The following is a 55,679-nucleotide window of genomic DNA, read 5'->3' as shown; positions in this document are numbered from 1 at the left end:
ATCGCCCCCCGCAACCGCCCGACGATTTCGCCTGTTCGTTCCATCGGCACGGTGATTGTCTGGATCGGCTTGCGGCCGGCCGGCTTCTCGGTGAGTTTGGAAACGTCCATGTCGCCGAAGGCAGCCAGCACAAGCGTGCGAGGGATAGGCGTCGCGGTCATGACAAGCATATGCGGCGAGATGCCCTTCGCCGTCAGCCGCAGGCGCTGGTGAACGCCGAAACGGTGCTGCTCGTCGACGACGGCGAGCATGAGGTTTGCGTAACTGACGCTCTCCTGAAATAGCGCATGCGTGCCGATGATGATCTGCGCTGCGCCGGAGCCGATGCGTTCCAGGATGTCTTCGCGTTCGCGCCCTTTGGTGCGCCCGGTCAGCACTTCGATGCCGAGGCCGGCGGAGGCGGCGAATTTCGAGATGGTCGCGTGGTGCTGCCGCGCCAGGATTTCGGTCGGCGCCATCAGCACGGCCTGGCCGCCGGCCTCGATCACCGCCGCCATCGCCATCAGCGCCACCAGCGTCTTGCCGGAGCCGACATCGCCCTGCAGCAGCCGCAGCATCCGCTCCTGACCGGCCATGTCCTTCAGGATCTCGGCGATCGCATCGTTCTGGCTTGACGTGAGCGAGAAGGGCAGCGCCTTCACGATCTTACTGCTGACCGCACCGGTGGCATGCACCGGCTGGCCCGCCACTTTGCGCAGCCTCTGGCGCACCAAGCTGAGCGACAGTTGGCCGGCCAGAAATTCGTCATAGGCAAGCCGCCTTCGGGCAGGGGCCTGTGGATCGACATCTGCGGGATCGCGCGGCTCGTGCAGCATATGAAAGCTGTCACGGATCGACGGCAGACCCTGCTTCTGCGTCAGCGTCAGGTCGATCCATTCCGGCATCTCCGGAAAGCGCGGCAGGGCGGCGTCGACAATCTTGCGCAGCGTTTTCGGCGAAAGCCCCGCCGTCAGCGGATAGATCGGCTCGACGAGCGGCAGGCTTTCGGCCTCCTCCGCTTTGACGATATAGTCGGGATGCACCATCGAGGCGCGGCCGTTGAACCAGTCGATCTTGCCGCTGACCGTCACCTCCGCATCGATGGGCAGCTGCTTTTCCAGCCATGCCGCCTGGCCGCGGAAGAAGACCAGCGTCAGCTCGCCGGTCTCGTCGTGCAGGAAGACCCGATAGGGGACATTGCTTTTGCCACGCGGCGGCACCTGATGCCGATCGACACGTGCGGTGATGGTGACGATCGCGCCCTGCGGCGCCCGGGCGATCCCCGGCTGATTGCGCCGGTCGATCAGCGAGAAGGGTGCGTGAAACAAAAGGTCGACGACCCGGCAATCCTCCGGCGTCTCGCGTCCGAGCAGCTTGACCAGCAGTTCGGCGATCTTCGGGCCGACGCCCGGAAGGCCCGAAACGGGAGAAAACAGCGGATCGAGAATGGCGGGGCGCATGCGGCCAAAATGCGATGAACAATGCCGCCTTGGCAAGGCTGACAACCCGCTTTCGAGGGTCTATAGAGGCGCATCAACAGGAAGGTAATGCCATGACAGGTGTCACGCTCACGAGTGCTGGTCTCGACCCGCGCCGCCGCCGGATCCTTTTCCGCTGCTGGCACCGCGGCATCCGCGAGATGGATCTGGTTTTCGGCCAGTTCGCCGAAGCCGAGCTCGCGACGCTGTCGGAAGCCGAGCTCGACGAGTTCGAAACGATTATGGCCGAGGAGGACAATGATCTGGTCCGCTGGATTATGGGAACCTGGCCAGTTCCAGAGCGTTTCCAGACTCCGATGTTTGCCAGGCTTGCCGCCTACAAGCCCGATTTCGACAAGCCCCTCAGGACGCCGGAATGATCCCTGGTTTTGATGCGAAGAAGCTTGCGGCCATTGCCGAGCCGCTGACGATCGGCAATGTGCCCGCCGGCCTCGAACCGCTGCTGCTCGCCGAGCTTGCCCGAGCGGGAGAGCCGGTGGCCTATGTCATGTCGGACGGCCATCGTATGGCCGATCTGGAACAGATGCTCGGCTTCGTCGCCCCCGACATTCCGGTTCTCACCCTGCCGGCCTGGGACTGTCTGCCCTATGACCGCGTCTCGCCGAGCGCCGATACCTCGGCGCGCCGGCTTGCCGCACTCGGCGGCCTCATCGCCCATCGCAAGAAGCTGCATGCCGCGATCGTGCTCGTCACCGCCAACGCCATGCTGCAGAAGGTGGCGCCGCATGATGTCATCGAAAGCCTGAGTTTTTCGGCCCGTCCAGGCAACCAGCTGCGCATGGATGATCTCGCCGGGCGCCTGGAGCGCAACGGCTTCGACCGCGTCGCTACCGTTCGCGAAGTCGGCGAATATGCCGTGCGCGGCGGCATTCTCGATGTCTTCGTGCCCGGTTCGGAAGAGCCGGTCCGCCTCGATTTCTTCGGCGATACGCTGGAGAGTATCCGCAGCTTCGATCCCGCCAGCCAGCGCACCACCGGCCAGGTGCGCTCCGTCGATCTCAACCCGATGAGCGAGGTGACGCTGACGCCGGATACGATCGGCCGCTTCCGCAAGAACTATCTCTCCGCTTTCGGCGCGACAACGCGTGACGATGCGCTTTATCTCGCCGTTTCCGAAGGCCGGCGGTATCCCGGCATGGAGCACTGGCTGCCGCTCTTCTACGAGAAGCTCGATACCGTCTTCGATTATCTCAGCGGCTTCCGCATCGTCACTGACCACACGGTGCGCGAAGCAGCCGAGGAACGCTCCAAGCTTGTCCTCGACTATTACGACGCCCGCCTCAATTCCGGTCAGCCGGCCAAAGGCCAGATGGCCCAGGGCACGCCCTACAAGCCGGTGACGCCAGGCCAGCTTTATCTCGACAGCAAACTCTTCGCCAAAACCCTCGACGCACTCGGCGCGATCCGCATCAGCCCGTTCAACGAGGTTGAGGGTGAGGCAAGGCGGGTCGTCAATGTCGACGCCCGCCAGGGCCAGCGCTGGGCTCGCTCGAATGCCGAAGGCGGAGGGGATGCCGAACGCATCAACATCTTCGACGTCGTCGTCAAGCATGTCGCCGACCGCCGCGCCGCCGGCGCGAAGGTGCTCATTACCGCCTGGACAGAAGGTTCGCTGGAGCGCCTGCTGCAGGTTCTGAACGAGCACGGCCTGGAAAAGGTCAAGCCTGTCGAGGCGCTGAAGGATATACGCTCGCTGGAGAAAGGCGAGGCCGCTGCCGCCGTGCTCAATCTCGAATCCGGCTTCGAGGCGGGCGATCTCGTCGTCATCGGCGAGCAGGATATTCTCGGCGACCGTATGGTCCGCCGCTCCAAGCGCCGCAAGCGCGCCGCCGATTTCATTTCGGAGGTCGCCGGCCTCGACGAAGGCTCGATCGTCGTTCATGCCGAACATGGCATCGGCCGTTTCATTGGGCTGAAGACCATCGAGGCGGCGGGCGCCCCGCATGCATGCCTCGAACTGCAATATGCCGACGAGGCCAAACTCTTCCTGCCGGTGGAAAACATCGATCTTCTCTCGCGCTACGGCGGCGAGGGCACCGATGCCCAACTCGACAAGCTCGGCGGTGGCGCATGGCAGATGCGCAAGGCCAAGCTCAAGCGGCGCCTGCTCGACATGGCCGATGCGCTGATCCGCATCGCCGCCGAGCGCCTTACGCGCCATGCGCCGATGCTGACGGCGCCGGACGGCCTTTACGACGAATTCGCCGCCCGCTTCCCCTATGACGAGACCGAGGACCAGGACAACGCCATCGACGCGGTGCGTTCCGACCTCGGCGCCGGCCGGCCGATGGACCGGCTCGTCTGCGGCGATGTCGGTTTCGGCAAGACCGAAGTGGCCTTGCGCGCCGCTTTCGTTGCGGCGATGAACGGCGTCCAGGTCGCGGTCGTCGTGCCGACGACCTTGCTCGCCCGTCAGCATTTCAAGACCTTCTCCGAGCGTTTCCGCGGCCTGCCGGTTCGCGTCCAGCAGGCCTCTCGCCTTGTCGGATCGAAGGAGCTGGCGCTGACCAAGAAGGAAGTGGCGGACGGCAAGACTGACATCGTCGTCGGCACGCATGCGCTGCTCGGCGCCGGCATCAAATTCGCCAATCTCGGCCTGCTGATCATCGACGAGGAGCAGCATTTCGGCGTCAAGCACAAGGAGCGGCTGAAGGAGCTGAAGAGCGACGTGCATGTGCTGACGCTGTCGGCGACGCCGATCCCGCGCACGCTGCAGCTCGCCATGACTGGCGTGCGCGAACTGTCGCTGATCACCACGCCACCGGTCGATCGCATGGCGGTGCGCACCTTCATCTCGCCCTTCGACAGCCTAGTTATTCGCGAGACGCTGATGCGCGAGCACTATCGCGGCGGCCAGAGCTTCTATGTCTGCCCGAGGCTTGCCGATCTGGCGGATGTGCACGCCTTCCTGCAGTCCGACGTGCCGGAGCTGAAGGTCGCCGTCGCCCATGGCCAGATGCCGGCCGGCGAACTGGAAGACATCATGAACGCCTTTTATGAAGGCCGCTATGACGTGCTGTTGTCCACAACCATCGTCGAATCCGGTCTTGACGTGCCGACAGCCAATACGCTGATCGTCCACCGCGCCGATATGTTCGGTCTTGCCCAGCTCTACCAGTTGCGCGGCCGCGTCGGCCGTTCGAAGGTGCGCGCTTTCGCGCTCTTTACCCTGCCGGTCAACAAGGTGCTGACGGCGACGGCCGAGCGCCGGCTGAAGGTGCTGCAGTCACTGGATACGCTCGGCGCCGGCTTTCAGCTCGCGAGCCACGACCTCGATATTCGCGGCGCAGGCAACCTGCTCGGCGAGGAGCAGTCAGGCCACATCAAGGAGGTCGGTTTCGAACTTTATCAGCAGATGCTGGAAGAGGCTGTCGCCGAGGTCAAGGGTGTCGACGAAATCCACGATACCGGCTGGTCGCCGCAAATTTCGGTCGGCACCACCGTGATGATCCCCGAGAATTACGTGCCGGACCTGCATCTGCGTATGGCCCTCTACCGCCGATTGGGCGAGATTACCGAACTCAAGGAAATCGACGGATTCGGCGCCGAGATGATTGACCGCTTCGGGCCGATGCCGATCGAAGTCCAGCATCTCCTGAAGATCGTCTACATCAAGTCGCTCTGCCGCACCGCAAATGTCGAAAAACTCGACGCCGGCCCGAAGGGTGTGGTCGTGCAGTTCCGCAACAAGGAATTTCCGAACCCGGCAAATCTCGTCGCCTATATCGGCAAGCAGGGTACGATGGCGAAGATTCGCCCCGATCACAGCCTGTTTCTGACCCGCGACCTGCCGACGCCTGAGAAGCGCTTGCAGGGCGCGGCAGTCATCATGACGCAACTGGCCGAGATGGCCAAGCAATAGAGGGAGACGGCTATGGCGACACATGCCGCGAGGATTGCCTGGCAGCGCAACGGCGAGATCTTCACCGACAACCGCTACAGCCGCGTCCATCGCTGGACCTTCGACGGCGGCATCGAGGTGAGGGCGTCCTCATCCTCGCATGTGGTTCCGTTGCCCTATTCCGCCGAGGATGCGGTCGATCCGGAGGAGGCTTTCGTCGCCTCGCTCTCCAGCTGCCACATGCTCTGGTTCCTGTCGATTGCCGCCAAGCAAGGCTTTTGCGTCGACAGCTATACCGATGCCGCCGAGGGCGTCATGGAGAAGAACAGCGAAGGCCGTCTTGCCATGACCGTGGTGACGCTAAGGCCGCATGTCGTCTTCAGCGGCGAAAAGCAGCCTTCGCTCGGCGAGCTCGACGCCCTGCATCATCGCGCCCACCACGAATGTTTCATCGCCAATTCGGTGAAAACCGAGGTGCGGTGCGTTCCGGTCTTGGGCTGAGCTGTCGCAAAAATTACGCGATACCAGGCCTGGGGCCTTCAATCGCCTGGCGGTTCTGACCAGCCGATCAGCTTTGCCCACTCATTGGCGCCGTCCATGATGATGTCGAACACCGGGTCCTTGATGTCGTAGTAGAAATCGACGTCGTCTGGAAACCTTTGGGCAAGCCGCTGCTTGATCAGGGCGTAGGCGCTTGCCGCTATCGGATGGGCGCGCAGGAAGTCGCGGCAAAGAAGAGAATATCGCTGGTTGAAACGGCCCTTCTCGCGGATGTGCAGATTCGCCGGACGCCCCTTGCTGCGATAGAAGGCTTTGCGCAGGTCGTCTTCGGCCAGATCAAGTTCCGGAGGGCAGTGATCGATGACGATCGGCCTGCGCTCGAAGCCCGCCTCTGCAAATGCGTCGGCGTCGACGTCAGCGAGATCGTTCACCGTCAGCTGAATATCGACGATATTTTTGGCGGGAAGCCCGGGAACTGCGGTCGAGCCGATGTGATGCAGGTATGCCCCGGCGGGCGCTGCTCCCATGATGGCGGATTTGAGGATCGCAAAATCCTCGACCCAGCTCTGCCGCGGCTCTTCGATCTCGATTCGCATCGATGGGCTCAGTTCAGCCCCGATCGCGCCTCGGCCTTTGCCTTTGCGATGTCGCGCAACGCGTTCGCCAGCACGTCAGGCGTCTGCGCGCCGCTCACGGCATATTGCTGGTCGAAGATGAAGAACGGCACGCCGTTGACGCCCATCTCCTGTGCCGCCTTGATTTCGGCGACGATCAGATCGCTATCGGCATTGGACGCAAGCAGCGAGGCGATGACCGACCGGTCGAGGCCGGCCTTCTCGGCGATGTCGAGCAGCACCGCATGGTCGCCGACATTGCGGCCTTCCTCGAAATTCGCCTTGAACAGGGCGGTGACGACCTTGTCCTGCTTCTCGCGGCCTTCGATCATCGCCCAGTGGATCAGCCGGTGGGCGTCGAGCGTGTTCGGGCCGATCTTGATCGCCGCGAAATCGAAGGCGATGCCGACTTCGCGACCGTAGTCGGTCAGCATCTTGTGCGCCTGCGCCACGCGCTCCTCGCCCCCGAGCTTCTCAGCCAGCGCCTTCTTCTGGTCGACGCCTTCCTTCGGGTAGTCCGGATTGAGCCGATATGGCCGCCAGTTGATGTCGACGCCGATCTCGTCCTGCACTTCGGCGATGGCGAGTTCCAGCCGTGCCTTGCCGAGATAGCACCAGGGGCAGACGACATCCGAGACGACGTCGATGGTGATGCGCTCCATGATGATGTTCCTTCTGTGTGTCTCCGGAAGAGACATTGGGCCGAAGTGTTTCGGCCGCTTCTATTGGGCGCTTGTATCCCACCAGACCGGCAGCTGGTAGCCGTAAAGCGGTACCGCGTCGGGATGGCCGATGCGCTTGCTGCGGGCAACCCACTGCTGGTCCATATGGTACAGCGGCAGCACGTAGTGGCTGGATAGCAGCAGCCGGTCGTAAGAGCGCACGGCGGCAGTGAAATCCTCTTTCGAGCGTGCTCGCAATACGTGATCGATCAGCGTGTCGAGATCGGGATCATTGGCGCCGGCAAAGCTATCCTTGCCCTCTTGAGTGCGCGCTGCCGAAGACCAGCGGCCGAGTTGCTCGGTTCCAGGCGACAGCGACGAAGTATAGGACTTGATGATCATGTCGTAATCGAAGCTGTTCGTCCGGCTCTGATACTGCGAATCATCGACTGTGCGAATCGAAGCCGCAATGCCGATCGTCTGCAGCGAACGCTGATAGGCGACGGCAAGCTTCTCCTGGTCGGCATTCTGCGTCATGATCTCGAACGCGAGTTGGTGGCCGGAGGTGTCGACCATCTTGCCACCCTGGATCGTATAGCCGCCCTGTTTCAACAATCCGACCGCCTGCTTCAGCACGTTGCGGTCACGGCCGGAGCCGTCGGTAACCGGCAGTTTATAGGTCCCGTTCAGAATCTCCGGCGCGATCTTGTCCTTGATCGGTCCCAGCAGAGCCAGCTCAGCTGAACTGGCGGGAACGCCGAAGCTCGAAAGCTCGGAATTCTGCCAGAAACTCTGGGTGCGCTTGTAGGCGCCGGAATAGAGGTTCTTGTTCGCCCATTCGAAATCGAACACCAGCGACAGGCCTTCGCGCACCTTTGGATCGGCAAAGATCGGCCGGCGCGTGTTGAACACGAAACCGAGCATGCCGCTTGGCAGTTTCGGCGTGAACACGTCCTTGAAGACGGCCCCAGAGGTGGCCGCCGGGAAATTGTAAGCGTTAGCCCAATGGCCGGGATTGCCGTCGGGATAGAGGTCGACGTCCCCCTTCTTGAAGGCCTCGAACAGCGTTGTATCCTGCAGAAAATACTGAACGGTTATCTGGTCGTAATTGTCGGTCCCCACCTTCGCGGGAATATCCTTGCCCCAGTAGGTTGGATCGCGCTCATAGGTGATACTCTCGCCGGGTTTCACCGTCTTCACCTTATAGGGACCGGAACCGACCGGCGGCGTCAGCGACGTACGGTCGAAGCTTTCCGGATCGATCGCATGTTTCGGCAATACCGGGAAAAGGCCGAAAATCAGCGGCGTCTCGCGGTCAGCCTTCTCATTGAAAGTGAAGCGCACGCTGTGTTCGCCAACCTTCTCCATCTTGGCGACGACTTTTAAGCGTTCGGAATAGGGCACACGTCCCTTGTCACGCATCAGCTCGAAGGTGAACATGACGTCCTCCGGCGTCACCGGCTGACCATCGGACCATTTCGCCTTCGGATTGAGGTTGAACTGGATGAAACTCCTGTCGTCGTCCCATTCGACCGTTTCGGCAAGCAGGCCGTAAAGCGTGAACGGCTCATCCCGGGAGCGCTGCATCAGCGATTCGTAGACAAGGTTTCCATATTCCGGATCCCACATGCCGCGCGCCGTCGTACGCATGCTCTTCAGGATGAACGGGTTGAGGTTGTCGAATGTGCCGACGACGCCATATGTGATCTTGCCGCCTTTTTTCACGTCGGGATTGACGTAGGGAAAGTGCTTATAGTCAGCCGGCAATGCCGGCCCGCCATGCATTGCTATGCCGTGCAGCGGCTCAGCGGCGACGGTGCCGCACAGCAACGAGAGGACGAGAGGGATGGCGATCCGGAGCATTCGGCGATCCTTGAATTCCGCGAAAAACGGGCATGATTCATGCCGGAGATTAGCATGGGGTCGACCGATTCCAACACGCAGGGGGCATTTCTTTCCGCGGCACATGAAATTGCGTCGCAAATCGCCAAAGAAATGCTGGATATCTTGAACGCTGCGATGTAACAGGTGAACCCGAAGTTTTGGGGTCATGCATTTGCCTTATTTTTCCATGAGGTGGAGTGCCGAACGACCCGATGGTTGGGGCAGCACGTCGCTGCTCTGAACGGATATCAGGAGACGGAATTCGTTATGATGTTCAAGTCTGAAAAGAAAATGCGGGCAGCACTGTCCGTTCTGGCAGTGATGTTCGGCGCCGCTTCGGCTCCGGTCTCCTCCTTCGCACAGGATGCGGCGGCACAGGCTCCGGCCGATGCTCCGGCACAGGCCGCTGGCGCACCGAAGCTTGGCTGGTACAAGACCTGCAGCAAGCAGGAAGACAACGACATCTGTGTTGTCCAGAACCTGATCCTCGCCAATGGCGGCCAGCTCGTCACGGCTGTCGGCCTGATTTCGGTCACTGGCAAGATCAACCGCAAGCTCCTGCAGGTCTCGGTTCCCACGGCACGCCTCATTCCTCCGGGCATCAGCATGCAAATCGATGGCGGCAAGGGCCAGAAGCTCGACTACGCCGTCTGCCTGCCGGACAAGTGCACTGCCGAAATTCCGCTGACCGACGCGATGATCGCCAGCCTCAAGAAGGGCAGCGATGTGATCTTCACCTCGATCAACTTCCGCCGCGCGCCGAACCCGATCAAGATTTCGCTCGAAGGCTTCACCGGCGCTTATGACGGCGAACCGGTTTCCGAATCGAAGCTCGCCGAAAGCCAGCGCAGCCTGCAGGAAGGCATGCAGAAGAAGGCTGAAGAAGCCCGCAAAAAGCTGGAAGACGCCCAAAAGGCTGCCAAGGCTCAGTAATCTAGCCGACAGGCTTGAACAAAAACCCGGCTTCGTGCCGGGTTTTTTGTTGGTAATCTCTGCGCTCTACGCGGATAGCCTCACCCTAACCCTCTTCCGTAAGACGGGGAGAGGGGACGTGCCATGCGAGAGTTTGCGGGGGGCGAGGGCTGCGGCATATTCCCTTTTCACCGCGAGCGGGGGTCCGCTGGACGGGTCGAGACGAGTGGCTCGACCCAGGTCGGTGTCGGCAGGCGGATAAGGGGCATCCCCCACCGTAGGCCAAAAGAAAGGCCTCGCCGGGAGATGCGAGGCCTTGTTGATGTCGTCGGTCATCCGCTCCTAGTGGGCGAAGCTCATCTTGGGTTTGAACTGCCCCGACGGGGCCTGATCGAAAATCTGGTAGATCTGAGGGTTGCGAAGCGGCGTGCCGCTTTCGTCATTCACCAGGTTCTGCTCGGAGACATAAGCGACATATTCGCTTTCGTCATTTTCGGCGAGCAGGTGGTAGAACGGCTGGTCCTTGCTCGGCCGCACCTCGGCCGGAATGGAATTCCACCATTCCTCCGTGTTCGCGAATTCCGGATCAACGTCGAAGATCACGCCGCGAAACGGAAATACCTTGTGCCGGACCACTTCGCCGATATTGAACTTTGCTAGTCTTTCTTTCATGGTACGACTTCCTTTCATCACCAAATTTGGTGATTGGTGCGGTGCAAATCAAGATTTTTGCACCAGCGCGTCACATGAACGTCATACCTCCTTCTGGCGTTCATGACCGGGGGAGGTGAAAGCCCCGGCGAACCGGGACTTTCCGTCATTGCGGCCAATCAGGCCGAATAATACATGTCGTATTCGACCGGATGCGGCGTCATTTCGAAGCGCATCACCTCTGCCATCTTAAGTTCGATGAAGGCATCGATCTGGTCGTCGTCGAAGACGCCGCCTGCTGTCAGGAACTTGCGGTCCTTATCGAGGCTTTCGAGCGCTTCGCGCAGGCTGCCGCAGACGGTCGGGATCTTTTTCAGCTCCTTCGGCGGCAGATCGTAGAGATCCTTGTCCATGGCCTTGCCCGGATGGATCTTGTTCTTGATGCCGTCGAGGCCGGCCATCAGCATGGCGGCAAAGGCGAGATAGGGGTTGGCAGTCGGATCCGGGAAGCGGACTTCGACGCGCTTGGCCTTCGGGTTGGAGCCGAACGGAATGCGGCAGGACGCCGAGCGGTTGCGGGCCGAATAGGCGAGCAGAACTGGGGCTTCATAACCCGGTACGAGACGCTTGTAGGAGTTCGTCGACGGATTGGTGAAGGCGTTGATCGCCTTGGCGTGTTTGATAATGCCGCCGATGTAGAACAGGCAGGTCTCCGAGAGGCCGGCATATTCGTCGCCGGCAAAAGTCGGCTTGCCGCCCTTCCAGATCGACTGGTGCACGTGCATGCCCGAGCCGTTGTCGCCGAAGATCGGCTTCGGCATGAACGTCGCCGTCTTGCCGTAGGCGTTGGCCACCTGGTGCACGACATATTTGTAGATCTGCATCTTGTCGGCGTTGCGCACCAGCGTATCGAACTTGATGCCGAGTTCGTGCTGGGCCGCGGCGACTTCATGGTGATGCTTTTCGACCACCACGCCCATCTCGGAGAGCACCGTCAGCATTTCCGAACGCATGTCCTGGGCGCTGTCAACAGGCGGAACCGGGAAATAGCCGCCCTTGACGCGCGGGCGGTGACCGAGGTTGCCGGTTTCATAGTCGGTGTCATCGTTCGACGGCAGTTCCGTCGAATCGAGCTTGAAGCCGGTATTGTAGGGATCGGCCTTGTACTTGACATCGTCGAAGACGAAGAATTCGGCTTCCGGGCCGACAAACACCGTGTCGCCGATGCCGGATGCCTTGAGATAGGCTTCGGCCTTCTTGGCGGTGCCGCGCGGATCTCGGTTATAGGCTTCGCCGGAAACCGGATCGAGAATATCGCAGACGATAACCATGGTCGACTGAGCGAAGAACGGGTCCATATGCACCGTTTCAGTGTCGGGCATCAGCACCATGTCGGATTCGTTGATGGCCTTCCAGCCGCCGATCGAAGAGCCGTCGAACATCACGCCGTCAGCGAACATGTCCTCGTCGACGCTGGCAACGTCCATCGTGACGTGCTGCAGCTTGCCCTTCGGATCGGTGAAGCGCAGATCGACGAACTTGACGTCGTTTTCCTGGATCTGCTTCAGAATTTCGCTTGCGGTCGCCATTAAATACCTTCCTCCAATTTGTGATAACAATGGGTGGGCGCGGTGACGCTATCGGACTTTGCGCGCTTGGCAAAGTGGTCAGATGGCATCGATGCCGGTCTCGCCGGTACGGATGCGGATAACCTCTTCGACGTTGGAGACGAAGATCTTGCCGTCGCCGATGCGGCCGGTCTGAGCCGCCTTGCGGATGGCCTCGATGACCGCCTCCGCGTTCTCGTCTGCCAGCACCACCTCGACTTTCACCTTCGGCAGGAAGTCGACGACGTATTCGGCGCCGCGGTAGAGTTCCGTGTGGCCCTTCTGACGACCGAAGCCCTTGGCTTCCGTGACTGTAATACCCTGCAGGCCGACTTCCTGAAGGGCTTCCTTCACTTCGTCCAGCTTGAAGGGCTTAATGATCGCTTCGATCTTTTTCATGAGAAAATGTCTCTCCGCTTCTCCTGTTATGGCAGGGATGTTCCCGCTCGCGGACATGATGCAGATATCGTGCCAGTTTGAAATCCGTCTGATTGAAAAAAGACGTCAATTTTGTCGAAACCGGCGCGTCTGTGGGTGATTTAATGTCGATTTGGTGACAAGAGAGGTGGAAAAACATCGCCATCGAAGAAAAATTGGCCGAAAACCGAAAAAGTCAGGTTTTCCGTCGACTGCAAAAGCAGGGTGCGAGTCGATTAAAATATAAGCAAATGCACAAATTTAGCCCCGTTGCGCGTCTCTTCAGGCGGTTGTTTTTTGTGCGTTTTTTGAATTGAATAGGCTCATGAGCAAACATCTCTCAGAGCTTCTGGTGACGCCTGCCGAAATGAGCGCCATCGATGCGGCCGCGGCTGCTTCGGGAATCGATTCCTTCGGCCTGATGGAAAGGGCGGGGGCCGCCGCCGCGGCTGCCGCGCTCAGGCTTCATCCTGGGGCGATGCGTTTCGTCGTGATCTGCGGCCCCGGTAACAACGGGGGCGACGCCTATGTCGCGGCAAGGCATCTGCTGGAGAGCGGAGCGACCGTGGCGCTTTTTCATCTCGGCGATCCCGCAAGGCTGAAAGGCGATGCCGCCCGCGCTCGTGCCGGCTGCCCATTGCAGGGACAGGAGCTCGGCCTCTACCGGCCGGAAGCCGGCGACGTCGTCATCGACGGTCTGTTCGGAGCAGGGCTCGGGCGCGCGGTGCCGGCCGATGTGGCCGCCTTGACCGAGCGTGTCGCCGAGGCCGGTATTGCAGTGCTCGCCATCGATTTGCCCTCCGGCGTCGATGGCCGCACCGGCAAGGTGCTGGGTGCTGCCTTCCAGGCTCGCAACACCATTACCTTCATGACCCGCAAGCCCGGCCATCTTCTGATGCCGGGCAGGGAGCTTTGCGGCGAGTTGGAGGTCTTCGGCATCGGCATTCCCGCCCGGATCATCCGGGCTGAGGCGGGCGGCGCCATCGCCGAGAACACACCTGAGGCTTGGAAGGCCGTGCTGCCGGCCACGCGGCTGGAAACCCATAAATACAAGCGCGGTCATCTCGTCGTTTTTTCAGGCGAGGCCGACAAGACCGGGGCTGCCCGTATGTCGGCGGTCTCCGGCTTGAAGGCCGGCGCCGGCCTGGTAACGATCGCCGCACCCGGCGCAGCGACGGCCGCCAATGCCGCGCATCTCACGGCGGTCATGCTGCATGCAGTCGATGACGAGGCAGACCTTGCGGAGTGGCTGTCCGACAAGCGGCTGCAGACCTTCGTCCTCGGTCCTGGCTTCGGCATCGGGGCAAGGGCGCGCGATTTCGTCGCTGCGCTTGCCGATCGCCGGCTCGTGCTCGACGCCGACGGCATCTCGTCGTTCAAGGACGATCCGCAACAGCTTTTCGCCCGGTTTCGCGGCGAGCTGCGTCTGGTGCTGACGCCGCACGAGGGCGAATTTTCGCGGCTCTTTCCCGATATCGGCGAGGACGACGCACTGGGGAAGGTGGACAAGGCGGTTGCCGCTGCCCGCCGCGCCAATGCCGCGATCGTCTATAAGGGCGCCGACACCGTCATCGCCTCGCCGGACGGGCGCGCGCTCATCAATACCAATGCGCCTGTCTGGCTTGCCACCGCAGGTTCCGGCGATGTGCTTGCCGGCATCATCGGCGGACTGCTCGCCCAGGGCCTGCCGACTTTCGAGGCTGCGGCTGCCGGCGTGTGGCTGCACGGAGAGGCTGGCCAGCGCGCCGGCAAGGGGCTGACGGCGGAAGAGCTCGCGGCCGAGGTGTTGCCACTTTAGCCCGGGCTAAGTCTCAACCGCCTATTTCGCCAGCAACTGCTGCAGGGCGATCGCCCCGTGCGGCGCATTGACCTTGCCCTCGTGGATCATGAAGGCGAAGACGTCGCGGGGCGCGGCCTTGACCTGGCGCTTCCCGTCGATCAGCGGCAGATCGTCCGGGACCTTGCCCTCGGCCCAGGTCTCGAGCCGCTTAGCCCAGGCCTTCAAATCCTTATCGGGATAGCAGGTCGGGATATCATCCGATCCCTTCTGCAGCCTGGCATAGACGAAATCGGCCGTCACATCGGCGATCATCGGATAGTCGAAATGTTCGGCGCAAACCGGCGCCACGCCATATCTAGCAAGCAGAGCAACGAATTCCGGCACCTTGAAGGAATCGTGCCGCACCTCGACGACGTGGCGGAGCGCCAACCCATCCTGCTTTGCCGGCAGCAGCTTCAGGAAGGCCTCGAAATCTTCCGGATCGAACTTTTTCGTCGGGGCGAATTGCCAGAGCAGCGGCCCGAGATGATCGCCGAGCTCGCTGATTCCAGAGGTGAGGAAGCGCTCCATCGATTCACCGGCTTCCGCAAGCACCCGCCGATTGGTGACGAAACGCGTCGCCTTGAGCGAAAAGATGAATCCCTCGGGCACATCGGCTGCCCATTTGGCAAAAACCGCCGGCTTCTGCGTGCTGTAATAGGTGCCGTTGACCTCGATGACCTTCAACTGGCGGCTGGCATAATGCAGCTCGTCCTTCTGTTTCAGGTCGGCGGGAAAGAAATGCCCGCGCCAGGGCTCGAAGGTCCAGCCGCCGATGCCGGTGCGGATAGTGCCGGATTTCGCCATGTCGTCCTCCTAGTTCGCGGCCGCCAGGCCGCATGAATCTCTTTCGTCATGTTGATGAGCGTCCATCCTGGCCGATAACGGCTCGGCCGCCGACCCGTTTCCTGAAATCCGAAGGCGCGATAAAGCGCGATATTTCGCTCCATCCGCGCATTGGTGTAGAGGCGTATCTCCGGAATGTCCCATTCCCGCGCCTTGCCCTCCAGCCAGCGCAACATCGAGAGCCCATGTCCGGCGCACTGAAAGGTCGGCGAGACCGCGATGCTGAATAGCATGAGGTAATCGGAATGCTGCTCTGCGACCACGAGGCCGGCCGTTTCGCCGCCGATGTCGCGCAGCCAGACCTCGCCGCGGTCGATCCGCGGCGCGTAATCCTCCGTCACGGGAATCGGTGGAGCGCCGAAGAGTTCGGTATAGGGACGATAGGCGGCTGCCGTCAGCGTCGCGATCGTTTCCAGATCATCAGGCGACGCCAGCCTCATCGTCATTCCGCCGCAACCGCCTTCTTCGCAGGCCGCCGCTCCAGCAATTCTTTCAGGAAATGGCCGGTATAGGAGCGCTGTTCCCTGACAATTGCCTCGGGCGTGCCGACAGCCACGATTTCACCGCCGCCATCACCGCCCTCGGGGCCGAAATCGAGCACCCAGTCGGCCGTCTTGATGACTTCGAGATTGTGCTCGATCACCACCACCGAATTGCCCTGGTTGACGAGCTCGTGCAGCATTTCGAGCAGCTTGGCGACGTCATGGAAATGCAGGCCGGTCGTCGGTTCGTCGAGAATATAGAGTGTACGTCCGGTCGAACGTTTCGACAGCTCCTTGGCGAGCTTGACGCGCTGTGCTTCGCCGCCCGAGAGCGTATTGGCCTGCTGGCCGACCTTGATGTAACCGAGACCGACATCCTTCAGCGATTGCAGCTTGTCGCGCACGGCGGGTACTGCCGCAAAGAAATCGACGCCTTCTTCCACCGTCATGTCGAGCACGTCGGCGATCGACTTCTGCTTGAAGGTGACGTCGAGTGTCTCTCTGTTATAGCGCTTGCCATGGCAGACGTCGCAGGTGACGTAGACATCGGGCAGGAAGTGCATCTCGATCTTGATGACGCCGTCGCCCTGGCAGGCCTCGCAGCGCCCGCCCTTGACGTTGAAGGAGAAGCGGCCGGGCTGGTAGCCGCGCGCCTTGGCTTCCGGCAGGCCGGCGAACCAGTCGCGAATCGGCGTGAAGGCGCCGGTATAGGTCGCGGGGTTCGAGCGCGGCGTGCGGCCGATCGGCGACTGGTCGATGTCGATCACCTTGTCGATATGCTCGAAACCGTCGATGCGGTCGTGGTCGGCCGGGATTTCGCGCGCGCCCATGACGCGGCGCGCCGCCGATTTATAGAGCGTCTCGATCAGGAAGGTGGACTTGCCGCCGCCGGAGACTCCGGTCACAGCCGTGAAGACGCCAAGCGGAATGGATGCCGTGACATTCTTCAGATTGTTACCGCGCGCGCCGATCACCTTGATTTCGCGGCCCTTCTTCGGCTTGCGGCGCCCCTCAGGAACGGGAACCCCCAGTTCCCCGGAGAGATATTTGCCGGTCAGCGACTTCGGATTGTCCATGATATCCTGTGGCGTGCCATGGGCGATGACCTGGCCGCCGTGGATGCCGGCGGCCGGGCCGATGTCGACCACGTCATCGGCCGTGAGGATCGCATCCTCGTCATGCTCGACGACGATGACGGTGTTGCCGATATCGCGCAGGTGCTTCAACGTATCCAGCAGCCGGGCGTTGTCGCGCTGATGCAGTCCGATGGATGGTTCGTCGAGTACGTAGAGCACGCCCGTCAGGCCCGAGCCAATCTGCGAGGCGAGGCGAATGCGCTGGCTCTCGCCGCCCGATAGCGTGCCGGAATTGCGTGACAGGCTTAGATATTCCAGGCCGACATCGTTCAAAAAGCGCAGGCGGTCACGGATTTCCTTGAGGATCCGGACGGCAATCTCGTTCTGCTTGGCATTGAATGTCGCCGGCAGCGCCTCGAACCAGTCGCGCGCGATGCGGATCGACATTTCGGTCACTTCGCCGATATGCAGCTTATTGATCTTCACCGCCAGCGCTTCCGGCTTCAGGCGATAGCCGTTGCAGGCCGGGCAGGGGGCGGCCGACATGAAGCGCTCGATATCCTCGCGTGCCCAGGCGGAATCCGTCTCCTTCCAGCGGCGCTCGAGATTGGTGATGATGCCCTCGAAATTTTTGTGCGTGGTATAGGAACGGGCGCCGTCGGCGTAGTGGAACTCGATCTTGTCGTCCGTGCCGTTGAGGATGACGTCCTTGGCCTCGTCGGACAGGTCGTTCCAGCGGGTGCCGAGCTTGAAGCCGTAATGTTTGCCGAGCGCTTCCAGCGTCTGATTGTAGTAAGGCGAAGTCGATTTGGCCCAGGGCGCGATCGCCCCGTCCCGCAGCGTCCGCTCCGGTTCGGGTACGATCAGGTCGGGATCGATCTTCTGTTGGGCGCCGAGACCGTCGCAGGTCGGGCAGGCGCCGAAGGGGTTGTTGAAGGAGAAGAGCCTGGGTTCGATTTCCGGGATGGTGAAGCCCGAGACCGGGCAGGCGAATTTTTCAGAAAACAGCACGCGCTCATGCGTCTCGTTCAGCGACTTGTTGGCCGAACCGCCGGCCGAGGTCTCCTCCGGCGGCAGCGGCTTGTCGGCGAATTCGGCGATCGCCAGCCCGTCGGCGAGTTTCAGGCAGGTTTCAAGGCTGTCGGCGAGACGCGCCGACACATCCGGGCGCACGACGATACGGTCGACCACCACGTCGATGTCGTGCTTGTATTTCTTGTCGAGAACAGGCGCCTCGGCGATCTCGTAAAACTGGCCGTCAACCTTGACCCGCTGGAAGCCCTTCTTCATCAGCTCCGCCAGCTCCTTCTTGTATTCGCCCTTGCGGCCGCGCACGAGCGGCGCGAGAATGTAAAGGCGCGTGCCCTCGCCGAAAGCGAGGATGCGGTCGACCATCTGGCTGACGGTCTGGCTCTCGATCGGCAGGCCGGTCGCCGGCGAATAGGGAACGCCGACGCGGGCAAAGAGTAGGCGCATGTAGTCGTAGATCTCGGTGACGGTGCCGACCGTCGAGCGCGGGTTGCGCGAGGTGGTCTTCTGCTCGATAGAAATGGCAGGCGACAGCCCGTCGATCTGGTCGACATCGGGCTTCTGCATCATTTCGAGGAATTGCCGGGCATAGGCCGACAGACTCTCGACATAGCGCCGCTGGCCCTCGGCATAGATCGTGTCGAAGGCGAGCGAGGATTTGCCCGAGCCCGAAAGACCGGTCATGACGATCAGCTTGTTGCGCGGCAGATCAAGATCGATACTCTTCAGATTGTGCTCGCGCGCGCCGCGTATGGAGATCGTCTTTAGTTCGCTCATCGTCTCTGCTTTGGTTTTCTGGATAACAGCCCTTATTTAGTGATGCCGGCGGGCGAGTCGAGGCTGAATATCCTGGATGACTCAAGGTTTTCGATTCTGTTGACAGGATCATACGGATAAACTAGAACAAATAAAGAACAAAATTCCTGATGAATGCATGCCGCTTTCTGATGGGATAAACTGTGGATTAAACACCGTTCGCGCGCATCTGCGGTTCGCTATGGTTTAAGGTGCGCTGATCGATTAACGCCGCCGGGCAGGGCGGCAGGCAGGGTGAAAAGCATGGCTGGTAGCGTGAACAAGGTAATTCTGGTTGGAAACGTGGGTGCAGACCCCGAAATCCGCCGCACTCAGGATGGCCGGCCGATCGCCAACCTCCGTATCGCGACCTCGGAAACGTGGCGCGACCGCAATTCGGGTGAGCGCCGCGAAAAGACCGAATGGCACACTGTGGTCGTCTTCAACGAAGGCCTCTGCAAAGTCGTCGAGCAATATGTGAAGAAAGGCGCCAAGCTCTATGTCGAGGGCCAGCTGCAGACCCGCAAGTGGCAGGACCAGCAGGGCCAGGATCGCTACTCGACTGAAGTCGTGCTGCAGGGCTTCAACTCGACGCTGACGATGCTCGACGGCCGCGGCGATGGCGGCGGCGCGAGCTCCGGCTTCGGCGGCGGCCGCGGCAGCAGCAACAATGATTATGGCGACGACTACGGCGCCCCGTCATCCTCATCGTCCAGCCGCGGCGGTGGCGGCGGCAATTTCTCGCGCGATCTCGACGACGACATCCCGTTTTGATCGGCCGCCTGTTCTGGCTTTATGAGAGCATCCGAGAGCATGATGTCCGGGCCGGCGTCATGCTCTTTTTCTTTGATGTCACGGCAGTTGATCTCGTCGGGTCACCCCGAACATGTGCTGCCATTTCAATTCGGCGTCGCGCTGATGAGATTGAGCGCGGCTTTCGCGCCGTCGACGACGAACTGCACCGCAAGGGCTGCGAGGATGACGCCGAGCAGGCGGGTGAGGATCGCTCGACCGGTGACGCCGAGAAAGCGGTCGAGCCTTTCAGCAATCAGCAGCATGAGGAAGGTCAGCAGCAGAATGGCGGCGATGACGCCGATCAGTTGGGCTTTTTCGACCGAAGTCGCCAGTGTGCCGGAAAGCAGGATGGTCGCCGAGATCGCGCCGGGGCCGGCAATCAGCGGCAGGGCGAGGGGAAAGACGGCGATATTCTCAATATGATCCTTGGTGATCGCCACCTCGGTCGTCTTCTCCTTGCGGTCCTGCCGCTTCTCGAACACCATCTCGAAGGCGATCCAGAAGAGCAGGAGCCCGCCGGCGAGGCGGAAGGCGCCGATCGAGATCCCGAGCACGCCGAGCACGCCTGCGCCGAACAAAGCGAAGACGGCGAGGATGATGAATGCGATGGTCGAGCCGCGCAGCGCCACCTGCCGGCGCTCGGTCCGGCTCATGCCGATCGTCAGCCCCAGGAAGAGCGGTGCGAGGCCCGGCGGGTCGATGGTGACGATGAGCGTGGTAAAGGCGTTGATCAACTGGTCGGCGCTTGCCATCGTCTCTCCGGAAGCCCATATGGGTGCGTGGTTTTCTGCGATTGTGAAGCGGGGATTTCGATTTGGCAAATATGCTGCGGCGGCCCGCGGCCGATTTGTCCGGTCCGGCCGCACAAGTCCGGTGCTTTACCCTTTTTCGGCCGCAAAAGCCTGTTCAAAACGCGCTCAGAAAATGGCGCGGGAACAGGCTTTCCGCTATAAATCTTCAAGTGATTCTAGAAGAGATCGTGATCTGTTTTGACTGAGCAAACACCCCCCGGCGGCGGGAAGCTCCCGCCAGGCATCGAGCCCATCTCCATCATGGAGGAAATGCAGCGGTCGTATCTCGATTACGCCATGAGCGTCATCGTCAGCCGCGCGTTGCCCGACGTGCGCGACGGCCTGAAGCCCGTGCACCGGCGCATCCTCTACGGCATGTCCGAGCTCGGCATCGACTGGAACAAGAAGTACGTCAAATGCGCCCGCGTTACCGGCGACGTGATGGGTAAATACCATCCGCACGGCAACGCCGCTATTTACGACGCGCTTGCCCGCATGGCGCAGCCCTGGTCGCTGCGCCTGCCACTGATCGACGGCCAGGGCAACTTCGGCTCGGTCGACGGCGATCCGCCGGCGGCCGAACGATACACCGAGTGCCGCCTGGAGAAGGCTGCCCATTCGCTGCTCGACGATCTCGACAAGGAAACCGTCGACTTCCGCGACAACTATGACGGCACGCTCTCCGAGCCGGTCGTCGTTCCCGCCAAGTTCCCGAACCTGCTCGTCAACGGCGCCGGCGGCATCGCGGTGGGCATGGCGACCAACATTCCGCCGCACAACCTCTCCGAAGTCATCGACGGCTGCATTGCGCTGATCAACGATCCGGCGATCGAGCTGCCGGAACTGATGCAGATCATTCCCGGCCCCGACTTCCCGACGGGCGCCAAGATCCTCGGCCGCGCCGGCATCCGCTCGGCTTACGAGACCGGACGCGGTTCCGTCATCATGCGCGGCGTCGCCACCATCGAGCCGATGCGCGGCGACCGCGAGCAGATCATCATCACCGAAATTCCATACCAGGTGAATAAGGCGACGATGATCGAGAAGATGGCCGAGCTCGTGCGCGAAAAGCGCATCGAGGGCATCTCCGATCTGCGCGACGAATCCGATCGCCAGGGCTATCGCGTGGTCATCGAATTGAAACGCGACGCCAATGCCGAGGTCATTCTCAACCAGCTCTACCGCTATACGCCTTTGCAGACCTCCTTCGGCTGCAACATGGTGGCGCTGAACGGCGGCAAGCCGGAGCAGCTGACGCTGCTCGATATGCTGCGCGCCTTCGTCTCCTTCCGCGAAGAAGTCGTTAGCCGGAGAACGAAGTTCCTGCTGCGCAAGGCGCGCGAGCGCGCCCACGTCTTGGTTGGTCTCGCGATCGCCGTCGCCAATATCGACGAAGTCATCCGTGTCATCCGCCAGGCGCCTGATCCGCAGTCGGCCCGCGAAGAGCTGATGACGCGCCGCTGGCCGGCCGAAGATGTCGAAAGTCTGATCCGTCTGATCGACGACCCGCGTCACCGCATCAACGACGACGTGACCTACAACCTCTCCGAAGAGCAGGCGCGCGCTATCCTCGAACTGCGCCTTGCCCGACTGACGGCACTCGGCCGCGACGAAATCGGTGATGAACTCAACAAGATAGGTGAGGAGATCCGGGATTATCTCGATATTCTTTCCTCGCGTGTCCGCATCCAGACCATCGTCAAGGACGAACTATCAGCCGTCCGCGACGAGTTCGGCACGCCGCGCCGCACCGAGATTGTCGATGGCGGCCTCGAAATGGACGACGAGGATCTGATCGCCCGCGAAGACATGGTCGTCACCGTCTCGCATCTCGGCTACATCAAGCGCGTGCCGCTGACCACCTACCGGGCCCAGCGCCGCGGCGGCAAGGGCCGCTCCGGCATGACCACCCGCGACGAGGATTTCGTTAGCCGGCTATTCGTCGTCAATACCCATACGCCGGTTCTGTTCTTCTCGTCGCGCGGCATTGTATACAAGGAGAAGGTCTGGCGCCTGCCGATCGGCACGCCGACCTCGCGCGGCAAGGCGCTGATCAACATGCTGCCGCTCGAACCCGGCGAACGCATCACCACCATCCTGCCCTTGCCCGAGGACGAGGCGAGCTGGGACAATCTCGACGTCATGTTCTCGACGACGCGCGGTACGGTTCGCCGTAACAAGCTTTCGGACTTCGTCCAGGTAAACCGCAACGGCAAGATCGCCATGAAGCTCGAGGAAGAGGGCGACGAAATCCTCTCCGTCGAGACTTGCACTGATCGGGATGACGTTCTCCTGACCACGGCGCTCGGCCAGTGCATCCGCTTCTCCGTCGACGACGTTCGTGTCTTTGCAGGCCGCAACTCGATCGGGGTGCGCGGCATCAATCTCGGCGACGGCGACCGCATCATCTCGATGACGATCGTCGGCCATGTTGATGCCGAGCCATGGGAACGTGCTGCCTACCTCAAGCGCTCCGCCGCCGAACGCCGGGCGATAGGCGTTGATGAAGAGGACATCGCTCTCGTTGGCGAAGAAGTCACAGAAGAGGGGCAGCTTTCCGACGAGCGCTACGAAGAACTGAAGGCGCGCGAGCAATTCGTGCTCACCGTCTCCGAAAAGGGCTACGGCAAGCGTTCTTCCTCCTACGACTTCCGCATCTCCGGCCGCGGCGGCAAGGGCATCCGCGCCACCGATACGTCGAAGACAGGCGAGATCGGCGAGCTGGTGGCGGCCTTCCCGGTTGATGACGGCGATCAGATCATGCTGGTCTCCGACGGCGGCCAGCTGATCCGAGTGCCGGTCGGCGGCATCCGCATCGCCAGCCGCGCCACAAAGGGCGTCACCATCTTCTCGACGGCCAAGGACGAGAAGGTCGTCTCGGTCGAGCGCATCAGCGAGCCGGAGGATGATGAGACGGATGGGGCGGTCGACGCGGCCGAAGGTACCGCTGGCGCCGATGAAACACCTGTCGCCGATGGCGATCCGGGCGGTGCTGCCGAGGAATGATCGAATGAACTGGGCGGCTTCAAGCCGCCCTTTTTCTGTTAGAGCGTTGCTTCCAAGCTGAAGCACTCTGTTGGCTCAAGCCGGCTCATTGCCCAAGAAAAAAGCCGGACGCTGATTGCATCCGGCTTTGAAAAGCCCAGGCGGCGAAAGGGTGCCGCTCATGGGAGGGGAAGAGAGGAATGTCAGAACGCGCTATGCTTTTCGTTCAGCGCCTTCACCTCTTCGCCTTCGCGCCGCAGCGCTGATATCGTCGAGGCCACAGACACGATGAACATGACGCTGATGAGGGCGGTTAGCACTGTCAAGATCGTGAACATAGGCATTCCTTTCCTGGGGAGTTGCGTACTCGCTCCTCAGTACTGGCCCAATACGGCCGTGCGGGCCGAGGCATAGGGGCCATAAACCTTGGAGGTATCGACCTTCTGATCATAAAGAGCGACAGTTGCGGTGAGCATGCCCGTGACCATAACCATCCAGAGCACGTTAATCATCGTAATCTTGCCGGGCATTATTAGTCCTTCCTGCCGCGCTTTGACGCATTTCTGTGTCGGTTGAGTGAACGCATCCGTTTAAGAATGGTTCCGTCGGATGTTGAGGGGGTGTTTAGCAATGGCGGTCTGAAGCCTCCTTGAATGTCTCGTTCATCTGGCGTTCAGATTCGAAGACCGTTTCTCCTGGCGCAGCCGGCCTTCATTCCGCGCAGCCGGCCTTGAGCACGCACGATCGCCGCATGTTCGGCAAGCTCCGGCCGCACCCAGTTCACCTCGTGGCGATCGGCGAAATAGCCATAGGCCAGCTCGGCGGCGAGGGAGAAAGTGACGGCAAACGCGACGAGCACGATCAGCATGGATCCAGGTCTTTCGGGGCGCGCCGGCTGACGGAATGGCATCGGCTGCATTGATGATCCGAGTTAAGCAGATCCCGTCTGAAACGGCCTTGAATGGCATGTTCATCCGCTGTTCAGCCGTGCGGCGCGGCCCGGTAAATCACTTGCGACAAGTCTGCATCCGTGACAAAAGGCGTCAAACGAATGGCCGGGCCAGATGACGACAGCTTTTTATCCTGGGTCCTTCGACCCGATCACCAACGGACATGTGGATGTTCTGGTCCAGGCGCTGAACGTCGCCGAAAAAGTCATCGTCGCGATCGGCATCCATCCCGGCAAGGCGCCGCTCTTTTCGTTCGAAGAGAGAGCCGAGCTGATCCGCCTGTCGCTGGCCGAAGTCTTGCCCGGCAAGACCGGCAACATCACCGTCGTTGCCTTCGACAATCTGGTCGTCGACGCCGCCCGTGCCCATGGCGCCACGCTTCTGATCCGCGGCCTCCGCGATGGCACGGACCTTGATTATGAAATGCAGATGGCCGGCATGAACCGAACGATGGCGCCCGATATCCAGACCATCTTTTTGCCGGCCGGCACGGCGTCGCGGCCCATTACCGCCACATTGGTCCGCCAGATCGCCGCAATGGGCGGCGATGTCAGCGCTTTCGTCCCGGCCGCAGTCCTGCAAGCCCTCACATCCAAGCGCCCAAACTAGCAAGCGCAAAAGCCTAGGCGGATAACGCCGCAACGGAGCTCACATGAAACTCTTCTATCTCGCATTTGCCGGCGTGCTGTATCTCGCCTCCTTCGCGGGGGATGCGTTGGCCCAGTCGGCCGATCATTATCTCACCATTCAGCTGAAGAACGGCCCGGTGGTGATCCAGCTGATGCCGGATGTAGCGCCGAAACATGTCGCCCAGATCGAGGCGCTTGCCAAGAAGGGCGAATATGACAACGTCGCCTTCCACCGCGTCATCGACGGCTTCATGGCCCAGACCGGCGACGTCAAATACGGCAACATGGAGAAGGGCTTCGATGCCAGCCTCGCCGGCACCGGCTCCTCCGACATGCCCGATATCCCGGCTGAGTTCTCCAAGACACCGTTCGTGCGCGGCACCGTCGGCATGGCCCGCTCGCAGGATCCGAATTCCGCCAATTCGCAGTTCTTCATCATGTTTGCCGACGGTTCCTTCCTCAACGGCCAGTACACCGTTGTCGGCAAGGTCGTGTCCGGCATGGAGAACGTAGACAAAATCAAGCGCGGCGAAGGCCAGAATGGCGAAGTCGGCAATCCCGACCGGATGATCAAGGTCACCCTGGGCAAGAAGTAGGTTACGAGAGAAAGAAAGAGGAGAAGACAATGGCCGAGATCAAGGATCCCGAAAACACCGTTATCCTGGAAACCACCAAGGGCAAAGTAGTCATTCAGCTGCTGCCGCAGGTCGCCCCGGAGCACGTCGTCCGCATCAAGGAACTCGCCCGCGAGAAGGCCTATGACGGCGTCGTTTTCCACCGCGTCATCCAGGATTTCATGGCTCAGACGGGCGATGTCGAATATGGCAAGAAGGGTTCGGAAACCTTCAATCCCGGCCGCGCGGGCATGGGCGGCTCCGCCAAGCCGGACCTGAAGGCGGAGTTCTCGGCGACGCCGCATGTGCGCGGCACCTGCTCGATGGCGCGTTCGCAGAACCCGAACTCGGCCAATTCGCAGTTCTTCATCTGCTTCACCGACGCTCCGTGGTTGAACAAGCAGTATTCCGTCTGGGGCCAGGTGATCGAAGGCATGGACAATGTCGACAAGATCAAGCGCGGCGAGCCGGTCTCCGATCCGGACTCGATCGTTTCCATGCGGGTTGCCGCCGACGTCTGATTGTGATTTCTGCTGAAACCCGCCCTTGCGCGAGAGCGCGGGGCGGGTTTCGCTTTGCCTGAAAGTACACTTATGCGCGTTGATCTTTTCGATTTCGATCTGCCCGAGGAGCGCATCGCCCTGCGGCCCGCCGAGCCGCGCGACAGCGCACGCCTGCTCGTCGTGGATGCAAAAGCGGCAATCGCACTGTCGGACCATCGCGTTTCGGATCTGCCGTCATTTCTGCGCGCCGGCGACGCGCTCGTCTTCAACGACACGAAGGTCATCCCCGCCCAGCTCGAGGGCATCCGCCATCGCGACGGCGCCGGCGGTCAGCAGGTCTCGGCCACGCTGCACATGCGCGTCGGTCCCAGCCGTTGGAAAGCATTCGCCAAACCGGGCAAGCGCATCAAGGAAGGCGATCGCATCGCCTTCGGCCACAGCGGCGAGAGCTGCATGATCGGCTCGCTCGATGCGACGGTGGAGGAAAAAGGCGAAGCGGGCGAAGTGACGCTCGCCTTCGATCTTTCCGGTCCGGTGCTCGACGAGGCGATCGCCGCCGTCGGCCATATTCCGCTGCCGCCCTATATCGCCGCCAAGCGCCCCGAGGACGAGCGCGACCGGGCCGACTACCAGACGATCTATGCCCGCGAGGAAGGCGCCGTTGCAGCCCCCACCGCCGGCCTGCATTTCACGCCTGGCCTGTTCGAAGCGCTCGACAGGGCCGGCATCGAACGTCATTTCGTCACGCTGCATGTCGGCGCCGGCACTTTCCTGCCTGTTAAGGCTGATGATACCGACGATCACAAAATGCATCTCGAAAGCGGCTATGTCAGCGCCGATGTCGCCGCGCGCTTGAATGCCGTGCGGGAAAGAGGCGGGCGTATCGTCTGCGTCGGTACCACCTCGCTGCGGCTGATCGAGAGCGCCGCCGGGGAAAGCGGAGAGATCAAACCCTGGGCCGGCGCCACTGGGATCTTCATCACCCCCGGTTACCGTTTTAAGGCGGTCGACATGCTGATGACCAATTTCCACCTGCCGCGCTCAACGCTGTTCATGTTGGTCTCGGCCTTCGCAGGCTTCGAAACCATGCATGCCGCCTATGAACACGCGATTTCCACTGGCTACCGCTTCTACTCCTACGGCGACGCGAGCCTTCTTTTCCGGAAAGACTAGATGACAGAGAACTTCCAATTCACGCTCGAGAAGACCGATGCCGGTGCCCGTCTCGGTGAGATTTCCATGCCGCGCGGCGCGATCCGCACGCCGGCCTTCATGCCGGTCGGTACAGTCGGCACCGTCAAGGCCATGTATCTCGATCAGGTGCGGGAGACCGGCGCGGACATCATCCTCGGCAATACCTATCACTTGATGCTCCGCCCCACAGCGGAGCGCGTCGCCCGCCTCGGCGGCCTGCACAAGCTGATCCGCTGGGAACATCCCATCCTGACGGATTCAGGCGGCTTCCAGGTCATGTCGCTCTCCGGCCTGCGCAAGCTCGACGAGCAGGGTGTCACGTTCAAGTCGCATGTCGACGGCAGCCTGCATCATATGTCGCCGGAGCGCTCGATCGAGATCCAAGGGCTGCTCGGCTCCGACATCCAGATGCAGCTCGACGAATGCGTGGCGCTGCCGGCCGAACCGAAGGAGATCGAGCGCGCCATGGAAATGTCGCTGCGCTGGGCCGAGCGCTGCAAGGTGGCCTTCGGCGAGCAGCCGGGCAAGGCGATGTTCGGCATCGTTCAGGGCGGCGATATTCCGGCCCTGCGCATCCGTTCGGCCGAGGAACTCACCAAGCTCGACCTCAAGGGCTACGCCGTTGGCGGTCTCGCGGTCGGCGAGCCGCAGGACGTGATGCTGAACATGCTGAGAGAGACGCTTCCGGTCCTGCCCGTGGAAAAGCCGCGTTACTTGATGGGCGTCGGCACGCCTGACGATATCCTCAAATCCGTCGCCCGTGGCATCGACATGTTCGACTGCGTCATGCCGACCCGCTCCGGACGCCATGGCCTGGCCTTCACCCGCCGCGGCAAGGTCAATATCCGCAATGCCCGCCATGCCGAGGATATGCGCCCGCTCGACGAACAATCCAGTTGTCCGGCTTCGCGCGATTATTCGCGCGCCTATCTCCACCATCTCGTCCGCGCCAACGAAGCCCTCGGCGGCATGCTGCTCTCCTGGCACAATCTCGCTTATTATCAGGAACTGATGCAGGGCATCCGCAAGGCGATCGCCGAAGGCCGCTTCGCCGATTTCATGGCGGAAACGATGGAGGAATGGGCGAGGGGTGATCTCGAGCCCGTTTGATCGGCCGAACGCAGTTTGATCAAATTCCTTTGCTGTCCGCATCCGGCATGATCTGAACGCCGTTGATCCGGTAGCTGCCGTCGGGCTGGCGCGTGACCTGGTAGATCGCCGTCCAGTCCTTGCCATCGCGTCCTGAGATCAGAACTTCGTGGTAGATCAGCGCGCCGTTATCGATCGAGCGGCTGCGGCCGAAGGCGTAATTGCCGGGATGATAGACCGGTTCGTAGCTCTTCTTCACCATGGCGAAGAACAGGTTCTTGTCGGGGTACATCGCCTTGATGCCGGGGGCGGCGAAGGAATAGGCGGTTTCGGCATCGTCCTTGAGGAAGGCTTTGATCTGTTCCTCGATCATCGTTCGCGTGGTGTCGATCGGATCTTCGGCATGGGCCGAGAGAGGAGAGAGGGCGGACGCGGCACATAGAATGAGAACTGCGAGAAAGGCGCGCATGGCTTGATCTCCGGCTCCGTCGGGGAGCGAGCTCCGATAGAGCGGAAGTGTAAGCGAATTTCAGCGCAAGGAAAGCGGACTTTACGACCAGCGGCGGAAGAGGGCGCTGGCATTGACGCCGCCGAAGCCGAAACCGTTGGTGATGGCATAGTCCGTGGCAAGCGGCCGCGCCGTCTTGCCGACGATGTCGATGCCGTCGGCGGCCGGATCGGTTTCGTTGAGGTTGCGGGTCGGCGGCGCGATCTGGTCGCGCAGCGCAAGAATGGTGAAGATTGCTTCCAACCCGCCCGCCGCGCCGAGCAGATGGCCTGTCGCCGACTTCGTCGCGCTGACGGCAATGGCGCCATTGCGGCCGAAGACCGTCCCGATCGCGGCGATCTCGCCTCTGTCACCGACCGGTGTCGACGTCGCGTGCGCGTTGAGGTGCCTGACCTCGGAGGCCGGAATCTTCGCCTGCCTGAGTGCCGCCACCATCGCCCGGCGCGCGCCGTCGCCATCTTCGGGACCTGCGGTCATGTGGTAGGCATCCGCCGCCGTGCCGTAGCCGACGAGTTCGGCAAGTGGTGTCGCCCCGCGGGCCAGCGCGTGGTTGAGCGTTTCGATGACCAGGATGCCGGCGCCTTCGCCCATGACGAAACCGTCGCGTGCCGTGTCGAAGGGCCGCGAAGCCAGTTCCGGCGTCTCGTTGAAGCCGGTGGACAGCGCACGCGCGGCGGCAAAGCCGCCGAGGCTAACCTTGTCGATGCAGGCCTCGGCACCGCCGCAGATCGCCACATCGGCTTCGCCGGAGCGGATCAGCCGCGCCGCATCACCGATCGCCTGAACGCTGGCGGCACAGGCCGTCACCGGCGCGCCGAGCGGCCCCTTGAAACCATAGCGGATGCTGACTTGGCCGGCGGCGAGGTTGACGAGGAAGGAGGGCACGGTAAAGGGTGATAGCCGCCGAACGCCCCGCGTCTCGCCGATCCGCACCGCTTCGGCGATTGCAGGAAAGCCGCCGACGCCCGAAGCGATGATCGTTGCGGTGCGTTCACGGCTGCCTTCGTCGGTCGGCATCCAGCCGGCCTGCTTCACCGCTTCCTCCGTCGCCGCCATCGCGAACTGGATGAAGCGATCCATCTTCTTCTGGTCTTTCGGCGTGATCGAGCGGTCGGGATCGAAGCCGGCCTGCGCGTCCTCGGCGATGCCGGGAACGACACCGCCTACCTTGGCCGAGAGCTCACCGACAACATCGTCCGGCAGCACCCTGAGACCGGAGGCGCCGTCGACGAGACGTTTCCAGGCAGGTTCGACGCCGGTGCCGAGTGGCGAGACAAGTCCCATGCCGGTGACAACGATGCGATCCATGGTATTTTCCTCTCTATGCGTCGATACCGAGATACCAGGCGCGCATGCGGGCGATCCGCGCACGCACCTCGTCATCGGCGGCTGGTCCAGCGAGCAGGCTGGTGTTTTCGGGCGTTACTTCTTCGCCGGTCCGTGCGTCCACAAGCACCGTCTCGCGCACTTTGCCGGAGGCGGCGTCGCTGAGCAGAAAGGCGAGATCCTCTTCCGGAATGTGCCGGCTCCCCCAGGAAAACAGCGCCATCAACACCGGAAAGAAATCGCGGCCCTTCTCGGTCAGCACATATTCGTAGCGGGCAGGGCGCTGCTGGTAGAGCCGTCGTTCGAACAGGCCCTGGTCCGTCAGATGTTTTAGCCGCCGCGTCAGAATGTTCGGGGCCACGCCGAGACTTTTCTGAAACTCGTCGAAGCGCGACAGCCCCTGGAAGGCGTCGCGCAGAATCAGGATGCTCCACCAGTCGCCGACGCTGTCGAGCGCGCGCGCCGCCGGGCATTTGAATTGGCCGAAACTTGTCCGCTGCATGGCAGATGTCACTACAGGAGTGACTATCATCATGCAAGCTACTATCTGGCGCTGCCTTCGAAAAAGCGGGCGAGCAGGATGCCGGTGACGAGCACGCCGGCCGCGGCAAAAATCGTATCGCCCGGAGTGCCGATGTAGAGCGGCCCGATATTGGCAAAGAGCAGAAAGGCGATGAGGAAGTTGGCCCAGCCCCATATGACATTCACCGTCGGCGAACTTGGATTGGCGAATGGGGTGCGGAAGGGCCGGCCGCTGACGCCGTTGACGAAATGCGGGATGCCGTTGGCCAGAAAGGCCGCGGCAATGAAATGGGCGATGTAGGCGATCCAGGGCAAAGGCTTCTCCTGACCTGCGCGAGTGGCGTCAAAGGAGAATGTGGCCGGGATCATCCGGCCGACAAGAGGAGGTTATGGCCTTCCGCTGGTAATCTCAGGCGAAGCCGAGCGGCAATTTTTCCAGTTTTCTGTCGGCGCCGTAATCGCGTTCATGTGGCGAGCGACGGCGGTCGTCGCGGCGCGACGAAAGGTCGATGCGGTTTTCGGCGAAGATCCCGTCGGGATAGGTGCCGGTATCATGGCAATCGGAGTCGATCTTTGGCGCAAGGATTTTCAGTATCATCGAGGTTCCTCCACGGCGCAGCAACAACACTCGGAAAGGCCGCATGGTTCCAATGATAAGCGCCGAATTATTAATAAATTAACCATAAATGTCGGCCGAGTTTATCAGCGGATCTAACCCTCGGCGCGCCACGCATCGCGTTGAAGTGGCGTTGTCGTGGAACTCCTGATGCTGATCGCCGTTGGTTTGGCATGAACACAGGAGGTTCCCATGCAGTTGATCGATACGCGCGTGACACAGTCCGGCAACTTCTTCACGGTGGAATTTCTGGGCGAGGGAGGAGAGTCGATTGCCGTCAAAATCGACAATTCTCATGGCGAACTAGACAGTTCGACGGCGCTCGACCACGCCAAGGTGATGATGGTTCAGCTGACGGCCTTTCCCGGCCGCAACCCGGACGGCAGCATCAACCGGTATGATGCCTTGAGCAACGGCAACTTCGACGAAGGCAGCAAGGGTCTCATCGGCCAGCCGAGCGCGCGTTCCACCCACGACAGCGAAACGCTGGAAGAGGAGCTGAACGAAGGTCTCGAAGACACCTTCCCCGCAAGCGACCCCGTTTCGGCGACGGTATCGTCCATCCCCGCGAACGCGCCGCGGCACTGATCCCCACCCAATCAGCAGATGGGCCGGCTCCCAGTTCGGGAGGCGGCCTGCGGCTGTGTGACAGATTGATGTCAAAACTGAAAAACAGCTGAAAACCGCAGATGTCTGATTGACATGGGAGCCCTCTAGAGAGGCCCCGAGAAGGGAGCGTCCAGGAGACGCTTCCGAGGTTCTCGGAGACGCGCCCCATGAAAATCATTCAGATCACCGACACGCATTTCAGCCCCGGCAAGCCGCATTTCAACGGCAACTGGGCACCGCTCTTGAGCTGGATCGAAGAGACCGACGCCGATCTGATCGTCCATACAGGTGATCTCACCGTCGACGGCGCCGACAAGGACGAGGACATCATCTTCTCGATGGATCTCATGCGCCAGGTATCGATCCCGATGCTGATCGTTCCCGGCAATCATGATGTCGGGCACCTCAAGGGTTCGGACCAGCCCGTCAATGCCGAGCGGCTCGCCCGCTGGCGCAGCCTTGCCGGTGACGATCGCTGGCTGGAGGATGCGGCCGGCTGGCGCTTCGTCGGATTGAATTCGCTGCTTCTCGGCCATGAAGATGATGAGGAGGAGGCGCAGTTCGAGTGGCTTGCCAAGGCGCTCGAAGATAGGGCAGGGCGGCGCGTGGCGCTGTTCGCGCATAAGCCGCTGTTCGTCGATGCACCCGACGAAGGCGATACCGGCTATTGGAGCGTTCGCCCGGCTCGGCGCCGGCGGCTTTATGATCTGATATCGGCCCATGACGTGGCGCTGTTTGCCAGCGGCCACCTTCACTGGGCCTGGCAGGGTCGTGTCGACAATACCCAGCTGACCTGGGGCCCTTCGGCTGCCTTTATCATCGACAAGATGGAACGGCAAATGCCGGGCGAGCGCCTGATCGGCGCCGTCGTCCACGAGTTCGATACGTCGGTCGCAAGCGCGATCGTCGCCGTGCCCGGCATGACCGCGCATGTGCTCGACGACGTCGTCCACGAGGTCTATCCCCAGGCGGTCAAGCAGCGGGAACCGGTGGAATGAGCGCGCTCTCGCTTCGCGGCATCACTAAGTCTTTCGCTGGCAACCAGATCCTCAATGGCGTCAGCCTCGATGTCGGCGCCGGCGAATTCATCGCGCTGGTGGGGCCCTCCGGCTGCGGCAAGAGCACGCTCCTGCGCGTGCTTGCCGGCCTTGACCACGCCGACCCGGGCGAGATCTTGATCGGCGGGAAAGATATGTCCGGCGTGGCAGCCGCCGACCGCAACATCGCGATGGTTTTTCAATCCTACGCCCTTTATCCGCATCTGACGGCCTCTGAAAACATCGCCGTGCCCTTGGCGATGCGCCGGCTGTCGACGACGCAGCGGCTGCCCTTCATAGGCTCGTTGATGCCAGGCCAGCGCGCCACCTGCGCGGCAATCGCCCGCGACGTTGGGGAAATGGCGACATCACTCAAGATCGAACACTTGCTCGACCGCAAGCCCGGTCAGATGTCCGGCGGCCAGCGCCAGCGTGTGGCGCTCGCTCGCGCCATGGTCCGCCGGCCGAGCGTCTTCCTGATGGACGAGCCGCTGTCCAACCTCGACGCCAACCTGCGCGTTCATGCCCGTGGCGAGATCGTCGACCTTCATCGCCGCGCCGGTGTGCCGACGCTCTACGTCACCCATGATCAGGCGGAAGCGCTGTCGATGGCGGATCGCGTCGCTGTGATGATTGGCGGCCGGTTGCTGCAGATTGCAAGCCCTGAGGTCATCTATGACGATCCCGCCCATATCGAGGTCGCCCGCTTCATCGGCCAGCCGCGCATCAATCAATTGCCGGCGGAAGCCGAAGACGGTGTGATTTCCTTTGGCGACCTGCGGCTGACGCTGAAAAACCCGCCTGCCGGCAAGATGCCGGTCACGCTCGCCATTCGCCCCGAGTTCGTCTCTCTCGACCACAACCGCCAGGACGGGCTTGCCGCCCGGATCGAGCGCGTCGAGTTCCTGGGATCGGAGGTCATCCTCTATTGCCGCCTCGATGCGATCGGAGAGACCGTAATCGCCAAGGTTCAGCCGCCGGAAGCTGCAGGCCTCGCCGCCGGTGATCCGGTCGGGCTGCGGCTCGACACAGGCCGGATCATGGCCTTCGCCGAGGATGGTAGACGGCTGGCTGCTCGCGCCGAGGCCGGCAATGGGCTCGCCACAGGCGACATCGCGCAGGAGAGGGCGCATGTCTAGCGTCGTCTCCATGGCTATGCCAGCCAATCCCGCCGTTGCGCATCGGCGCAGCGAGGCCCGCATCGCCTGGATGCTGGTGCTGCCGGCGATCGTCCTGCTGTTCCTCTTCGTGCTTTTGCCGGTCGCGGCTGTCATCTTCCTCGGCTTTACCGATTTTGAACTCGGCTACGGCAAGTTCCGTTTCGTCGGCTTCGAGAATTACGCGCATCTGGTCACCGACCGCACGTTCCGCAAGTCGCTCTGGAATACGACGGTCTACACGGCGATCGTCGCGCCCGTCTCGATCCTTCTTGGCCTCGTCATTGCCATGCTGATCGAGAGCGGGACGGCGGCGCGCAGCTTCTTCCGCACCGCCTATTTCCTGCCGGTTGCTTCACTGATCGTCGCCATGGCGACCGTCTGGCAATATATGTTTCATCCGACCATCGGCCCGATCAATGCGCTGCTGTCTCTTGCAGGGCTGCCCGGCCCGAACTGGCTCGGCAGCTCCGGCACGGTCCTATACAGCCTGTCGATCATCGGCGTCTGGCAGTCGGCCGGCTTCAATATGGTGCTGTTCCTGGCCGGGCTTACCGCGATCCCGCGCGAGCTTTACGCGGCAGCCGAGGTGGACGGCGCGAAATCCGCCCTCGATCGCTTCCTGCTGGTGACCTGGCCGATGCTCGGGCCGACGACGCTCTTCGTAATCACCATCAGCGTCACCAACGCTGTGAAGGTCTTCGAGACGGTCAAGACGCTGACGGAAGGCGGCCCGAACAAGGCGTCGGAGGTGCTGCTCTTTACAATCTATCAGGAAGGTTTCGTCTACCTGCGCGTCGGCTACGCCTCGGCGATGACCGTCGTCTTTCTCCTGATCCTCGTGGTGCTGATGTTCCTGCAGTACCGCGTCCTCGATCGGCAGGTGCATTACACATGACGAACGCTTTTTCCCTCGGCCGGATCATTCGCCTGACGCTGCTTTCCCTGGGCGCAATTATCTTCCTTTCGCCCTACGTCTTCATGATTTCGGCGGCAGGCAAGGCGCAGAGCGATATTTTCACCTCGTCGCTGTCGCTGATTCCGGCGCATCTCACCTATGCGGAGAACTTCGCCAAGGCCCTGAGCCGCGTGCCGATGGCGCGGCTTCTGTGGAACGGCGTCGTCGTCTGCGGGCTGATCTTCTTCTTCCAGGTGCTGGTGGCGATCCCTTGCGCCTATGCCATGGCGAAGCTGCGCTTCGGCGCCGCCCGGGCCATGATGGTGCTGGTCATGCTCGGTCTGCTGGTGCCGATCCATGCGACTGCCTTGCCGCTCTATGTCGCATTCGACCGCGCCTCGCTGCTCAACGGCTACGCCGCCCTCGTTGCGCCCTTCACCATTTCGGTCTTCGCGATCTTCATGTTCCTGCAGTTCTTCCGCGCCATGCCGGATGATCTCATCCATGCCGCGCGTCTCGACGGCATGTCGGAGCTCGGCATCATCGCCCGCGTCATCGTGCCGAATGCCTGGCCTGGTGTCACCGCCTTTGCCATCTTCTCGGTCGTTGCCCATTGGAACGATCTCTACTGGCCGCTGATCGTCATCAGCAAACAAGATTACGCCACGCCGCCGCTCGGGCTGATGTATTTCCGCGCCGCCGAGGCCGGCGACGATTACGGCGCGCTGATGGCGGCGACCCTCATCATTACCCTTCCCCTCGTCCTCGCTTTCCTGCTGGCGCAGAAGCGTTTCGTCGAGGGCATCACTATGACCGGTCTCAAAGGCTGACCGGCTTTATCAAGGAGAACGAGCGATGAAACATATCACCCAGCTTCTCGCCGCAGCGGCCGTATCCTTGGCAATCGCGCTTCCCGCGCATGCTGAGACGACGCTGACGGTTCATTACCCGATGCCGGGCTTCTTCAAGGACGTGATGGACACGATCTCGAAGAAGTTCATGGCAGAAAACCCCGATATCAAGATCCTGTTCGCCAGCCCTTCGGCAACCTATGAAGAAGGCATCCAGACGATCCTTCGTCAGGTCGGCACCAGCGAAATGCCCGATATCACCTTCATAGGCCTCAACCGCCTGCGCATGCTCGACGAACGCGACGTCGCCGTCGATCTCGGTCCGCTCGTTCAGAAGGACGGCAACATGGCCGAGCAGGGCTTCTCCGACACCATCCTCAAGCTTGCCCAGGTCAAGGGCAAGCAGGTCGGTCTCGCTTTCGCCACCTCCAATCCGATCATGTATTACAATGCCGATCTCGTGAAGGCGGCCGGCGGCGATCCGGACAATCCGCCGAAGACCTGGGATGAGGTCATCGCGCTCGGCGGCAAGATCAAGGCGCTCGGCAATGGTGTCGACGGTATCGATTTCCGCTGGCAGGGCGACGACTGGATGTTTTCCGCGCTGCTCTTCGGCGCCGGCGGCAAGATGCTGAGCGATGACGAAAGCAAGGTCGCCTTCAACGGTCCGGAAGGCCAGAAGGCCGTCGAGGTCCTGCATCGCCTGGTCACCGAAGGCGGCATGCCTGTCTTCACCAAGCCTGCCGGTGAACAGGCTTTTGCCGCCGGCAAGGTCGGTTTCGAATTCCAGACGACGGGCGCCTTGCGCAACACGATCAAGAATGTCGGTAACAAGTTCGATCTGCGCACCGCCAAGATCCCGCTGATCGATCCGGTGAACGGCCGTCTTCCCACAGGGGGTAACGCCGTTGTCATCCTGACGCATGACGCTGCCAAGCAGGACGCCGCCTGGAAGTTCGCCAAATTCGCTGCCGGCCCCTACGGCGCCTCGGTCGTCGTGCCGGGCACTGGTTATGTCCCGAACAACGAGCTTGCCGCCAAGTCGCCCGAATATCTCGGCGATTTCTACAAGCAGAACCCGTTGTTCCAGGCTGGCCTCAGCCAGATGCCGGTGATGATCCCTTGGTATGCCTTCCCCGGCTCCAACGGGGTCAAGGTCACGCAGACGATCGTCGACAACCTCTCGCGCATCGTCGACCAGTCCGCTGAACCGAAGGAAGCGCTTGACGATGCTGCCGCCGATGTCGAGGGCATGCTGCCGCGCAGCTGATCGCCTTCCTTGTCAGACACAGGGCAGGGGGCGACCGCGTCAAACACGCGGTGGCCTTTTCCTTGCTAAGCGCTTCAGATGGCGCGCACCGTGCCGCCACGGCGAAGCTTATAGGCGACATCGAGATGGCGGGCAGGGGCGGCATTCTCCGCCATATCGAGAAGCAGCGAGGCGGCCGTCGCCCCCATGCTGGCATCCGGCATCTCGACCGTCGTCAGCGGCGGATCGATCAGCCGGCCGATGGCGATGCCGTCGAAACCGGCGACCGAAACATCGCCGGGTACCGACAGCCCCTCGCGTTTCAGCGCGCCGATAACGCCGAGGGCAAGGAGATCATTGGACGCGATGATCGCCGTCGGCGAAAGCGAATTCATCGCCGTGCTGAGATCGAGCTGGTCGTAGCCGCCGACGAAGGAGATCTGGATCGCATCATGCGGCGTCAGGCCGTTCTCGGCCATGGCGTCGAGATAGCCCTGATAGCGAAGGCGAGCGCGGTCGGAGGCTGCGAAATTGCCGGAGAGAAACAGTATGTGCCGATGTCCCATGCCTATCAGGAAGGCCGTGATCTCGCGGCCGGCACTGCGATTGTCGGCGGTGACGGCCGCCGGAAACCGCGCCGTCGGCAGATTGTTGAGAAGCACTGTCGGCGGCAGCCTCGCAAGCAGCGCTTCGCTCGTTGTCGGGTCGCAGACGGTAAGGATCAAACCGGTCGGCCGGTCGTTCAGCAGTGCGGCGACGGCATCGGCCTCGCGAGCCGGATCGTAATTCGATTGGGCGATCAATACGCCGTGGCCGGCGACGAGCATGCGGTTCTGAATGCTCGACAGCGATGAGGCAAAGACCGGATTGGTGATGCTTGGAATTAAAACGCCGACCACCGGCCTGCGTCCGAGCCGGCCGGCGAAGTGATAGCCGAGTTCCGCGGCAGCGCGGCGCACCTTGCGCACCATCAGATCGCTGGCTGGCCCGTTGCGGTTTAGAACTCTGCTCGCGGTCGCCAGCGAACATCCTGCCCGGAACGCGACCTGCTGCAATGTCGCCATCGAAAGCGCCTCGCATCAATCAATTTCGTTGCCGGCGCTTTAAAGGGTTTGGATGACAGTGATCTGACACTTCGCTGCGACGATCGGGCAGGGAAATCTTCAGGGGCGGCGTTTGACCACGCGCATGTTCATTTCCGACCGAACCACGAAGCCCTGCGCCTTATAGAGCGAAATGGCCGATGTGTTCGCCGCGTAGGCGTGCAGATAGGCTACGTCGCCGCTGGATCCGATTTCGCCGGCAACGAAGCGAAAGAGCAGGGTACCGAGGCCGCCTCCTTGGAAATCGGGATGGGTACAAAGGCCGCTGAGCTCGATATAGCCCGGCTGCCGCATGCGCTGACCCGCCATCGCTACGAGACGACCTTCATGCCTTATCCCCCAGAAGCGGCCAAGCATCTGGGCGCGCAAGGTGAATGGGCCCGGTTTGGTCAGGGTTGCCAAGTCAAGCATATCGGCGGCATCAGCCTCCGTCAGCGGCTCGATGCGGGGATCGGAAATTTTCTCGTGAGGCCGCTCGGCAACCATCTGGGTCACGGGCGCCTCCATGATTATGGCAAGACCTCGCGGAACCGCGATTGGTCCAACCTCGACGAGAAACATGCGCTCCTCCCGCGACGGCAGCTTCTCCAGGGCATCGAGGCTTTCCGGCGTATCGTCCGCGGAGGCGGCGAAGGGGACAATGGACGGCGGGTATCGCCTCGCGCAGCTGCCGCCTTCGGAGATATCGGCGTGCGCGGTCTGCAGAGCGCTCCAGATCGGCCGGTCGAGCACATGTTTCATCATCCTTCCTCCTCTTGGGCGTCTGAAAGGACGCGCGGTGCGGCAGCCGTGCTCCGGCGTTTGAGCGGCGCTTCCGCAAGCCCGTCCTCGATGGCCGCGAGCTGTTCGAGGATCGGTCCGTCGAGATCGCCGCAGAGATCCGCAACAGCAGCCGCGACGCGCGGCCAGATCGTCGCCTTCGAATAATCGACGAGTTCCTGTCCCTTGTCGGTCAGCGACACCAGTCTGCGGCGCTGATCGTCCGGCGCCGGCTGCATGTCGACGAAGCCGGATTCGAGAAGCTGGCCGATCGTCCGCGTCGCGCCGGGTTGGGTGATGCCTACCGACTGGGCCAGTTCGCCGATCGTCAGCGGCCCGGTCCGGTCGATCGCCGCCAGGAACGGATACTGACCGGCTTGAATGCCGAGCTCGGCCTCGTCGATGATGTGCTGGGTATCGGCCTGCAATCGTTCGCCGATGCGCCGCAGCCGGCTGCCCAGACATAGAAAGCCGAGCGTTCGGACCACATCTTCGACCATGCCCATCTCGCCATTTCGATTAAATGTTATATAACACTTTATATATTGCGGGGATGCGCCTATTCAAGGGCAGGGGATAAATGGAATCGGATCGCAGAAAAATAACGCGTATTCAGAGTATTACCGCGTCATCCTCAGATCTAAGACGAGGAGTATCGAGAGGACAGTGCTGAGCAGGCCGAGTGATAGTGTGAGCCCGTGATGCCCGATCAGCTGCATTGCCGATCCGGCAGCTGGTGAGGCCGCCATGCCGCCAATGCCCCATGTGAAGGCGAAGGCCGCGTTACCGGCGATCAGGGTCCGGCCGGTGAAACGCTCGCCGAGCTGGATCAGTGACGTGGTGTAAAGCCCGAACGAGACGCCGCCCCAGACGAATACCAGCGGCCAGATGAGCCATGTGGTAAAAAGCGGCGCCAGCAGCAGGCAGCCGGTGAGGCAAGCCAGGACGCAGAATAACATCGTCCGCGTCGCACCGAACCGTTCGGCCGCGCGCCCGAGCAGGACCTGCAGCATCGCATTGCCGGCGACGAAACAGGTGATGAGCGAAGCAATGCGCGCCTCGGCGCTGCCGAGGGCTGCGCCATAGACCGCGAACAGCGAAAGCAGGATCTGCTCGAAGGCGGCTGCCGCGAAAACCGCAAAGAGCAGCAGCGGCGCCAATGCGAAGAAGTCACCGACCGACATTGCCTCGCCTTCGCGAGGCATGTCAGGCAGGCGGGAAGCAACGGCAAGCACGATCAGGCCGCAGGCAAGAAAGGCCGTAACGCCGATGATGAAGGGCGGCCAACTTTCCGTGCCGACGACGCCGAGGGATAGCGGGCCGATGGCGAAACCAGCCGAAACGATCGATGAATAGAGGCCCATGATGCGGCCACGGCGCGCCGCCGGCGTGATCGAGATCAGCCAGGTTTCGCTGATGACGTAGAGAGGATTGGCAAAGAAGCCGAGCAGGAAGCGCAGCGGCATCCAGACCCAGGCGTGCTGGATCCAGCCAATCGCAACCAGGATGAGGGCGGCCAGGATCGAACAGAGGATAGCAAGCCGCGCCCCGCCGACGCGTCGCGAAAGCGCCGGAATGACGGGCGCCGATAAGATGAAACCCAGCGGCGTCATCGCTGCCGACAGGCCGATGAGCCCTGACGTCAGCCCCTGCCGTTCCAGGATAAAGCTCAGCAGCGGATAGGTCAGTCCCTGCGCCACGGCAAACACCGTGACCGTCGCAATGATGCCCGCCATCGCGGCCCGTGGGAGCTGATCCTCTTGCGGTGATGTCGTGCTTGCACTCGTCATGCTGATATCCTCGTCAGTCGGTATGGTCTGAAGGGCGCGGCCTGGCCTGAAAGAGGATGAAATCCTGCGGAATAAGGGGAGCGGCGTAATTAAGCCTCGCCAAAACGTTCTCAAAAACTTCCAAACGGACTATAGATCCGCTTCATGCAGGGATCGCGCTTTGCCTTTGGTCCGTTCGTGCTTGATCCGGATGCGGGAACGCTCCTTCGGAACGATGATCCCGTTGCCGTTAGCCACCGCGGGCTGAAGCTGCTTGCGGCGCTTGTCGGGCAAGCCGGCGACATCGTCGCCAAGGCCGAGCTGATGGACGCGGCCTGGCCAGGCATCGCGGTCGAGGAAGGCAACCTCACCGTCCAGATCGCGCAGCTGCGCAAGCTGCTCGGCTCGTCCACCGGCGGCGGCGAATGGATTGCAACGGTTCCGCGCGTTGGCTATCGCTTCATGGGAGCCGTGCATCGACTGAGCGGCATGAAGCGAAAGACCTTGCTGCTGCCTGACAAGCCGTCGATTGCTGTCCTGCCCTTTCTGAATATCGGCAGCGACCCAGAGCAGGAATCCTTCGTGGACGGGCTGACCGAAGACCTGATCACCGACCTCTCCAGAATGCCCGGCCTGTTCGTCATCGCCCGCAACTCGGCCTTCGCTTACAAGGGCAGGGCGATGGACGTGCGAGAGATCGCCGAGGAGCTCGGCGTGCGCTATCTGCTGGAGGGCAGCGCAAGACGCGCTGCCGGGCGCGTGCGCATCAACGCCAAGCTGATCGACGCGGTCAGCGGCGATCACCTCTGGGCGGAACGTTTCGATCGCAGCCTGGACGATATCTTCGCTCTTCAGGACGAGGTGACGGGCAGGATCGTCGAGGCGCTGCTCGGCAGGCTCCGAGCACTGCCGCCGCGCAATCGGCCGAAGAACATCGAGGCTTACGATCTCTGCGTGCGGGCGCGCAAGATGATGGACGATGCCCCGCAGGCGGCTGAGGAAGCGCATCTGATGCTGACACGCGCAATCTCCCTCGACCCGGACTATGCCGAGGCCTATCGCTGGCTTGCCGTGAACCACTGGATGGGATGGGTCCATAGCGGCGGACCGACGGAATCGAACCGCGGCATTGCTTTGCAACTGGCACGCAAGGCGGTTGCGATCGACCCCAATGATGCCGGCTGCCGCTGGGTCCTCGCCTATCTGCTTGCCTATGAACGCAATTTCGCCGAGGCGGATGCGCAATTCGCCAAGGCAATCGAACTCGATCCGAACGAAGCAGACACCTTTGCCGCATTATCCGACATCACGATCCTCGCCGGGCGGATTGAGGAAGGCCTCGAGCATGTTCGCAAGGCGTTCCGGCTGAATCCCTTTCCGGCGGGCTGGTATTATCTGGCGCTCGGCCAGGCGCAATATGCAGCCGGGCAATATGAGGCCGCTGTCGAGACGCTGCACCATCACGAAACCTATCGCACAAGCTCCCGTCGTTTCCTGGCGGCAAGTCTGGCACAGCTCGGACGGCTCGACGAGGCGCGGGCGGAGACCGCACTCTTCCTCGTCGCCAACCCGGATTTTTCGACAGCTCACTGGGCGATGACGGAGCCCTTCCGCGATCCCGCGACGCTTCAGCATTTCGTCGACGGCTTCCGCAAGGCCGGACTTCCCTGACGCAATGCTCGAGAGATTTCGAGCGTGTGCTCGGCAGATCGAGTTCGACGCACGAGCCATGCCAATCGGATAGGCCGCAATTGGTCGCCGAGCCTCCAAGCATATGATAGGATCGTGACGCATTCTCCGTGGGAGGGGTAAATGCGCCGATTCCTTCTGTCCTCGATTCTCATCGCACAGTCCGCATCCATGTCGGCGGCTTCCGAGCTTGCGGTGTTCCATACAACTTCGTTCGGCGGCAGCCGGTCGGTCAGCCTCAGTCTGGCGGAGGGCGCGGTCTCCCACGATTCTGCCTTTGATTTCGATGTCGTCATCACCCTGTCGGAATTCGACGGTGCTGGGGCCGTGCTCTATCGCGACGGGGGACAGCACAAGGCGAGCGTGCGCTGCGTTTCGCCCGCCACGGTGCGGATCAATTCCGCCGACTATGGGGTCGACGTTTCGGCGCGGCCGGGCGCCGACTGGAAACACGATCTGTGGGCGGCGCTGTGCAACGCTCCAGTCTCCTGATCGGCGGCTCACTGATCAATTGGTCGAAGTCTCAGCCCTTTCGGGAGCCGACCTCCATGAACAGGTATGGCGCGCCGGACCCCGTGGGGATCGCGTAGACGTCGTAGGAGGCCTGCGGATCGTCGCCCATTCCCAACGAGCCGGGCGGCATCCCCGGCACGGCGAGCCCTCGGAGCGGCGGCCGCTCCCGCAGCAGCCGCTGCAGGGCCTCCAGTGGCACGTGTCCCTCGATATAGTATTCATCGACGACGGCGGTGTGGCAGCCCTCCAGGTCGGCAGGCACGCCCAGCCGCGCCTTGGCCGAGGCAAGGTCGTCGGTGTCGCGGGCGTCGACGGAAAATCCCGCCGCGGCCATCGCCTTTGATCATTCATGACAGCAACCGCAATTCGGATCCTTGTAGACCGTCATCTTCGCCGGCGCGGCGGCGAGGACCGATCCGCCAGGAAACGCCAGCGCGGACGCCGCCACGGCGATGAAGCTTCTTCTGTACATCGTCTCCACTCCTCGATGTCCTGCCGCCCGGACGGGTCCGGGCGGCAGGAGCCGGCTATTTTACGTCGGTAACGGTGAGCTTGCCATTCACGCGTTCGGCAACGAACTCGATGTTCGAGCCTGCCTTCAGCTTTTCCAGCAGAGCCGGGTCTTCGACGCGGAAGACCATCGTCATCGCCGGCATGTCGAGGTTTTTCAGGTCCTCGTGCTTGATGGTGACCTTCTGCGCTTTTGCGTCCACCTTGTTGACGACGCCCTTGGTGAATTCCTGGGCGAAGGCGCCGAACGCGGCGCTGACGGAGATGAGGGCGGCGACGCCCATCTTGATCATTGCGGATTTCATGCTCATGGCTCCTTTATCGAGGGTTACTTGCCGGCGACGTTGACGTCGCCGTGCATGCCGGCTTCATAGTGGCCGGGGATCAGGCAGGCGAACTTGAATTCGCCGTCGGTGGTGAACTTCCATACGATCTCGCCGGACTGGCCGGCCGGAAGGCGGATTGAATTCGGATCGTCATGTTCCATTTCCGGGAACTTCTCCATGACCTTCTTGTGCTCCAGGATATTGTCTTCCTCATCGAGCACGAATTCGTGGTCGACGGTTCCGGCGTTCTTGATCTCGATCTTGACCGTCTGTCCCTTGCGGACGTTGAAGACCGCGGGCGTGAACAACATTTGCCCGTCGTCGGTTTCCTTCATTGTGACGCGGATCGTCTGCGTCGCTTTAGCCTTGTCGCCAGGCTCTCCGACCGCCATTTTCTCGCCGTGACCACCGGCATGGTTGCCCGAGGCGAAGGCGGGAGTTGCGAGCGCTGCGAGCGCCAGTGCCAGTACACAGTTCTTCATGCGTGCATCCTTCTTTTGAAGTGGTAGATTGAGCCTCAGCCGTTTGTCGGCTTCGGCGTGATTTGCGTCTTCGCGTCCTTGGCCTTGGTCGCGTCCGGCAGCTCGCCGGTCCACTCCCAGGCCTGCGTCCCGGGCGGGTTCTCGTACCAGCCCGGATCCGAGTAATCGTCCGCTTCGATGCCTTCGCGGACCTTCACGACCGAGAACATGCCGCCCATCTCGATCGGGCCATGCGGCCCCCAGCCGGTCATCATCGGGACGGTGTTCTCGGGAATGGGCATTTCCATTTCGCCCATGTCGGCCATGCCTTTGGTGCCCATGGGCATGTAGTCCGGCTGAAGTTTGCGGATCTTCTCGGCGAGCTTCGACTTATCCGTACCGATGAACGTGGGGATGTCGTGACCCATGGCGTTCATCGTGTGATGCGACTTGTGGCAATGGATCGCCCAGTCGCCGAGATACTTGGCGTCGAACTCGTAGGCGCGCATGGCGCCGACAGGGATGTCGACGCTCACCTCCGGCCACCGCGCTTCAGGTCGCACCCAGCCGCCATCGGTGCATGTCACCTCGAAGTCATAGCCATGCATATGTATCGGATGGTTCGTCATCGTCAGGTTACCGACCCGCACCCGCACCCTGTCGTTCCTTGAAACGACGAGCGGACTGATGTCGGGAAACACGCGGCTGTTCCAGCACCACATGTTGAAATCGGTCATTTCCATGACACGCGGCACATAGGAGCCGGGATCGATGTCGTAGGCGTTGAGCAGGAAGACGAAGTCGCGGTCGACCCGCATGAATGTCGGGTCCTTGGGATGGACGACGAAGAAGCCCATCATGCCCATCGCCATCTGCACCATCTCGTCGGAGTGCGGGTGGTACATGAAAGTGCCTGATTTCACGAGGTCGAACTCGTAGACATAGGTCTTGCCAACCGGGATGTGCGGCTGCGTCAGCCCGCCGACGCCGTCCATGCCCGACGGCAGGATCATGCCGTGCCAGTGGATCGTCGTGTGTTCCGGCAGCTTATTGGTGACGAAGATGCGCACCCGGTCGCCTTCGACCGCCTCGATCGTCGGACCCGGAGACTGGCCGTTATAGCCCCAGAGATAAGCGGTCATGCCGTCGGCCATCTCGCGTTCCACCGGCTCGGCGACGAGGTGGAACTCCTTGACGCCGTTGTTCATCCGATGGGGCAGGGTCCAGCCGTTGAGGGTGACGACCGGCTGATAGTCCGGGCCGGAAGTCGGGTGCAGAGGCGGCTGCATGTCCGCCGATTCCATTGTCGGGGCGTCGGGCAGCCCCATCGCCGAGGTTTTCGTCCATGTGCCCGCTGCCAGCAGCGCTGCGCTCGCACCGAACAATTGTCGTCTGTTGAACATGGTGGGTTCCTTTCTCAATGGCCGCCGCCGCTGCTGCCCGAGGCAGCGGCGACTTCGGTCTCTGCCGACGCGTTGGTCGCGCCGCCGCCGTAGATCGCAGGCGCGAGGTTGGCTTCGGCGAGCCAGAAATCGCGCTTGGCGTTGACGGAGAGCAGAATGGAGTTGATCTTGTCGCGCGTGTCGGTGAGCAGCTCGAAGGTGTTGGTGATCATGCCGTTGTAGGTCAGCAGGGATTCTTCCTCGACCTTGGTGCGCAACGGCACGACATTGTTGCGGTAGTGCCGCGCGATGTCGTAGTTCGAGCGGTACGCCTCGTATGCGGAGCGTGCTTCCGAACGGACGTTGACGGCCTTCTCCGCGAGCTGGTTTGCCGCGCGCATATAGGCCAGCTCGGCCTTGCGCATCCGCGCCTTGCCGGTGTCGAAGATCGGGATCGCGAACTCCAGCTCGACTTGGCCTGTGGTTCTGGTGGTCTTCTCCTCGTCCTCGATTTCCCGTTCCGTTTCGAAACCCGTCAGGATTTCGAGATCGGTTACATAACGCGTCGCTTCGGTGAGCCCGTAGGATCTTGCGGTTGCCTCCAGCTCGAGCTTCGCGACCTGAAGATCGATGCGGTTCCTCAGAGCCTCGGCCTCGATCGTATCGCGTCTGACGACGCCCTTGGGCAGCGGCGGCAGGCTGTTCGGAATCCGGTAGTCCAGGTCGGCCCCCCAGAGACCCATCAGCCGTGTGAGTTCCTCCTTGGCAAGGCGAGCTGCGAGGCGCGCCTTTGCAGTCTCCCCGGCGAGCTCGGCGACGAACACATGTTCACGCGCCTGGGCGCCCTTGCTCATCGCACCGGTCTCGCCAAGTTTCTCCGCAAGTTCGGAAGCGGCGTCCGCCGTTGCCTGGGCGCGCTGCAACTGCCCGACGTTCTCCCAGGCGGCCACCGCCCCAATCCAGGCGCGCCGCGTATCGGCGGCGACCTGTAGCGTTTTCACGGCAGCGGTCAGTTGCGCCTGGCGGAAGCGGGTGTCGGCGATCGCCACGTCACGATTCCTCGTCGCAAGCGCCAGGATGTTCGTCGTGAGCATCCCCTCGATGGTCTTGAAGGCCTCCAATCCCGGCGTGCCGATGCCTGTCGCGCCGATCGAGACTATCGGGTTGACGAACATCGTCGACTGCCAGGCATCGGCCGCACTGTCGCCGAGATCGGCGTAGGCAGCCTGAAGGCCCTTGTTGTTGAGCAGGGCGATCTGAACCGCCGTCTCGATATCGAGGGTTTTCCGTCGCGCGAGCAGATTTTTGACCTCCGCAGCGACAGAGCGCGTCTGATTCTGGTTCTGGATCCAAACCGTTTGCTTTGCCGTCGCTATCGCGGTCTTGTCGGCAACAGAAGCGAACCCTGCTTGCTTGCTGGAATATTCAGCGCCCGTGACGCAACCGCTCAGCACCAACGGGAACGCCAGCACGGACATCAATTTTCGGAGGCCGATCATGAGGCGTCTCCTTTCGTGGGAGACTGCAGATCGTTTTGTCTACGCCACGGCTTGGGATCGACGGGCTGCCTGGCGACAAAGCCCGAGACCGGTGACCGATATTGCGGCGACGGCTGTTCGACCGTGGCGGAAGACGCCACCACGTCGGGAGGAAGCGTGGATGTGCAGCCGCCGATGACAAGCGGCAGCCCCACCACAAAAAGCGAGGGTTTCATTATGAAATTTCCGAATGAGAGATAGCTACGGGCGCTCGCCCGGAGTCAGGCGGCGACCGAATGGACCCGATCGAGCGGGCGCGTCTCTATTCAGATATTCGGAGGGCGGTGGAGCGGCGGCTGTTCGCCGAAGGTCGTGCGGTCGTCCACGAACTGCCGGATCGAGGTTACGACTGGCCCACCGACGTCGGGGCTTTCACAAATGATGCCGAGCCCGCCGCAGAAATCCTTGCAGCATTCCTGCTTGACGAGCTTCGCACCTCCATCGTCATCGGGCATGTCGATGCGCGAATGGTCGTGATGGCCCGCCTCCGCCACGTCGTGGCCTTCATGGGACTGCATCATCTCTGCGGCGGCCACTTGCGGTTCGGGGAACGGTGAGCCATGCATCGCCGCGCTGGCGTTCGCCAACGAGTACCCCGCCAGTGATACGACGATCACCAGGCGCATCATCACGAGCAACGTGCTCACTGTGATTCGGTACATCTTGCCCATTCCCGAAGAGCTACAGGTAATGCAGCCCGTTTTCAATCGCGGACCTAGCAATTGCCGACATTCGAGTCCTCAATATGACGCATCCAGCGGGGTTGAAGCTGGCCACTTAGATGTTTTTTGCCGCCCGCTTCCGGTGCGGCAGCAGCATCCGGTCGACCGTCTCGTCACGGGCGACCAGTGTGTGCCAGGCCGCTGCGGCCAGATGCAACGCCACGATCGCCAGGATGATCTTCGACCCCAGAACGTGGTAGGGCGCGATTCCAAACCAAAAATAGCTGGCGACGGCGCCCATGCATGCCTGGCCGATGATTGTGGCGTAGAAGGCGTGATGAAGCGCCGTGGCGATCCATCCGGTCCATGTGCCGGGCGCGGTGGGCTCGGGCGGTTGAAATATGCGAAGTGCGAGCCGCACACCCATCAGCAGGCCGATGGCGATCCCCGCGTAGTTATGGAGCTGATGCTGGACGACATCCCACGCGGATGGCGTCATCCCCATGTGGACTACATGATGAATTCTCTCGATGCTGCCGCCAGTCAGATACTGCACCGGCACCATGAAGGCGACCAGCCAGTGAAGCCCTATCTGAGCGAGCGAATAGCCACTTTTCATTGATCCACTCCAATCGAAGCCGCAGATTATTCGGCTGCGGTTAACGCTTCCGCATCGCCCATTGCCGAGAACCTCGGGGAGGGTGTCCGCCCTGTTGTTGCCCAGATGAGAAGGGATATGCGTAGAGGCGGCATCACGCCGGTTTGGGAAGCAGCTCTATGAGACGGACCTTTTTCATGGCGACTTTTGGACTGCTCCCTGGCGTGGGAGCCGCTCTCTTGACGACAGTCCCGTCGCCGGCCGCCGAGGATGTCGTGGCGCTTCGACAGGCGGACATGAAGGCCATGGCCGCGGCGGCAAAGACAATTTCCGGCATGTTCAAGGATCCGGCAAGCTATAAGGCAGCCGAGTTCCGATGGGCAGCAGACACCATCCGCGACAGATCCGGCGTCGTTCTTTCCGAACACTTCGCATCCGAGGTGGCCAGCCCACAATCAAAGGCCATGCCGAACATTCTTGAGGAGCGCGAGCGATTCGACCGCATCGCAAACGACCTGCGCGACTATGCCGTCGCGCTCGACGTCGCCGCCCAGAATAATCCGGGACCGATGCCCGCCGGCATGCGCATGAAGCCTGGGGAGGCCATGGGTGGCGGCCCCCTCGGCACTCACGTTCGAAGCGAGCAGGAGCTGTCGGCAATGCCGGCGGAGCACGCCTTTCACCTCATGCTGCAGACCTGCACGACCTGCCACGCCCGCTTCAGGGCGCAATAAGCACAACAGGTTGTCACACAGCCATATTCGAAGCCGCCGACATTACATCGCGGGGGGCGGGACCGCCGAACAAGTTGCGGCCACCTTCCTCGACTTCCGTGAAACACCAACGCACGACGCCATCCCGATCGAGCAGGAATTCGCCAACAAGCTGGCCATGGCCAGTGGCGATCATTCGCGTGTCGTCCTCAGTGAATTCATAACCGTCGGCCTTGTCGAGATATTCCATCGCCGCCATCACATCCATGGGCTCTGGCAGCTCGCCCGGCATGTCGACCTGCATTGACGACATTGTGCTCATGCTGACCTTGTACGGCCATTCGTTCTCGGATTCGGTGAACTCGATATTCGGCAAGCCGAAAGCTCTGTGCGATACCCGTTCGGGGTCGGAGGCCGCGAGCAAATTGGGAAGCGGGTGGTAGCGGAAATAGAGGCGCGCTCGCTCGATCGGAGTATTGACGACCGTGAGGCTATCGATGCCTTTTTCCTGCAGCGCATCGGTGAGTTCGGCCATGGCGGCGATTTGCCGGCGGCAGAAGGGGCAGTGCAGGCCGCGAAACAAGCCGACGAGCACCGGCTTCTGACCGCGAAAATCATCGATGGCGATCTTGCCATGGCGGGTGATCGCATCCAGCACCACGTTGGGCGCGCGATCCCCAGGCTGTAATGGTTTATCGGCGTGGTTCTCCTGCATTGTTAGTTCCTCCCTTTATGTCTCTGAATCGCTTTGGCGAATTGATGCAGAGCGACGAGTGAGATGCGAAGCCTTCAGTCGAGAAACGGCAAGACGACGAATGTGCCGGGGTCAAGCTTGTGGCGGATGCACACATCCTGCGCCAGCGCGAAATACCGTTCCGCTTCATCCATGTCGTCGTGTTCAAGGCTCAGTGTCGCCAAGCCATCATAACACGGAAAGAGCAGTTGCGGCTCGTCAATTTCCTTCGCAACCTCAAGGGCTTCCTCGTAATACTTACGAGCTAGGTTCGGCTGCCCATGGCATTGGTGAATCTGCCCGAGTACGATCAGCGGTACGGACAGATGGTCGCGCTGATCGAGCGCCCGGTCGATTTCGACCGCCTTCTCCGCCGCCGGCACGCCCTCGGCTCCACAGCGATCGGTGAAGGTGCAGCAGGAGACCGCGAGATTGGCGAGAAGACGCGCCTGGAAGCCGAGATCGCCGATGCGGGTGGCGACCTCCAATCCGCGTCGGCAGATCCTGATGGCGTTGGCCGGATCGACGATCGTGTAGAGAACGCCGAGGTTGGAATAGGCGCGGCAGGCGGCGCTTTGCAGATCGGCCTTTTCGGCGACCGAGAGGCTGCGCTCCACTTCCTGCACGGCATCACGGCGGCGTCCGAGACGCGCGAGTGCTGCACCTTTGGTGTTCAGCGCCTCTGCCATCGCCCGCGCTGCCTCCCGTCCGGCCTCGGTCGTTCCATCGATCGGCAGTGTTTGCAGGCATTGCAGCGCCTGTGTCGCCCATTCGGCAGCAGCAGCCTGGTCGCCGGTGCGGAAGGCGAGGTGGCCGCGTTCTTGCAGGAGATGGGCATGTTCGACCGGCGCATCGATCGGCGCGATCATCGTTTCGGCTTCGGCACAATGGGCCTCCGCCTGATCGCGGCGTCCCGCATCGAGATGCAGGCGGCTGATCTTGCGCAAGATCCTCGCAGCGGCGATCCGATCATCTTTCGCGCGGTGGATCGCGAGTGCTCGCTGATAATGGTTCAGGGCGGCCTCACGCCGGCCGGCAGGACCGCAGAGATCGCCAAGGCGCTCCAACAGTGCCAATTGCTCCGGCGGCGCCTCCTGCTCGTCGGCGAAGGCAGCAAGAGCCTGTCGGTAAAGACGCATGGCATCGTCATTGGCGTATATCTTGCGCGCCATATCGCCGGCCGCCATGAGATAGCTGGCCCCCTTGGCCTTTTCGGTGGTCAGGCTGAAATGATGGCCGAGCTGCGCCAGATGCTCTGCTCGATCCGGCGCCACGCCATATTGGCGTTCCAGCGCCCGGCCGATCCGTCGGTGAAGCTCCATGCGGCGTTGCAGCAGCAGATTGTGGTAGATGACATCGTGCATCAAGGTCTGGCTGAAGCGATAGCCCGGCGCTGTCTCGGCGTCCGGTCCACGCAACTCCTCGATGATATTGGCATCGCAGAGATAATCCAGCGCTGCATCGATGCCGGCCGGATCGGTCGCGACGGTGCGGAGCAGGGCGGTATCGAACTTCGGGCCGACGACGGCAGCCTCCTGCGCCAGACGTCTGATCTCCTGCGGTAACCTGTCGACGCGGGCAAGCAACAGGGCTTGCAAATTGACCGGTATATCGACATCCGCGTCTTCGGCTGCGACATGCCAGCGCTGCCCGTCATTGTGCAGCGCGCCCATGTCGATCAGGCCGCGCAGGATTTCTTCGATAAACAGCGGATTGCCGCCGGCGCGCTCGAGGATGCGCTTGCGCATTGGCGCCGGCAACTTGCCGTGACCCTCGCCAAAAAAGGCGGCAAGCAGCTTCTGCCCATCGGCAGCGAAGAGGGGGCCGAGACGCTGAACAGTGACGCTGACGCGATCGGAGTTCAGCGGATCCGTCTGCGACGTCGGCCGGTAAATCGCAAGCAGCATCAGTCGGCTGCGCTCCAGCCGGTCCATCATGAAACGCAGCACTTCCAGTGAGGCGGCATCCGCCCAGTGGAGATCCTCGATCACAAGCAGGAGAGGGCCTTGTGCCAGCCGCCGCTCGAAGATGGTTCGGACCGCATAGAAGATCTGGCGACGCAATTGTTCCGGTTCGATGTGCCGGAGCGCGCCATCGGGATCGCCGAGGCCGAGAACATGGAAAAAGAGCGGCAAAAGCGCCGCGACGTCGTCAGGCCCGAGATCGAGGGCACGGAATCCCGTTGTCAGCAGTTGCCGTGTCCTGTCGGGATCGTCCCGCTCGCCGATTCCATAGGCGCTCCGCACGACCGCGGCGAGCGTGCCGTACGATTGTTCGCCGAGGGGAGAGCAGGTGGCTCTGCGGATAGCAAGCCCAGGAAAACGGTCCGTGTTGCCGGCGATCCCGACGAATTCGCTGGCCAGACGCGATTTGCCGATGCCCGCTTCGCCGATCAGGCGGACAAGCTGCGCGGCGCCGCCACAGGCAAGATCGAGGCAGGTCAACAGGCGCGACAATTCCGCGTCTCGTCCGACCATCGGCGCCTCAAGGCCGAAACTTTCGAGCCCGCGTGCCGTATGCGGCGCTTCCAGCAGTCCGGTCAGCCGATGCACGAGGACGTTTCCAACCTTACCCCGCAGGGTTTGCGCGCCGAGGCTGTCGAAGGCAAAGGCGTGGCGGGTGAGACGGTAGGTCAGCGGACCAACGAGAATATCGTTTTCGCCGGCCATGGATTGCAACCGTTGTGCGGTGTTCACCGTGTCGCCGGTCACGGAATAGGATTTTGTACTGGCGGCGCCGAAGCCGCCAGTGACCACAGGGCCGCTATTGATGCCGATATGCAAGCGCAGCGGAACGCCCGCACGCGACTGCCAGCGCTTGCCGACCGCAGCGGCCCGATCGATCATATCAAGTGCGGCGCCAAGCGCCCGCACCGGATCGTCCTCATGGGCGACCGGCGCCCCGAACAGCGCCAGCAGTGCATCGCCGACAAATTTGTCGACGAAGCCGCCATAGGCTTCCACCGCCCGGGTCATCTCTTCGAACAATTCGTTCTGCAGCACCCGCATGATTTCGGGGTCGATCTGCTCGCTCAACGTCGTGAAGCCGCAGAGATCGGCAAAGAGCACCGTCACCGGCCGCCGGTCGGCATCGCCATCGGATTCAGCCGGTGCCGTCTCGATGGCCGGCTTCGCGGCCGGCTGGGCTTTGCCTGAGATCGACGCGCCGCATCTCGGGCAAAAGGCAAAATCAGGCTGACATGGATAACCGCAGGCCGCGCAGGAGAGGGGTTGCCTTGCGCCGCATCGCGGACAGAAAGCAAAACCGCTCTGAATGTCGAAACCGCAGCCGGCGCATTCCATCGCAGGCATCTCACGAAAACCCGATATGCGACAGCGACATCGGCCGCTGCCGGCGGGCTTCTCAATGGGGATAAGAATGAACCTGCTTACGAAGACCCGCAAGCACAAACAGCCGACGGCCAACCTAGCGGCCTGCCTTTGCGGTTCCTCTATGCGGCTGATGGCAAAATTCGATCAGCTGCTCCGAGGTCATTGGCCGCGCCAGAGCGTACCCTTGCAGCAGATGGCAGCCGAGATCTTTCAGGATCTTCGCGTGCTCCATTGTCTCCACGCCTTCGGCAACGATGTCGATGTTCTGTGATCGGCCGATTTCGATGATTGAGGAGACCAGACGGCGTTGAGAAGGAGAGGCGAGGATCGGCTTGACAATCTCTCGATCGATCTTGAGCCTTCGGGGTTCAAATCGAAGCAAGCTGACGATACTGGCATGTTCTGTGCCGAAATCGTCGATTTCTATTTCTATGCCGAGCGCCTTGATGGCTGGAATCACCTCATTGAGAGCAGGCTGAAGCTCATCGAAGGAGATTGTTTCAAGCAGCTCGAAACACAGGCGGCCCCTCACTGCGGGAAGGGCCGAAAGCTCGGCAAGCAGATCTGCCTGCGCCAGTCGGCGCGCGGAGATATTGACCGAGACCCGGGGGATTTGCAGTCCCAAGCCGTCCCATCTCGTCAGCTCGAAGAGTGCCTTTTGCAGGATCAGTCTATCCATGTCGCCGCTACGCCCGAGCCTTTCCGCAGCATCAAGAAACTCGGTGGGGCCGAGCAGACCTCTTCGCGGATGATCCCAGCGGGCGAGGGCTTCGACGCCTGCGACCGCCAATGTGGTTGCGTCGAACTGCGGCTGGAAGAACGCGACGAACTCGTCGCGTTCGAGCGCTTGGTTGAATTCATCCGCCAGTTCTTTCGAATGGACTGCGGCGCTTCGAAGCTCTTCGGTGAAGATAGCCGCGCGACCGCGACCCGCCTTCTTCGCCTCGTAGAGCGCCAGATCGGCATTCAGGAGCAACTGGCCGAGGTCCTGTCGAGAAGGTTCAGCCTCCCAGGCGACGCCGACGCTTGCTCCGACCACATAGGCTGCTCCATCGATAAAAATGTTGCGCTGAAGCGCGTCGACAATCTGCTTGGCCAATTCGGTTGCTTTAGGCTCAGGATTGGCGCTCCAGCTGGCGAAAATGAACTCGTCTCCACCGATGCGAGCTGCGACGTCGTTCGGACCGGCCAAATCGGCGAGCCGCAAAGCCGTGGCCTGGAGGACGATGTCACCGCCGGCATGGCCCTTCGTGTCGTTGATCTCTTTAAACCGGTCAAGGTCGATATGGATGAGGATCAGGCAATCGTGCGGAGCCGGCCGCGGCGGCTGCGAGATCATCTGGTCGACGAACCGTCGATTGGGAAGTCCCGTCAGCGCGTCGTGCAGTGACAGGTATTCCAGGCGTTGCCGCGCGCGAACGAGCTTCTTCTTGTGCAGGCGAAGTTTTTCGATGGTTCTTTGGCGCGATCTGGTCAGAAAGCCGACCCAGACGATGGGGGCAACGACACAGAAGGCCAACAAACTTGCATAGAACTCGAAGGCGCCGATCCCGTTATTTTGGCCCCATCCATGCTTCGGACGCGCGGCGAGGGTCCATCGGCCGTAGGTCATATCCACGTTTGCGACGACCGGCTTTCTTTGAAAGGTCTCCAGGCCGCCGAGAAAAACTTGGTTGGGCGATTCCGGCTCCGGTTCGGTGCTGATGGCAATCTCAAGATCGGTCGAACGAAGGCCGCTATCTCCATAAAGCCTTGGAATATCGATAATCCCGGAAAGCAGCCCCCAAAAGACCTGGCTATTTCCGTCGGTGGTATAGACAGGGCACCTGACCACAAAAGCCATTCCGCCTTGGACAAGCTCCACCGGGCCGGTCAAGACGATGTTGTGGGTGTTGCGCGCCAGCATCGCGGCAGCCCGTTGCTTCTCGTTCTTCCGGTAGTCGAGCCCGATGGCTCTTTCATTTCCTTTTTCCGGATAGACCCAGCTGACCACCATGTCAGGCGCCGCGGCGAAGCTTCGCAATTGTGAATCAGGCTGCAGGATCCGTGCTGCAAGTTTGGAAAATCCGTTCTGACCCATTGCCGGATCGACGGAGATAGCCGCCGCCAGCCCTTGTAACAGTTTCACATTGCTATTCAGATTCGTCTGCAGCCGAGATGATATCGTGGCAAGCTCACCGGCGACAATCGAACGTTCATCGGCGAGAGCGCGCTCCAGCCGCCAATTCGTTGCCACCCAGACGACGATAGCTGCAATAATGGCCGCAAACACCGCTGGCGCGAAGGCGCTCACATGGCCGGTTAGGCAGCCCGCGCGGCTGCGCGCTATCTCTGGTTTTTTTCGAAACTTCATCAGCTCGCCGGTGTGGTGGTAAGAGCGTATCCTTGCACAGTTTCTTTAAGGCAACGCTAAACCGACCAATACGGTTCGAATATCGTCAGTCCGGATGCACGGATGCCTAGATTTTTGCAGGGCCACACCGCGCATCGCTGTCAGTCCCATCCGCAATCTCCCGGTATCAAAACCCGGGGAGAGTGACATTCTTACTTTGCAGAAACAGGACACTTTAACTTTGCTGGAGAAGCTAACCCAAGTGCATCATGCCTGTTTTGCAGGATAGGGGATCACCCATCTTCGCGCAAATGCGCCATAA

At 61.7% G+C, this 55,679-nt stretch carries 52 protein-coding genes and 3 pseudogenes (1 of these 55 running past the window's edge); 21 read left to right on the top strand and 34 right to left on the bottom strand.

All coding sequences use genetic code 11. From position 1 onward, the window contains the following. Positions 1-1,439, bottom strand: the 5' portion of a protein-coding gene (gene recG, locus CO660_RS25685) for an ATP-dependent DNA helicase RecG (RefSeq protein ID WP_097601124.1). It extends 667 nt beyond the left edge of the window; 1,439 of the gene's 2,106 nt are visible here — the first part of the coding sequence; it begins with the start codon at positions 1,437-1,439; its stop codon lies beyond the left edge, outside the window. A 92-nt stretch (positions 1,440-1,531) separates the two neighbouring features. On the opposite strand from recG, the gene CO660_RS25680 reads away from it, so the two are divergent. The 3 genes from CO660_RS25680 to CO660_RS25670 are packed head-to-tail and all read left to right on the top strand — an operon-like array spanning position 1,532 to position 5,820. Continuing rightward, positions 1,532-1,837, top strand: a complete 306-nt coding sequence (locus CO660_RS25680; protein ID WP_097601123.1) for a succinate dehydrogenase assembly factor 2 — start codon at positions 1,532-1,534, stop codon at positions 1,835-1,837. Next, positions 1,834-5,340 (top strand): transcription-repair coupling factor, encoded by a 3,507-nt coding sequence (mfd, locus tag CO660_RS25675; RefSeq protein ID WP_097601122.1) that lies wholly within the window; start codon positions 1,834-1,836, stop codon positions 5,338-5,340. The genes CO660_RS25680 and mfd overlap by 4 nt, the downstream gene beginning before the upstream one ends. 12 nt (positions 5,341-5,352) lie before the next feature. After that, positions 5,353-5,820, top strand: a complete 468-nt coding sequence (locus tag CO660_RS25670; protein ID WP_085778156.1) for an OsmC family protein — start codon at positions 5,353-5,355, stop codon at positions 5,818-5,820. A 38-nt stretch (positions 5,821-5,858) separates the two neighbouring features. On the opposite strand, the gene CO660_RS25665 is transcribed toward CO660_RS25670, so the two are convergent. From CO660_RS25665 to CO660_RS25655, 3 genes are read right to left on the bottom strand one after another with little or no spacing between them, the layout of a single operon-like run. Next, complete coding sequence (locus CO660_RS25665; RefSeq protein ID WP_097601121.1) at positions 5,859-6,416, bottom strand: GrpB family protein; 558 nt, start codon at positions 6,414-6,416, stop codon at positions 5,859-5,861. Positions 6,417-6,424: 8 nt separating this feature from the next. Then, the gene (locus tag CO660_RS25660; protein ID WP_097601120.1) at positions 6,425-7,096 is read right to left on the bottom strand and encodes a DsbA family oxidoreductase; all 672 of its coding nucleotides are present in this window, start codon (positions 7,094-7,096) and stop codon (positions 6,425-6,427) included. A gap of 60 nt (positions 7,097-7,156) precedes the next feature. After that, positions 7,157-8,959, bottom strand: coding sequence for an extracellular solute-binding protein (locus CO660_RS25655; RefSeq protein ID WP_097601119.1), 1,803 nt, complete (start codon positions 8,957-8,959; stop codon positions 7,157-7,159). A 288-nt stretch (positions 8,960-9,247) separates the two neighbouring features. Between CO660_RS25655 and CO660_RS25650 the strand changes: the two genes are divergently transcribed. Then, positions 9,248-9,913, top strand: coding sequence for an invasion associated locus B family protein (locus CO660_RS25650; RefSeq protein WP_064691599.1), 666 nt, complete (start codon positions 9,248-9,250; stop codon positions 9,911-9,913). A gap of 321 nt (positions 9,914-10,234) precedes the next feature. Here CO660_RS25650 and hspQ read toward each other — a convergent pair whose 3' ends face one another. The 3 genes from hspQ to CO660_RS25635 all read right to left on the bottom strand — a co-directional run bounded on the left by hspQ (position 10,235) and on the right by CO660_RS25635 (position 12,549). After that, complete coding sequence (gene hspQ, locus CO660_RS25645; protein ID WP_097601118.1) at positions 10,235-10,564, bottom strand: heat shock protein HspQ; 330 nt, start codon at positions 10,562-10,564, stop codon at positions 10,235-10,237. 158 nt (positions 10,565-10,722) lie between these two features. Beyond that, the gene (gene glnA / locus CO660_RS25640; RefSeq protein WP_085778160.1) at positions 10,723-12,132 is read right to left on the bottom strand and encodes a type I glutamate--ammonia ligase; all 1,410 of its coding nucleotides are present in this window, start codon (positions 12,130-12,132) and stop codon (positions 10,723-10,725) included. A gap of 78 nt (positions 12,133-12,210) precedes the next feature. After that, the gene (locus tag CO660_RS25635; RefSeq protein ID WP_015339877.1) at positions 12,211-12,549 is read right to left on the bottom strand and encodes a P-II family nitrogen regulator; all 339 of its coding nucleotides are present in this window, start codon (positions 12,547-12,549) and stop codon (positions 12,211-12,213) included. A gap of 343 nt (positions 12,550-12,892) precedes the next feature. On the opposite strand from CO660_RS25635, the gene CO660_RS25625 reads away from it, so the two are divergent. After that, the gene (locus CO660_RS25625) at positions 12,893-14,365 is read left to right on the top strand and encodes an NAD(P)H-hydrate dehydratase (RefSeq protein ID WP_097601116.1); all 1,473 of its coding nucleotides are present in this window, start codon (positions 12,893-12,895) and stop codon (positions 14,363-14,365) included. A 21-nt stretch (positions 14,366-14,386) separates the two neighbouring features. On the opposite strand, the gene CO660_RS25620 is transcribed toward CO660_RS25625, so the two are convergent. The 3 genes and pseudogenes from CO660_RS25620 to uvrA form a co-directional block, all read right to left on the bottom strand. Next, positions 14,387-15,193, bottom strand: a complete 807-nt coding sequence (locus tag CO660_RS25620) for a DUF72 domain-containing protein (RefSeq protein WP_097601115.1) — start codon at positions 15,191-15,193, stop codon at positions 14,387-14,389. Positions 15,194-15,219: 26 nt separating this feature from the next. Next, a pseudogene (locus CO660_RS25615) lies at positions 15,220-15,678 on the bottom strand (GNAT family N-acetyltransferase); the annotation flags it as partial. Beyond that, complete coding sequence (gene uvrA, locus CO660_RS25610; RefSeq protein WP_097601113.1) at positions 15,675-18,596, bottom strand: excinuclease ABC subunit UvrA; 2,922 nt, start codon at positions 18,594-18,596, stop codon at positions 15,675-15,677. The gene uvrA and the pseudogene CO660_RS25615, both read right to left, overlap by 4 nt. 282 nt (positions 18,597-18,878) lie before the next feature. Between uvrA and CO660_RS25605 the strand changes: the two genes are divergently transcribed. Then, positions 18,879-19,388, top strand: a complete 510-nt coding sequence (locus CO660_RS25605; RefSeq protein ID WP_097601112.1) for a single-stranded DNA-binding protein — start codon at positions 18,879-18,881, stop codon at positions 19,386-19,388. Between the two features lie 125 nt (positions 19,389-19,513). Here CO660_RS25605 and CO660_RS25600 read toward each other — a convergent pair whose 3' ends face one another. Further along, a complete protein-coding gene (locus tag CO660_RS25600; protein WP_097601111.1) occupies positions 19,514-20,161 on the bottom strand; it encodes a MarC family protein in 648 nt (215 codons plus the stop codon). Between the two features lie 237 nt (positions 20,162-20,398). Here CO660_RS25600 and gyrA point away from each other — a divergent pair, with 237 nt between their 5' ends. Beyond that, positions 20,399-23,206, top strand: coding sequence for a DNA gyrase subunit A (gene gyrA / locus CO660_RS25595; RefSeq protein WP_097601110.1), 2,808 nt, complete (start codon positions 20,399-20,401; stop codon positions 23,204-23,206). 182 nt (positions 23,207-23,388) lie between these two features. Here the strand turns inward: gyrA and CO660_RS34355 are convergent, their stop codons facing one another. From CO660_RS34355 to CO660_RS25590, 3 genes and pseudogenes are all read right to left on the bottom strand, one after another. Beyond that, positions 23,389-23,523 carry a hypothetical protein gene (locus CO660_RS34355; RefSeq protein ID WP_010056528.1) on the bottom strand — a complete coding sequence of 45 codons (135 nt, stop codon included), beginning with the start codon at positions 23,521-23,523 and terminating at the stop codon, positions 23,389-23,391. Between the two features lie 36 nt (positions 23,524-23,559). After that, positions 23,560-23,715, bottom strand: a complete 156-nt coding sequence (locus CO660_RS33420) for a hypothetical protein (RefSeq protein ID WP_003539654.1) — start codon at positions 23,713-23,715, stop codon at positions 23,560-23,562. 143 nt (positions 23,716-23,858) lie between these two features. Next, a pseudogene (locus CO660_RS25590) lies at positions 23,859-24,159 on the bottom strand (hypothetical protein). A 90-nt stretch (positions 24,160-24,249) separates the two neighbouring features. On the opposite strand from CO660_RS25590, the gene coaD reads away from it, so the two are divergent. The 5 genes from coaD (at position 24,250) to tgt (ending at position 28,185) form a co-directional block, all read left to right on the top strand. Beyond that, a complete protein-coding gene (gene coaD, locus CO660_RS25585; RefSeq protein ID WP_097601109.1) occupies positions 24,250-24,744 on the top strand; it encodes a pantetheine-phosphate adenylyltransferase in 495 nt (164 codons plus the stop codon). 43 nt (positions 24,745-24,787) lie between these two features. Further along, complete coding sequence (locus CO660_RS25580; RefSeq protein WP_097601108.1) at positions 24,788-25,360, top strand: peptidylprolyl isomerase; 573 nt, start codon at positions 24,788-24,790, stop codon at positions 25,358-25,360. Positions 25,361-25,389: 29 nt separating this feature from the next. Next, the gene (locus CO660_RS25575; RefSeq protein WP_085778170.1) at positions 25,390-25,899 is read left to right on the top strand and encodes a peptidylprolyl isomerase; all 510 of its coding nucleotides are present in this window, start codon (positions 25,390-25,392) and stop codon (positions 25,897-25,899) included. Between the two features lie 72 nt (positions 25,900-25,971). Then, positions 25,972-27,054 (top strand): tRNA preQ1(34) S-adenosylmethionine ribosyltransferase-isomerase QueA, encoded by a 1,083-nt coding sequence (queA, locus tag CO660_RS25570; RefSeq protein WP_097601107.1) that lies wholly within the window; start codon positions 25,972-25,974, stop codon positions 27,052-27,054. Further along, positions 27,055-28,185, top strand: a complete 1,131-nt coding sequence (tgt, locus tag CO660_RS25565; RefSeq protein WP_097601106.1) for a tRNA guanosine(34) transglycosylase Tgt — start codon at positions 27,055-27,057, stop codon at positions 28,183-28,185. Between the two features lie 19 nt (positions 28,186-28,204). On the opposite strand, the gene CO660_RS25560 is transcribed toward tgt, so the two are convergent. From CO660_RS25560 to CO660_RS25540, 5 genes are all read right to left on the bottom strand, one after another. Continuing rightward, complete coding sequence (locus CO660_RS25560) at positions 28,205-28,633, bottom strand: DUF4864 domain-containing protein (RefSeq protein ID WP_085778173.1); 429 nt, start codon at positions 28,631-28,633, stop codon at positions 28,205-28,207. An 81-nt stretch (positions 28,634-28,714) separates the two neighbouring features. Further along, positions 28,715-29,980: a beta-ketoacyl-ACP synthase II gene (gene fabF / locus CO660_RS25555; RefSeq protein WP_097601105.1), complete on the bottom strand. Its 1,266-nt coding sequence runs from the start codon at positions 29,978-29,980 to the stop codon at positions 28,715-28,717. Positions 29,981-29,993: 13 nt separating this feature from the next. Next, complete coding sequence (locus tag CO660_RS25550; protein ID WP_097601104.1) at positions 29,994-30,500, bottom strand: helix-turn-helix domain-containing protein; 507 nt, start codon at positions 30,498-30,500, stop codon at positions 29,994-29,996. 41 nt (positions 30,501-30,541) lie between these two features. Continuing rightward, positions 30,542-30,835, bottom strand: a complete 294-nt coding sequence (locus CO660_RS25545) for a hypothetical protein (protein ID WP_097601103.1) — start codon at positions 30,833-30,835, stop codon at positions 30,542-30,544. 94 nt (positions 30,836-30,929) lie between these two features. Further along, a complete protein-coding gene (locus tag CO660_RS25540; protein WP_097601102.1) occupies positions 30,930-31,118 on the bottom strand; it encodes a hypothetical protein in 189 nt (62 codons plus the stop codon). A gap of 210 nt (positions 31,119-31,328) precedes the next feature. Between CO660_RS25540 and CO660_RS25535 the strand changes: the two genes are divergently transcribed. The 6 genes from CO660_RS25535 to CO660_RS25510 all read left to right on the top strand — a co-directional run bounded on the left by CO660_RS25535 (position 31,329) and on the right by CO660_RS25510 (position 36,958). After that, positions 31,329-31,724, top strand: coding sequence for a hypothetical protein (locus CO660_RS25535; RefSeq protein WP_097601101.1), 396 nt, complete (start codon positions 31,329-31,331; stop codon positions 31,722-31,724). Between the two features lie 188 nt (positions 31,725-31,912). Beyond that, complete coding sequence (locus tag CO660_RS25530; protein ID WP_097601100.1) at positions 31,913-32,743, top strand: metallophosphoesterase; 831 nt, start codon at positions 31,913-31,915, stop codon at positions 32,741-32,743. Beyond that, a complete protein-coding gene (locus CO660_RS25525; protein ID WP_097601099.1) occupies positions 32,740-33,921 on the top strand; it encodes an ABC transporter ATP-binding protein in 1,182 nt (393 codons plus the stop codon). The genes CO660_RS25530 and CO660_RS25525 overlap by 4 nt, the downstream gene beginning before the upstream one ends. Continuing rightward, the gene (locus CO660_RS25520; RefSeq protein ID WP_097601098.1) at positions 33,914-34,837 is read left to right on the top strand and encodes a sugar ABC transporter permease; all 924 of its coding nucleotides are present in this window, start codon (positions 33,914-33,916) and stop codon (positions 34,835-34,837) included. Before CO660_RS25525 ends, CO660_RS25520 begins: the two co-directional genes overlap by 8 nt. After that, positions 34,834-35,667: a carbohydrate ABC transporter permease gene (locus CO660_RS25515; RefSeq protein WP_097601097.1), complete on the top strand. Its 834-nt coding sequence runs from the start codon at positions 34,834-34,836 to the stop codon at positions 35,665-35,667. The genes CO660_RS25520 and CO660_RS25515 overlap by 4 nt, the downstream gene beginning before the upstream one ends. A 25-nt stretch (positions 35,668-35,692) precedes the next feature. Then, positions 35,693-36,958 carry an ABC transporter substrate-binding protein gene (locus tag CO660_RS25510; protein ID WP_097601096.1) on the top strand — a complete coding sequence of 422 codons (1,266 nt, stop codon included), beginning with the start codon at positions 35,693-35,695 and terminating at the stop codon, positions 36,956-36,958. 74 nt (positions 36,959-37,032) lie between these two features. On the opposite strand, the gene CO660_RS25505 is transcribed toward CO660_RS25510, so the two are convergent. The 4 genes from CO660_RS25505 to CO660_RS25490 all read right to left on the bottom strand — a co-directional run bounded on the left by CO660_RS25505 (position 37,033) and on the right by CO660_RS25490 (position 40,589). Beyond that, positions 37,033-38,001 (bottom strand): substrate-binding domain-containing protein, encoded by a 969-nt coding sequence (locus CO660_RS25505; RefSeq protein WP_097601095.1) that lies wholly within the window; start codon positions 37,999-38,001, stop codon positions 37,033-37,035. Positions 38,002-38,100: 99 nt separating this feature from the next. After that, on the bottom strand, positions 38,101-38,781 hold the full coding sequence (locus CO660_RS25500; protein ID WP_097601094.1) for a GNAT family N-acetyltransferase: 681 nt from the start codon (positions 38,779-38,781) through the stop codon (positions 38,101-38,103). Beyond that, positions 38,781-39,299, bottom strand: coding sequence for a MarR family transcriptional regulator (locus CO660_RS25495; RefSeq protein ID WP_097601154.1), 519 nt, complete (start codon positions 39,297-39,299; stop codon positions 38,781-38,783). The genes CO660_RS25500 and CO660_RS25495 overlap by 1 nt, the downstream gene beginning before the upstream one ends. A gap of 120 nt (positions 39,300-39,419) precedes the next feature. After that, complete coding sequence (locus CO660_RS25490; RefSeq protein WP_097601093.1) at positions 39,420-40,589, bottom strand: MFS transporter; 1,170 nt, start codon at positions 40,587-40,589, stop codon at positions 39,420-39,422. Between the two features lie 144 nt (positions 40,590-40,733). Between CO660_RS25490 and CO660_RS25485 the strand changes: the two genes are divergently transcribed. Both CO660_RS25485 and CO660_RS25480 read left to right on the top strand, forming a co-directional pair. Further along, positions 40,734-42,239, top strand: a complete 1,506-nt coding sequence (locus CO660_RS25485) for a winged helix-turn-helix domain-containing tetratricopeptide repeat protein (protein ID WP_097601092.1) — start codon at positions 40,734-40,736, stop codon at positions 42,237-42,239. 141 nt (positions 42,240-42,380) lie between these two features. Beyond that, positions 42,381-42,749: a hypothetical protein gene (locus tag CO660_RS25480; protein WP_085778186.1), complete on the top strand. Its 369-nt coding sequence runs from the start codon at positions 42,381-42,383 to the stop codon at positions 42,747-42,749. A 31-nt stretch (positions 42,750-42,780) separates the two neighbouring features. On the opposite strand, the pseudogene CO660_RS25475 reads toward CO660_RS25480, so the two are convergent. The 8 genes and pseudogenes from CO660_RS25475 to CO660_RS25440 form a co-directional block, all read right to left on the bottom strand. Next, positions 42,781-43,242: pseudogene (locus CO660_RS25475) on the bottom strand (DUF411 domain-containing protein). Between the two features lie 55 nt (positions 43,243-43,297). Beyond that, positions 43,298-43,585 carry a copper-binding protein gene (locus CO660_RS25470; RefSeq protein ID WP_097601153.1) on the bottom strand — a complete coding sequence of 96 codons (288 nt, stop codon included), beginning with the start codon at positions 43,583-43,585 and terminating at the stop codon, positions 43,298-43,300. Between the two features lie 23 nt (positions 43,586-43,608). Continuing rightward, positions 43,609-44,088, bottom strand: coding sequence for a plastocyanin/azurin family copper-binding protein (locus CO660_RS25465; RefSeq protein ID WP_097601091.1), 480 nt, complete (start codon positions 44,086-44,088; stop codon positions 43,609-43,611). Positions 44,089-44,123: 35 nt separating this feature from the next. Continuing rightward, positions 44,124-45,470, bottom strand: coding sequence for a copper oxidase (locus tag CO660_RS25460; RefSeq protein ID WP_097601090.1), 1,347 nt, complete (start codon positions 45,468-45,470; stop codon positions 44,124-44,126). 14 nt (positions 45,471-45,484) lie between these two features. Next, a complete protein-coding gene (locus tag CO660_RS25455) occupies positions 45,485-46,948 on the bottom strand; it encodes a TolC family protein (protein ID WP_097601089.1) in 1,464 nt (487 codons plus the stop codon). Continuing rightward, the gene (locus tag CO660_RS25450) at positions 46,945-47,163 is read right to left on the bottom strand and encodes a hypothetical protein (protein WP_097601088.1); all 219 of its coding nucleotides are present in this window, start codon (positions 47,161-47,163) and stop codon (positions 46,945-46,947) included. Before CO660_RS25450 ends, CO660_RS25455 begins: the two co-directional genes overlap by 4 nt. Before the next feature lie 90 nt (positions 47,164-47,253). Then, positions 47,254-47,649: a hypothetical protein gene (locus tag CO660_RS25445; protein ID WP_085780068.1), complete on the bottom strand. Its 396-nt coding sequence runs from the start codon at positions 47,647-47,649 to the stop codon at positions 47,254-47,256. Between the two features lie 115 nt (positions 47,650-47,764). Next, on the bottom strand, positions 47,765-48,268 hold the full coding sequence (locus CO660_RS25440; RefSeq protein ID WP_097601087.1) for a cytochrome b/b6 domain-containing protein: 504 nt from the start codon (positions 48,266-48,268) through the stop codon (positions 47,765-47,767). Positions 48,269-48,426: 158 nt separating this feature from the next. On the opposite strand from CO660_RS25440, the gene CO660_RS25435 reads away from it, so the two are divergent. After that, positions 48,427-48,981, top strand: a complete 555-nt coding sequence (locus tag CO660_RS25435; protein ID WP_097601086.1) for a cytochrome c — start codon at positions 48,427-48,429, stop codon at positions 48,979-48,981. Positions 48,982-48,994: 13 nt separating this feature from the next. On the opposite strand, the gene CO660_RS25430 is transcribed toward CO660_RS25435, so the two are convergent. The 3 genes from CO660_RS25430 to CO660_RS25420 form a co-directional block, all read right to left on the bottom strand. Next, positions 48,995-49,675: a peroxiredoxin-like family protein gene (locus tag CO660_RS25430; RefSeq protein ID WP_085778194.1), complete on the bottom strand. Its 681-nt coding sequence runs from the start codon at positions 49,673-49,675 to the stop codon at positions 48,995-48,997. Between the two features lie 74 nt (positions 49,676-49,749). After that, positions 49,750-52,995 carry an adenylate/guanylate cyclase domain-containing protein gene (locus CO660_RS25425; protein WP_097601085.1) on the bottom strand — a complete coding sequence of 1,082 codons (3,246 nt, stop codon included), beginning with the start codon at positions 52,993-52,995 and terminating at the stop codon, positions 49,750-49,752. Positions 52,996-53,119: 124 nt separating this feature from the next. Next, complete coding sequence (locus CO660_RS25420; RefSeq protein ID WP_097601084.1) at positions 53,120-55,378, bottom strand: bifunctional diguanylate cyclase/phosphodiesterase; 2,259 nt, start codon at positions 55,376-55,378, stop codon at positions 53,120-53,122. Positions 55,379-55,679 lie beyond the last annotated feature (301 nt).

Source organism: Rhizobium sp. L9 (assembly GCF_002531885.1).
Taxonomy (GTDB): Bacteria; Pseudomonadota; Alphaproteobacteria; order Rhizobiales; family Rhizobiaceae; genus Rhizobium.
The sequence above is the reverse complement of the archived record's forward strand: the minus strand, read 5'-3'. Positions and strand labels throughout refer to the sequence as shown.

What these genes read in the sequence shown, in the direction of transcription:
- CO660_RS25620 (WP_097601115.1), bottom strand. Translation starts at nt 15,193, where the DNA reads ATGGCGAAATCCGGCACTATCCGCACCGGCATCGGCGGCTGGACCTTC.
- CO660_RS25465 (WP_097601091.1), bottom strand. Translation starts at nt 44,088, where the DNA reads ATGAAGAACTGTGTACTGGCACTGGCGCTCGCAGCGCTCGCAACTCCC.
- CO660_RS33420 (WP_003539654.1), bottom strand. Translation starts at nt 23,715, where the DNA reads ATGCCCGGCAAGATTACGATGATTAACGTGCTCTGGATGGTTATGGTC.
- CO660_RS25550 (WP_097601104.1), bottom strand. Translation starts at nt 30,500, where the DNA reads ATGCAGCGGACAAGTTTCGGCCAATTCAAATGCCCGGCGGCGCGCGCG.
- CO660_RS25660 (WP_097601120.1), bottom strand. Translation starts at nt 7,096, where the DNA reads ATGGAGCGCATCACCATCGACGTCGTCTCGGATGTCGTCTGCCCCTGG.
- CO660_RS25535 (WP_097601101.1), top strand. Translation starts at nt 31,329, where the DNA reads ATGCAGTTGATCGATACGCGCGTGACACAGTCCGGCAACTTCTTCACG.
- CO660_RS25575 (WP_085778170.1), top strand. Translation starts at nt 25,390, where the DNA reads ATGGCCGAGATCAAGGATCCCGAAAACACCGTTATCCTGGAAACCACC.
- coaD (WP_097601109.1), top strand. Translation starts at nt 24,250, where the DNA reads ATGACGACAGCTTTTTATCCTGGGTCCTTCGACCCGATCACCAACGGA.
- CO660_RS25635 (WP_015339877.1), bottom strand. Translation starts at nt 12,549, where the DNA reads ATGAAAAAGATCGAAGCGATCATTAAGCCCTTCAAGCTGGACGAAGTG.
- CO660_RS25480 (WP_085778186.1), top strand. Translation starts at nt 42,381, where the DNA reads ATGCGCCGATTCCTTCTGTCCTCGATTCTCATCGCACAGTCCGCATCC.
- CO660_RS25430 (WP_085778194.1), bottom strand. Translation starts at nt 49,675, where the DNA reads ATGCAGGAGAACCACGCCGATAAACCATTACAGCCTGGGGATCGCGCG.
- CO660_RS25500 (WP_097601094.1), bottom strand. Translation starts at nt 38,781, where the DNA reads ATGAAACATGTGCTCGACCGGCCGATCTGGAGCGCTCTGCAGACCGCG.
- CO660_RS25510 (WP_097601096.1), top strand. Translation starts at nt 35,693, where the DNA reads ATGAAACATATCACCCAGCTTCTCGCCGCAGCGGCCGTATCCTTGGCA.
- CO660_RS25455 (WP_097601089.1), bottom strand. Translation starts at nt 46,948, where the DNA reads ATGATCGGCCTCCGAAAATTGATGTCCGTGCTGGCGTTCCCGTTGGTG.
- CO660_RS25560 (WP_085778173.1), bottom strand. Translation starts at nt 28,633, where the DNA reads ATGCGCGCCTTTCTCGCAGTTCTCATTCTATGTGCCGCGTCCGCCCTC.
- CO660_RS25670 (WP_085778156.1), top strand. Translation starts at nt 5,353, where the DNA reads ATGGCGACACATGCCGCGAGGATTGCCTGGCAGCGCAACGGCGAGATC.
- CO660_RS25425 (WP_097601085.1), bottom strand. Translation starts at nt 52,995, where the DNA reads ATGGAATGCGCCGGCTGCGGTTTCGACATTCAGAGCGGTTTTGCTTTC.
- CO660_RS25515 (WP_097601097.1), top strand. Translation starts at nt 34,834, where the DNA reads ATGACGAACGCTTTTTCCCTCGGCCGGATCATTCGCCTGACGCTGCTT.
- tgt (WP_097601106.1), top strand. Translation starts at nt 27,055, where the DNA reads ATGACAGAGAACTTCCAATTCACGCTCGAGAAGACCGATGCCGGTGCC.
- glnA (WP_085778160.1), bottom strand. Translation starts at nt 12,132, where the DNA reads ATGGCGACCGCAAGCGAAATTCTGAAGCAGATCCAGGAAAACGACGTC.
- CO660_RS25450 (WP_097601088.1), bottom strand. Translation starts at nt 47,163, where the DNA reads ATGAAACCCTCGCTTTTTGTGGTGGGGCTGCCGCTTGTCATCGGCGGC.
- CO660_RS25490 (WP_097601093.1), bottom strand. Translation starts at nt 40,589, where the DNA reads ATGACGAGTGCAAGCACGACATCACCGCAAGAGGATCAGCTCCCACGG.
- CO660_RS25435 (WP_097601086.1), top strand. Translation starts at nt 48,427, where the DNA reads ATGAGACGGACCTTTTTCATGGCGACTTTTGGACTGCTCCCTGGCGTG.
- queA (WP_097601107.1), top strand. Translation starts at nt 25,972, where the DNA reads ATGCGCGTTGATCTTTTCGATTTCGATCTGCCCGAGGAGCGCATCGCC.
- hspQ (WP_097601118.1), bottom strand. Translation starts at nt 10,564, where the DNA reads ATGAAAGAAAGACTAGCAAAGTTCAATATCGGCGAAGTGGTCCGGCAC.
- CO660_RS25665 (WP_097601121.1), bottom strand. Translation starts at nt 6,416, where the DNA reads ATGCGAATCGAGATCGAAGAGCCGCGGCAGAGCTGGGTCGAGGATTTT.
- CO660_RS25650 (WP_064691599.1), top strand. Translation starts at nt 9,248, where the DNA reads ATGATGTTCAAGTCTGAAAAGAAAATGCGGGCAGCACTGTCCGTTCTG.
- CO660_RS25505 (WP_097601095.1), bottom strand. Translation starts at nt 38,001, where the DNA reads ATGGCGACATTGCAGCAGGTCGCGTTCCGGGCAGGATGTTCGCTGGCG.
- CO660_RS25420 (WP_097601084.1), bottom strand. Translation starts at nt 55,378, where the DNA reads ATGAAGTTTCGAAAAAAACCAGAGATAGCGCGCAGCCGCGCGGGCTGC.
- CO660_RS25540 (WP_097601102.1), bottom strand. Translation starts at nt 31,118, where the DNA reads ATGATACTGAAAATCCTTGCGCCAAAGATCGACTCCGATTGCCATGAT.
- uvrA (WP_097601113.1), bottom strand. Translation starts at nt 18,596, where the DNA reads ATGAGCGAACTAAAGACGATCTCCATACGCGGCGCGCGCGAGCACAAT.
- CO660_RS25460 (WP_097601090.1), bottom strand. Translation starts at nt 45,470, where the DNA reads ATGTTCAACAGACGACAATTGTTCGGTGCGAGCGCAGCGCTGCTGGCA.
- CO660_RS25580 (WP_097601108.1), top strand. Translation starts at nt 24,788, where the DNA reads ATGAAACTCTTCTATCTCGCATTTGCCGGCGTGCTGTATCTCGCCTCC.
- CO660_RS25680 (WP_097601123.1), top strand. Translation starts at nt 1,532, where the DNA reads ATGACAGGTGTCACGCTCACGAGTGCTGGTCTCGACCCGCGCCGCCGC.
- CO660_RS25530 (WP_097601100.1), top strand. Translation starts at nt 31,913, where the DNA reads ATGAAAATCATTCAGATCACCGACACGCATTTCAGCCCCGGCAAGCCG.
- fabF (WP_097601105.1), bottom strand. Translation starts at nt 29,980, where the DNA reads ATGGATCGCATCGTTGTCACCGGCATGGGACTTGTCTCGCCACTCGGC.
- CO660_RS25495 (WP_097601154.1), bottom strand. Translation starts at nt 39,299, where the DNA reads ATGGTCGAAGATGTGGTCCGAACGCTCGGCTTTCTATGTCTGGGCAGC.
- CO660_RS25440 (WP_097601087.1), bottom strand. Translation starts at nt 48,268, where the DNA reads ATGAAAAGTGGCTATTCGCTCGCTCAGATAGGGCTTCACTGGCTGGTC.
- CO660_RS25655 (WP_097601119.1), bottom strand. Translation starts at nt 8,959, where the DNA reads ATGCTCCGGATCGCCATCCCTCTCGTCCTCTCGTTGCTGTGCGGCACC.
- CO660_RS25525 (WP_097601099.1), top strand. Translation starts at nt 32,740, where the DNA reads ATGAGCGCGCTCTCGCTTCGCGGCATCACTAAGTCTTTCGCTGGCAAC.
- mfd (WP_097601122.1), top strand. Translation starts at nt 1,834, where the DNA reads ATGATCCCTGGTTTTGATGCGAAGAAGCTTGCGGCCATTGCCGAGCCG.
- CO660_RS25625 (WP_097601116.1), top strand. Translation starts at nt 12,893, where the DNA reads ATGAGCAAACATCTCTCAGAGCTTCTGGTGACGCCTGCCGAAATGAGC.
- CO660_RS25520 (WP_097601098.1), top strand. Translation starts at nt 33,914, where the DNA reads ATGTCTAGCGTCGTCTCCATGGCTATGCCAGCCAATCCCGCCGTTGCG.
- CO660_RS25485 (WP_097601092.1), top strand. Translation starts at nt 40,734, where the DNA reads ATGCAGGGATCGCGCTTTGCCTTTGGTCCGTTCGTGCTTGATCCGGAT.
- CO660_RS25605 (WP_097601112.1), top strand. Translation starts at nt 18,879, where the DNA reads ATGGCTGGTAGCGTGAACAAGGTAATTCTGGTTGGAAACGTGGGTGCA.
- CO660_RS34355 (WP_010056528.1), bottom strand. Translation starts at nt 23,523, where the DNA reads ATGTTCACGATCTTGACAGTGCTAACCGCCCTCATCAGCGTCATGTTC.
- CO660_RS25470 (WP_097601153.1), bottom strand. Translation starts at nt 43,585, where the DNA reads ATGAAATCCGCAATGATCAAGATGGGCGTCGCCGCCCTCATCTCCGTC.
- CO660_RS25600 (WP_097601111.1), bottom strand. Translation starts at nt 20,161, where the DNA reads ATGGCAAGCGCCGACCAGTTGATCAACGCCTTTACCACGCTCATCGTC.
- CO660_RS25445 (WP_085780068.1), bottom strand. Translation starts at nt 47,649, where the DNA reads ATGTACCGAATCACAGTGAGCACGTTGCTCGTGATGATGCGCCTGGTG.